The organism is Pseudonocardia sp. Ae505_Ps2, assembly GCF_001932425.1.
Lineage (GTDB): Bacteria > Actinomycetota > Actinomycetes > Mycobacteriales > Pseudonocardiaceae > Pseudonocardia.
Window position 1 is genome coordinate 2,785,451 of sequence record NZ_MCIP01000001.1, and the last position, 43,010, is coordinate 2,828,460.

At 74.1% G+C, this 43,010-nt stretch carries 41 protein-coding genes; 17 read left to right on the plus strand and 24 right to left on the minus strand.

Translation table 11 applies throughout. The features are described from left to right. Positions 1-210 precede the first annotated feature (210 nt). Complete coding sequence (locus Ae505Ps2_RS13410; RefSeq protein ID WP_043278533.1) at positions 211-432, plus strand: DUF3618 domain-containing protein; 222 nt, start codon at positions 211-213, stop codon at positions 430-432. A 53-nt stretch (positions 433-485) separates the two neighbouring features. Here the strand turns inward: Ae505Ps2_RS13410 and Ae505Ps2_RS13415 are convergent, their stop codons facing one another. The 4 genes from Ae505Ps2_RS13415 to Ae505Ps2_RS13430 form a co-directional block, all read right to left on the minus strand. Next, positions 486-1,703, minus strand: a complete 1,218-nt coding sequence (locus Ae505Ps2_RS13415) for an FAD-dependent oxidoreductase (RefSeq protein WP_020624057.1) — start codon at positions 1,701-1,703, stop codon at positions 486-488. 90 nt (positions 1,704-1,793) lie between these two features. Continuing rightward, positions 1,794-2,570 (minus strand): SigB/SigF/SigG family RNA polymerase sigma factor, encoded by a 777-nt coding sequence (locus Ae505Ps2_RS13420; RefSeq protein ID WP_020624056.1) that lies wholly within the window; start codon positions 2,568-2,570, stop codon positions 1,794-1,796. Between the two features lies 1 nt (position 2,571). After that, entirely contained in the window at positions 2,572-3,003 is a 432-nt protein-coding gene (locus Ae505Ps2_RS13425; protein WP_020624055.1) for an ATP-binding protein, read from the minus strand. An 83-nt stretch (positions 3,004-3,086) separates the two neighbouring features. Beyond that, entirely contained in the window at positions 3,087-3,515 is a 429-nt protein-coding gene (locus Ae505Ps2_RS13430; RefSeq protein ID WP_158071457.1) for an STAS domain-containing protein, read from the minus strand. A 215-nt stretch (positions 3,516-3,730) separates the two neighbouring features. Here Ae505Ps2_RS13430 and Ae505Ps2_RS13440 point away from each other — a divergent pair, with 215 nt between their 5' ends. The 4 genes from Ae505Ps2_RS13440 (at position 3,731) to Ae505Ps2_RS13455 (ending at position 7,849) form a co-directional block, all read left to right on the plus strand. Then, complete coding sequence (locus tag Ae505Ps2_RS13440) at positions 3,731-6,028, plus strand: GAF domain-containing SpoIIE family protein phosphatase (RefSeq protein WP_139320173.1); 2,298 nt, start codon at positions 3,731-3,733, stop codon at positions 6,026-6,028. A 293-nt stretch (positions 6,029-6,321) separates the two neighbouring features. Then, the gene (locus Ae505Ps2_RS13445; protein WP_139320174.1) at positions 6,322-6,579 is read left to right on the plus strand and encodes a hypothetical protein; all 258 of its coding nucleotides are present in this window, start codon (positions 6,322-6,324) and stop codon (positions 6,577-6,579) included. Positions 6,580-6,655: 76 nt separating this feature from the next. After that, positions 6,656-7,480, plus strand: a complete 825-nt coding sequence (locus Ae505Ps2_RS13450) for a transposase family protein (RefSeq protein WP_075553651.1) — start codon at positions 6,656-6,658, stop codon at positions 7,478-7,480. 39 nt (positions 7,481-7,519) lie between these two features. Continuing rightward, a complete protein-coding gene (locus Ae505Ps2_RS13455; protein ID WP_075553669.1) occupies positions 7,520-7,849 on the plus strand; it encodes a hypothetical protein in 330 nt (109 codons plus the stop codon). A 94-nt stretch (positions 7,850-7,943) separates the two neighbouring features. On the opposite strand, the gene Ae505Ps2_RS13460 is transcribed toward Ae505Ps2_RS13455, so the two are convergent. From Ae505Ps2_RS13460 to Ae505Ps2_RS13470, 3 genes are all read right to left on the minus strand, one after another. Beyond that, positions 7,944-8,270, minus strand: a complete 327-nt coding sequence (locus Ae505Ps2_RS13460; protein WP_060710891.1) for a WhiB family transcriptional regulator — start codon at positions 8,268-8,270, stop codon at positions 7,944-7,946. A gap of 256 nt (positions 8,271-8,526) precedes the next feature. Next, positions 8,527-8,940 carry an STAS domain-containing protein gene (locus tag Ae505Ps2_RS13465; protein WP_075307913.1) on the minus strand — a complete coding sequence of 138 codons (414 nt, stop codon included), beginning with the start codon at positions 8,938-8,940 and terminating at the stop codon, positions 8,527-8,529. Between the two features lie 104 nt (positions 8,941-9,044). Next, positions 9,045-9,935, minus strand: coding sequence for a hypothetical protein (locus Ae505Ps2_RS13470; protein ID WP_075307911.1), 891 nt, complete (start codon positions 9,933-9,935; stop codon positions 9,045-9,047). 313 nt (positions 9,936-10,248) lie between these two features. Here Ae505Ps2_RS13470 and Ae505Ps2_RS13475 point away from each other — a divergent pair, with 313 nt between their 5' ends. Further along, the gene (locus Ae505Ps2_RS13475; protein WP_205015926.1) at positions 10,249-11,295 is read left to right on the plus strand and encodes a PLP-dependent cysteine synthase family protein; all 1,047 of its coding nucleotides are present in this window, start codon (positions 10,249-10,251) and stop codon (positions 11,293-11,295) included. A gap of 19 nt (positions 11,296-11,314) precedes the next feature. Here Ae505Ps2_RS13475 and Ae505Ps2_RS13480 read toward each other — a convergent pair whose 3' ends face one another. Together Ae505Ps2_RS13480 and Ae505Ps2_RS13485 are read right to left on the minus strand one after the other, a co-directional pair. Continuing rightward, the gene (locus Ae505Ps2_RS13480) at positions 11,315-12,568 is read right to left on the minus strand and encodes an amidase family protein (RefSeq protein ID WP_075307909.1); all 1,254 of its coding nucleotides are present in this window, start codon (positions 12,566-12,568) and stop codon (positions 11,315-11,317) included. 141 nt (positions 12,569-12,709) lie between these two features. After that, a complete protein-coding gene (locus tag Ae505Ps2_RS13485) occupies positions 12,710-13,102 on the minus strand; it encodes an STAS domain-containing protein (RefSeq protein ID WP_043280132.1) in 393 nt (130 codons plus the stop codon). Positions 13,103-13,357: 255 nt separating this feature from the next. Between Ae505Ps2_RS13485 and Ae505Ps2_RS13490 the strand changes: the two genes are divergently transcribed. After that, positions 13,358-13,837, plus strand: coding sequence for an acyl-CoA thioesterase (locus tag Ae505Ps2_RS13490; RefSeq protein ID WP_020625583.1), 480 nt, complete (start codon positions 13,358-13,360; stop codon positions 13,835-13,837). An 84-nt stretch (positions 13,838-13,921) separates the two neighbouring features. On the opposite strand, the gene Ae505Ps2_RS13495 is transcribed toward Ae505Ps2_RS13490, so the two are convergent. Further along, complete coding sequence (locus tag Ae505Ps2_RS13495) at positions 13,922-15,364, minus strand: glycosyltransferase family 2 protein (RefSeq protein ID WP_075307908.1); 1,443 nt, start codon at positions 15,362-15,364, stop codon at positions 13,922-13,924. Between the two features lie 406 nt (positions 15,365-15,770). Here Ae505Ps2_RS13495 and Ae505Ps2_RS13500 point away from each other — a divergent pair, with 406 nt between their 5' ends. Further along, positions 15,771-17,063, plus strand: coding sequence for a competence/damage-inducible protein A (locus Ae505Ps2_RS13500; RefSeq protein WP_075553670.1), 1,293 nt, complete (start codon positions 15,771-15,773; stop codon positions 17,061-17,063). 67 nt (positions 17,064-17,130) lie between these two features. Here the strand turns inward: Ae505Ps2_RS13500 and Ae505Ps2_RS13505 are convergent, their stop codons facing one another. The 6 genes from Ae505Ps2_RS13505 to sodN form a co-directional block, all read right to left on the minus strand. Beyond that, entirely contained in the window at positions 17,131-17,730 is a 600-nt protein-coding gene (locus Ae505Ps2_RS13505; protein WP_075307905.1) for a superoxide dismutase, read from the minus strand. 282 nt (positions 17,731-18,012) lie between these two features. After that, a complete protein-coding gene (locus Ae505Ps2_RS13510; protein WP_075307903.1) occupies positions 18,013-18,564 on the minus strand; it encodes a DUF1697 domain-containing protein in 552 nt (183 codons plus the stop codon). 19 nt (positions 18,565-18,583) lie between these two features. After that, complete coding sequence (locus Ae505Ps2_RS13515) at positions 18,584-19,105, minus strand: AAA family ATPase (protein ID WP_075312254.1); 522 nt, start codon at positions 19,103-19,105, stop codon at positions 18,584-18,586. Between the two features lie 28 nt (positions 19,106-19,133). Then, entirely contained in the window at positions 19,134-19,619 is a 486-nt protein-coding gene (locus tag Ae505Ps2_RS13520; RefSeq protein ID WP_075307901.1) for an SRPBCC family protein, read from the minus strand. Further along, entirely contained in the window at positions 19,616-19,948 is a 333-nt protein-coding gene (locus Ae505Ps2_RS13525) for a metalloregulator ArsR/SmtB family transcription factor (RefSeq protein ID WP_020628232.1), read from the minus strand. The genes Ae505Ps2_RS13520 and Ae505Ps2_RS13525 overlap by 4 nt, the downstream gene beginning before the upstream one ends. 128 nt (positions 19,949-20,076) lie before the next feature. After that, a complete protein-coding gene (gene sodN / locus Ae505Ps2_RS13530) occupies positions 20,077-20,484 on the minus strand; it encodes a superoxide dismutase, Ni (protein WP_020628231.1) in 408 nt (135 codons plus the stop codon). Here sodN and Ae505Ps2_RS13535 point away from each other — a divergent pair. Continuing rightward, positions 20,437-20,904 (plus strand): S24/S26 family peptidase, encoded by a 468-nt coding sequence (locus Ae505Ps2_RS13535; protein ID WP_283160351.1) that lies wholly within the window; start codon positions 20,437-20,439, stop codon positions 20,902-20,904. The two genes, sodN and Ae505Ps2_RS13535, sit on opposite strands and share 48 nt — an antisense overlap. A gap of 95 nt (positions 20,905-20,999) precedes the next feature. Next, positions 21,000-22,226 carry an FIST N-terminal domain-containing protein gene (locus Ae505Ps2_RS13540; protein ID WP_212567632.1) on the plus strand — a complete coding sequence of 409 codons (1,227 nt, stop codon included), beginning with the start codon at positions 21,000-21,002 and terminating at the stop codon, positions 22,224-22,226. Positions 22,227-22,230: 4 nt separating this feature from the next. Here the strand turns inward: Ae505Ps2_RS13540 and Ae505Ps2_RS13545 are convergent, their stop codons facing one another. Both Ae505Ps2_RS13545 and Ae505Ps2_RS13550 read right to left on the minus strand, forming a co-directional pair. Further along, the gene (locus tag Ae505Ps2_RS13545) at positions 22,231-23,358 is read right to left on the minus strand and encodes an epoxide hydrolase family protein (protein ID WP_075307897.1); all 1,128 of its coding nucleotides are present in this window, start codon (positions 23,356-23,358) and stop codon (positions 22,231-22,233) included. 57 nt (positions 23,359-23,415) lie between these two features. After that, positions 23,416-24,174 carry an IclR family transcriptional regulator gene (locus Ae505Ps2_RS13550; protein WP_075307895.1) on the minus strand — a complete coding sequence of 253 codons (759 nt, stop codon included), beginning with the start codon at positions 24,172-24,174 and terminating at the stop codon, positions 23,416-23,418. Positions 24,175-24,244: 70 nt separating this feature from the next. Between Ae505Ps2_RS13550 and Ae505Ps2_RS13555 the strand changes: the two genes are divergently transcribed. From Ae505Ps2_RS13555 to Ae505Ps2_RS13575, 5 genes are all read left to right on the plus strand, one after another. Next, complete coding sequence (locus tag Ae505Ps2_RS13555) at positions 24,245-25,468, plus strand: 4-hydroxybenzoate 3-monooxygenase (protein WP_020625979.1); 1,224 nt, start codon at positions 24,245-24,247, stop codon at positions 25,466-25,468. A gap of 28 nt (positions 25,469-25,496) precedes the next feature. After that, entirely contained in the window at positions 25,497-26,195 is a 699-nt protein-coding gene (gene pcaH / locus Ae505Ps2_RS13560) for a protocatechuate 3,4-dioxygenase subunit beta (protein WP_020625980.1), read from the plus strand. Further along, positions 26,192-26,845, plus strand: coding sequence for a protocatechuate 3,4-dioxygenase subunit alpha (locus tag Ae505Ps2_RS13565; RefSeq protein ID WP_075307893.1), 654 nt, complete (start codon positions 26,192-26,194; stop codon positions 26,843-26,845). Before pcaH ends, Ae505Ps2_RS13565 begins: the two co-directional genes overlap by 4 nt. Before the next feature lie 128 nt (positions 26,846-26,973). Next, positions 26,974-27,549 (plus strand): GtrA family protein, encoded by a 576-nt coding sequence (locus tag Ae505Ps2_RS13570; protein ID WP_020625982.1) that lies wholly within the window; start codon positions 26,974-26,976, stop codon positions 27,547-27,549. Then, positions 27,513-28,424: an alpha/beta hydrolase gene (locus Ae505Ps2_RS13575; protein ID WP_212567633.1), complete on the plus strand. Its 912-nt coding sequence runs from the start codon at positions 27,513-27,515 to the stop codon at positions 28,422-28,424. Before Ae505Ps2_RS13570 ends, Ae505Ps2_RS13575 begins: the two co-directional genes overlap by 37 nt. A gap of 13 nt (positions 28,425-28,437) precedes the next feature. On the opposite strand, the gene Ae505Ps2_RS34225 is transcribed toward Ae505Ps2_RS13575, so the two are convergent. From Ae505Ps2_RS34225 to Ae505Ps2_RS13585, 3 genes are all read right to left on the minus strand, one after another. Continuing rightward, on the minus strand, positions 28,438-29,286 hold the full coding sequence (locus Ae505Ps2_RS34225) for a methyltransferase domain-containing protein (protein WP_083695636.1): 849 nt from the start codon (positions 29,284-29,286) through the stop codon (positions 28,438-28,440). Next, on the minus strand, positions 29,283-30,098 hold the full coding sequence (locus Ae505Ps2_RS34230; RefSeq protein ID WP_083695637.1) for a class I SAM-dependent methyltransferase: 816 nt from the start codon (positions 30,096-30,098) through the stop codon (positions 29,283-29,285). Before Ae505Ps2_RS34230 ends, Ae505Ps2_RS34225 begins: the two co-directional genes overlap by 4 nt. Positions 30,099-30,436: 338 nt before the next feature. Next, positions 30,437-31,642: an acetyl-CoA hydrolase/transferase C-terminal domain-containing protein gene (locus Ae505Ps2_RS13585; protein WP_075333067.1), complete on the minus strand. Its 1,206-nt coding sequence runs from the start codon at positions 31,640-31,642 to the stop codon at positions 30,437-30,439. A 35-nt stretch (positions 31,643-31,677) separates the two neighbouring features. Between Ae505Ps2_RS13585 and Ae505Ps2_RS13590 the strand changes: the two genes are divergently transcribed. Together Ae505Ps2_RS13590 and Ae505Ps2_RS13595 are read left to right on the plus strand one after the other, a co-directional pair. Beyond that, entirely contained in the window at positions 31,678-32,667 is a 990-nt protein-coding gene (locus Ae505Ps2_RS13590) for a glutathione S-transferase C-terminal domain-containing protein (protein ID WP_075307889.1), read from the plus strand. A gap of 167 nt (positions 32,668-32,834) precedes the next feature. After that, positions 32,835-34,022, plus strand: coding sequence for a glycoside hydrolase family 3 N-terminal domain-containing protein (locus Ae505Ps2_RS13595; protein WP_249265263.1), 1,188 nt, complete (start codon positions 32,835-32,837; stop codon positions 34,020-34,022). Between the two features lie 63 nt (positions 34,023-34,085). Here the strand turns inward: Ae505Ps2_RS13595 and Ae505Ps2_RS13600 are convergent, their stop codons facing one another. The 3 genes from Ae505Ps2_RS13600 to Ae505Ps2_RS13610 all read right to left on the minus strand — a co-directional run bounded on the left by Ae505Ps2_RS13600 (position 34,086) and on the right by Ae505Ps2_RS13610 (position 42,631). Beyond that, entirely contained in the window at positions 34,086-34,853 is a 768-nt protein-coding gene (locus tag Ae505Ps2_RS13600; protein ID WP_020625987.1) for a beta-ketoacyl-ACP reductase, read from the minus strand. After that, complete coding sequence (locus tag Ae505Ps2_RS13605; protein ID WP_075553672.1) at positions 34,850-40,498, minus strand: biotin carboxylase N-terminal domain-containing protein; 5,649 nt, start codon at positions 40,496-40,498, stop codon at positions 34,850-34,852. Before Ae505Ps2_RS13605 ends, Ae505Ps2_RS13600 begins: the two co-directional genes overlap by 4 nt. A gap of 183 nt (positions 40,499-40,681) precedes the next feature. Further along, positions 40,682-42,631, minus strand: coding sequence for a 3-oxoacyl-[acyl-carrier-protein] synthase III C-terminal domain-containing protein (locus tag Ae505Ps2_RS13610; protein WP_075307884.1), 1,950 nt, complete (start codon positions 42,629-42,631; stop codon positions 40,682-40,684). Positions 42,632-43,010: the final 379 nt, after the last annotated feature.

A 43,010-nucleotide genomic window follows, 5' to 3' on the forward strand; every position in this document is an offset into this window, starting at 1 on the left:
CCGGTTGTGGACGGATGCGACACCGACGACCGTCGGGCGCACCCGATCGGCGGCGCGCCGGTGGCCGGGCGCGCGGTCCGCCCCCGTCGGTGGCTACGGTGTGTCCCACGCCGCTCGCGGTGCCCGGACAGAGCTGTCGGGGCAGCGTCGGGCGCGAGCAGCAGGAGTCCCGGACGCGGACGCGTACCGGCCGAACCGGAGGTGGACGTGGTGGCCCGCGACCCCGAGAACATCCAGCGCGAGATCGAGAAGACCCGGGACGCGCTGGCCGAGAGTCTGGACGCCCTGGCGGACCGGGCGAACCCGAAGAACCTCATCGAGGGCGGCAAGGCGCAGCTCGCCGAGCGGCTCGCCGACCCGAAGGTCAAGTACTCGCTCATCGCGGTCGGCGCGCTGGTCGGACTGGCGATCGTCCGCTCGATCTTCCGCTAGACCGCCTGCACGTCACGCCCGGCCGGTGCACGAACCGGCCGGGCGTCGGTGTGTCAGGACAGCGAGTCGCGCAGCTCCAGCACCGCGGCGCGGTCGGCGCCCTCGGCCAGTGGACGGCGGTAGCGGGCGACGAGCCGGGCCGCGCCGAACCCGGCGACGGCGACGAGGTCGTCGCCGCGCAGGTAGCCGAGCACCGTGCCCTTCACCGGGCCGTCGCCGAGACCCTCGCCGTGCAACGGCAGCAGCGAGTCCGCGCGGTCCGGCCACCCCACGAGCTGGATCTTCATGCCGAACTGGTCGGACCAGAAGAACGGCACCGCGGCGGGCGGCAGGTCGGTGCCGGTGATGTCCGCGGCGACCGCGGCGGCCTGGTCGCTCGCCGAGGTCCAGTGCTCCAGCCGGGTGCGCTCGCCGGTGTCCGGGTCGGTCCAGGCGGCGGCGTCGCCCGCCGCCCACACCCCGGGCAGCCCGTCGACCCGGCCCCGGTGGTCGCACGGGATCCCGGCGGAGACGTCGACGCCGGTGGCCTCCAGCCAGCCCAGGTCGAGCATCCCTCCGACGCCGACGACGATCTCGTCGGCCGTCACCGTCGACCCGTCGGAGAGGGTGGCACCCGAGGACGTCAGCTCCGACACCGCCACCCCGGTGCGCAGGTCGACCCCGGCGTCGACCATCAGCCGGGCCACCACCGCACCGGCCTGCTCGCCCAGCAGCCGCGCCATCGGCACCGTGCCGGTCTCGACGACGGTGACAGCGACACCCCGGTCCCGGGCGGTGCTCGCCACCTCGGCCCCGATGAACCCGGCACCGACCACGAGCAGCGACGACGCCGAGGCGAGCGCGTCGCGCAGCCGTTCGGCCTCGTCGACGGCGCGCAGCAGGTGCGCGGAGTCCGGCTGGCCGTCGAGCAACCGGGAGGTGACCCCCACGGCGAGGACGACGGCGTCGGCGTGCAGCACGGTGCCGTCGTCGAGCTCGACCTCGGAGCCGTCGGCCGGGCCCTCACCGGGCCGCAGGGCGACCGCGGAGCGGCCGAGATGGGTGCGCGCGCCGAGCTCGGCGAGGTCCTCGGCGGTGCACAGGTCGATCTTGGTGCGTTCCCACGCCCCGGCGAGGAACTGCTTCGACAGCGGGGGGCGGTCGTAGGGGAGGTGCTCCTCGGCCCCCACCAGGCTGATCCGGCCCTCGTAGCCGTCCCGGCGCAGGTTCTCCACCGTCCGCAGCCCGGCCAGCCCTGCGCCGACCACCAGCACGTGTTCCGGCACGCTCATCTCCTACCTCCCCGCTCCGGGGCCGGACGGTGCGCCGGTCCCGTCCCGATCTTCGCGGACGGCGTGCGACGCGGCCGCGCGGCCCGGCCGTCAGAAGGTGCGGTCGTCCGGGTCGAGCCGGTTGCGCAGCCGCGACAGGGTCTGTGCGAGCAGCCGGGAGACGTGCATCTGGGAGATGCCGACCTCCTGGGCGATCTGGGTCTGTGTGCGGTTGCCGAAGAACCGGAGCATCACGATCGTCCGCTCCCGTGGCGCGAGCTCGGCGAGCAGCGGGCGCAGCGACTCGCGGTAGTCGACCCGGTCGAGCTCGGCGTCGGCGTCGCCGACCAGCTCGCCCACGGTCGCACTGCCGTCCTCCGACGACAGCATCTCGTCGAGCGAAGAGCTGCGGTAGGCCTCGGCGGCCTCCAGGCCCTCCAGCACCTCGCCGACGGGCAGGTCGAGGTACTCCGCGAGCTCCGAGGGCCGGGGCGCGCGACCGAGGGTCTGGGACAGCTCGGACACCGCGCCGTTGATCGACACGTGCATGTCCTTGAGCCGTCGCGGTACCCGCATCGACCAGCTCTGGTCCCGGAAGTGCCGGCGCACCTCACCGGAGATCGTGGGCACGGCGAAGGAGAAGAACTCGCCGCCCTTCTCCGGGTCGAACCGGTCGATGGCGTTGATCAGCCCGACCGTCGCGACCTGCACGAGGTCGTCGAGGGGCTCGCCGCGGTGGTTGAACCGGCGGGCGATGTGCTGGGCGACGGGCAGGTAGCCGGTGACGAGCTGCTCGCGCAGCCGCTCCCGGCGGGGATCACCGTCGTCGAGGCCCGCGTACTGCTCGAGCAGCGGGGTGAGGTGGGCGTACTGGGGGTCCACCGTCACGTCACAGTCCGTGACCTGCGAGCTTGTGCAGCCGGATGGTGAGGGCGGGGCGGCCGCCGTCCTCCTCACCGGTCTCGACGGCGACGTGGTCGGCCAGGGTCTGCAGGACCCGCCAGCCGAAGCTGTCGGTGGGCAGCTGCGCGCCGCTGCCGGTCTCGACCCGGGCGGTGACCTCGATGCGCTCGTCGGACACGGCGAAGGTGCACCGCAGCGGCGTGCCGGGAGTGGCCATCGCGACGAGCGTCGCACACGCCTCGTCGACGGCCATCCGCAGATCGGAGACCGCGTCCAGGTCGAAGTCCGCGCGCGCGGCGAGGTCGGAGGCCACCGCGCGGACCGTGGGGATCAACGCGGGCCGCGCGGCGACCCGGATCTCGACGGTGTTGTCGGTGCCGGCGGGGTGCGCCGTGCCTGCCACGTCCTCCTGGGCCACGCTGACGAGTCCTTTCGTACGACGGGGGGGTGTCGGGCCGGATCATGTCGCCTCCGGCGGGGATGTGCAGACCGGGTGCCCGCTCAGGCGCCGGGAATGCCTTCCTGATCGGGCAGGACGGTGAACAGCTGGGCGGAGCCGGTGACCTCGAGCGGCCGGAGCACGGCCCGGTTGGTGGCGACGACGAACAGCCGCCGTCCGTCCCGGGCGGCCCGACGGGCGGTGTGGATGAGCACGCCCAGGCCGCTGGAGGCGAGGAACGTGACGCCCTCCAGGTCGACGGCGAGGTCGCGGCCGTCGCCGTCGGGCGGGAGGTTCAGCAGCTCGTCGAGGGCCGTCTCGAGACGCGGCGCGGTCAGGGTGTCGACCTCGCCACGCACGGTGAGCACGGTCAGGCCACTGCGCGGTGAGGACAGGCGGACCCCGAGGTGGGCGGAGTCGGCGGGGTCCAGCTCGGCGTCGCCGTCCCCCCGGGACGGTTGCGCCGGCGCGGATCCGGGCAGGGTGATCACCTCCGTGTCGGGCGCCGGGCGGCGCGGAAGCGTGGTGGAGCGCCGCCGTGCTCTCGACGGGCAGATGCCTTCTCGCATCGCGACGACGCACCGGGGGTGCGGCGGAGCCTTCCTGGCCCGCACCGGTCCGGTCCACCCACGACAGGAGACCGGGACCGACGATACCGGCCGGGCTCGGTGCGCCCGGCACGGCGCCTGCCCTTAGGCTCGCCAGGGTGACGCGGTATCCCGATCTCGGTTCCGACACCCCCGCCGGCCCGCCCGGCGACGCGGTGGACCGGGCCGTCGACCAGGCGGTCGCGACCTCGGTGGAGTCCTTCGGTGAGCAGCCGAGCACCCCCGCGATGCCGTACGTGCGCGGCGGGACCCAGGTGGCCGTCCTGATGATCGACATCGCGGACCGCCGGATCGTCTACGCCAACACCACCGCGCTGGAGCTGGCCGGCGACCGCCCGGTGCGGCTGCCGATCGGGGTCCGCGAGTGGAGCGAGTCCGTGCGGCTGACCGATCTGGACGGCCGGCCCTACACCGACGAGGGGTCACCGCTGTCCCGCATCGCCGCGGGCGACGCGGTGTCCGGCGAGCCGGTGGCACTGCACGGACCGGGCCTGATGCCCGACCGCGACGGCGTCCCGGTCCCGGGTGAGGGCGCGACGGCCAGCAGCACGCTGGTCTGGGTGACCGGGTTCGCGCTGTCGGACCCCGGCGCCCAGGGACAGGGCGCGTTCGCCCAGCCCTCGACCACCGGGCCCGGCCGGGCGCTGGCCGTGCTGCTGCCGCTGTCGGACTCCGAGGTCGGCCAGGGCGGGGACCGGGACCGGATGGGGTTCCTGCGCGACCGCGCCGTGCTGGCCACCGAGATGTCGTTCACGATCTCCGACCCGCAGCGTGAGGACGACCCGCTGGCCTGGGTGAACCCGTCGTTCGAGCGGCTGACGGGCTATCCGCTCGACGAGGTCGTCGGGCGCAACTGCCGGTTCCTGCAGGGGCCCAACACCGACCGGTCCGCGGTCCGCCGGCTGCGCGAGGCGCTGCGGGAACAGCGGCCGATCACCGAGGTGCTGCTCAACTACCGCCGCGACGGCACCGCGTTCTGGAACCAGGTGTCCGTCTCGCCGGTGCACGACGGCGACGGCGAGCTGGTCAACTTCGTCGGGGTGCAGAGCGACGTCACCGAACGGGTCGTCGTCGAGCAGGAGCGGCGGGCGGCGCTGGCCGACGCCGAGGCGGCGCGGGCCCAGCTGCGGCTGCTCGCCGAGGCGACCACCCAGATGACCTCGGCGCTCGACGTGGCCGACGCCTGCCGTCGGTTCTCCCGGATCGTGGTGCCGGAGCTGGCCGACCTGTGCACGGTGGACCTGCTCGACACCCCCAACGGGGCCAGCCGCGAGCGGATGGCCGTCGCGGCCCGCGATGCCGACGACGAGGCGCTGCTGTCGCGGTCCGGTCCGCTGGGGGCCGTGCGGATCGAGCAGCAGGCCGAGACCGCGGTGCGGACCGGCAAGCCCTACCTGGTGCAGGAGCTGCCCGACGACGGACGCGAGGTCCATCCGGACGACCCGGAGGCGGCCGACGCCTACGAGCGGCTGCGGCTCCGCTCGGCGATGGTCGTCCCGCTGCTCGGCCGCGGCCGGGTGCTCGGCCTGGTGACGCTGTCCACCCAGTTTCCCTACGGCCGTCGCTGGACCCAGCGCGACGTGCACCTGGCCTCGGACCTGGCGGGCCGCGCCGGGCTGGCCGTCGACAACGCCCGGCTCTACGAGGTGGAGCGGGCCGCGGCGGCGACCCTGCAGCACAGCCTGCTCCCGGCGTTGCCGCAGGTCCCGGGGATGCGGGTCGCGGCCCGCTACCTGGTGGGCGCGGACGGCAACCAGGTCGGCGGGGACTGGTACGACGTGCTGCCGATGCCGGACGGCTCTGTCGGTGCCGCGGTGGGCGACGTGGTGGGCCACGACCTGTCGGCGGCGGCCGCGATGGGGCAGCTGCGCGGTGTGCTGCGTTCCTATGCCTGGGGCGGCGACGCGCCAGGGCCGGTGCTCGACCGCTGCGACCAGCTGGTGCAGGGCCTGGACATCGCCGCGATGGCGACCGCGGTCTACGCCCGGTTCGGCCCGGCGGGCCCCGACGGCGCGCGCGAGCTGACCTACGCCAACGCCGGGCACCCGGCGCCGCTGCTGCGCGATCCGCAGGGCCGGCTGCACCGGCTCGACGCGCACCACTCGCCGATGCTCGGGGCGGTGCCGGAGTTCGGGCGGGCCACCGGGGCGCACCGCGACGGGGCCACCGTGCCGTGTGCGGCGGGGTCGCTGCTGGTCTTCTACACCGACGGCCTGACCGACATCGTCGGGGAGGACGCCGACGCCCGCACCGAGCTCATCGAACGCACCGTGGAGCAGCTGCCGTCCGACGCGGACCCGGAGCGGGTCGTCGAGCGGGTGCTCGAGGTGTGCCTGCCGGACCGGCTCGACGACGACATCGCGCTGCTCGCGATCCGCCTGGACCGCCCCGCCTGACGTACCGCCCTGACCGGCCGCCCTGACCGGCCGGCGCCGTTCGACCGTCCGGCCCCTCCGTACTACCGGTGGGCGGGCCGAGGTCACGGCGGAGTTGCGGTCGGGGCCGTCCGGGGGTTCGGGACAGGGGGTCGTCTCCCGCTCGTGGAACGGGTGACCCCACTCGTCCGTCCGGGTGGGTAATCGGCGATCGATCGGGGGACCCGGGCGTTGTACTGGACGGACGAGGACGTGCGGGATCGACGGGGGCGAGCGTGGGGCAGGGGACGACGCGACCGCGGAGGCTGGTCGCCGTGGCGCTGACCGCTGCGGAGTCGGAGAGGGCGGGGGGACCGCTCGCGGCGCTCTCCGGCGCGGCGGGGGAGACCGACCTGCTGGTGGTGCGGGACGACCCGGCCCCCGTCCGGCGTCCGCTGACACCGGCGCAGGCGCGGGAGCTGCTGGCGGCCGAGGACGACCTCGATGACGACACCCAGGACGGCACTGGGGACGGCACTGAGGTGTTCTCAGTAGCGGGGTGGCAGGTCGTGGCGACACGCCGAGGGTGGTGAGATGAGCGGGAACGGGGCAGGACCCCGGTAGATCGGTTCGGTCCAGCACAGATCGACACCGTCACCGAGGTCCTGCATGTCTGATCCTGTCACCTACACCGCTGTCCTCCCGATCGGGGAGCGCACCGTGGCCTATCTGGCGCGGCTCCTGGTCCTTCAACGCCGTCGACGTGGCACCCGGCGGCGGGCGTTGACCCCGTTCGCCCAGGCAGTGCTGGTGATCCGCTGGTTCTGTGATGCTACCCGGGTCCGATGTTCGGCCGGTGACAACGCGATCAGCACTGCAACGGCCTACCGTTACCTGCACGAAGGCATCGACGTCCTCGCCGCGGCCGCACCCGGCCTGCACGGAGCCCTGCTCGCCGCCCGCACAGCCGGGCCCACCCACGTGAATCTCGACGGCACCCTGATCGCCACCGACCGGTGCCGCGCGCTCGGCCTCACCCCCGGGGTCGACCTGTGGTGGTCGGGCAAGCACCGCCGCCACGGCGGGAACATCCAGGTCCTCACCGCACCTGATGGATGGCCGCTATGGACCAGCGACGTGCGGCCGGGCCGCGAGCACGACACCCGCTGCGCCCGTACCCACCCCGGGCTGCTCGAGGGCCTGGCCGCGTTCACCGACGACACCCACGCCGCGCTGGGCGACCTCGGCTACGAAGGCGAAGCCGACCGGCTCACCGTGCCCATCAAACTCGCCCCCGGCCGCGGGCAGACGGTCAACCAGCGCACCGTCAACACCCTGCACTCAGCCCTTCGTGCTCTGGCCGAACGCGGAAACGCCCTGCTCAAGACCACCTTCGCCGCGTTGCGGCGAGTCACGCTATGTCCCTGGCGCACCGGCGCGATCATCGCAGCTGCGCTCGTACTACTCCACACCGAGTACGACCGCACGACATGATCAACCCGCTACTGAGAACACCTCACTGAGGCCGCGCCGGTGGTGATGCTGCCGGTCGAGCGGGTGCGGGTGCACCGCCTCGGGCTGCGCTGGGCGGTGCAGGACGGCGACGAGGCGGACCTCGTCGCGGCGCTCTCGGAGCTGGTCGGGTTCGACCCCGACGACGACACCTGGTGCGTGGCCCCGGCCGCCGCCGGACCGGTGTCCGACCCCGAGATCGAGGTGGTCCGTCGCGCGGTGCGCCGCGTCGCGCGGGTCTACGGCCTTCCGGTGCTGCCCTACCGACCCGCGGGCCCCGTCGCGGAGGACATCACCGAGGACATCACCCGGGACATCACCGGGCCGGAGGCCCTGCCCTCCGCGGTGTGACGCCCGGAGATGTGGCAGAACGTCCGGGCAGCAGGACGGCCCGCCCGATGCCCGGGCGGGCCGTGCCGGATCGGTGAGCCGTCGAGCAATGCCGTCAGACGACGGCGGCGAGGCCCGGGCCCTGCTCGGCGACGATGCGCTCGGCGTCGCGGCGCTCGATGATGGCGCGACGCTCGGACTCGCCCAGCCCGCCCCACACGCCGAACGGCTCACGGCTGGCCAGCGCGAAGCGGCGGCACTCCTGCAGCACGGGACAACCCCGGCAGACCTGCTTCGCGCGCTCGGTGCGACGCGACCGGGAGGGGTTGCGCTCGCCGTCGGGGTGGAAGAACACGGCGCTGTCCATGCCGCGGCACGCGCCCAGTCGCTGCCACTGCCACACGTCGTCCATCGGGCCGGGAAGCCGGGAAACGTCGCTCACGTGCTCACCTCGTCGCTCGGGGCCCGGGCGGACCGGGTTGGCTCCCCAACCCGGTTCCCGAGGGGGTCCGAGATCAAACCTGCGGGGTGGCGGGACCGGTGCCGGTGATCGGCCGCGTGCGGCCCCCGGGGGCGGGCGGTCGATCGGACCGACCGCCATCACCCCTGTTCACGACACCACCCCGCACCTGCGCGCTGCGACCGGCACGCCGGTATCGGGCGGAATCGGACCGACGATGTGTGACTCACGTCACCTGTCAGGAGGCCAGTGCGGCCTGCACGTCGTCGTGGATGTCGAACAGATGGTGCAGCCCGGCGATGCCGATCGGGCGCAGGACACGCCGCTCGGTGCACGCCAGACGCAGCTCGACGCCGGCCCGGTGGGCCTGCTCGCGCAGCTCGATCAGGGCCGCCAGTCCGGACGTGCCGAGGAAACGGACCCCGTCGAGGTCCAGCACGACCAGCGAGGACACCGAGATCTGCTCGGCCACCGAGTGCCGCAGCTCCGGCGCGGTCAGCATGTCCAGCTCGCCGGTCACCGCGACGACGACCGTCCCGTCCGCGGGCCGGGTGGTCTCCAGTCGCAGCCCGTCGCAGCTGTCGGTGACATCGGGTGACGCCGTGCCCGAGCCGTCGCTGGTGCCGGCGCCGGGTGGACGGGGGTCGGTCATTGGGTCGACGGTAGGCACCGCGGCACGGCGTCGCCACTCGGAGCCCGCTCGGTGCCCGCACGGTGCCGGCGACGCGTCCCGTCGGGCGACCGCACCGTCCAGGCTCAGGACGTCCGCTGCGCGCTGCCCTCGGAACCGGCGGCGGAGGAGGCGGGGGCTGCGGCCGGTGACGGCTCGGCGTCCCGCTGCTCCGGCAGCACCACCGCCGGGAGCGCGGCGGCCTCGTCCCGGTCCGCGACGGCGTCGGCGGCGACGGCGTCGGGGACCTCGTCCGGCCCGGCGGTCTCCCCGGTGCGCAGCGCGTGCGCCGGGCCGCCCACCGGGCGCCGGACCCGCTCGCCCTGGTCGGCGCCCCGGGAGGCGCGGGCGGGCGCGTCGAGCCTGCCCAGCTCGGCCCCCGGCATCGCGTGCAGCCGGGCGATCTCGTCGCGCACCGACGAGCGCAGGCCGGACACGTGCGCGTGCATCGACGCCGCGGTGTCCGCGACGAGCTCGCTGTCCCGCCGTGCGGCCGCCCCGGCCGCGCGCAGCCGGTCGACCTCCGCGCGGGCCTCGTCGACCATCCGGGCGGCCTCGTCGCGGGCGGCGTCCACCAGCTGCGCGGCCTCGACCTCCGCGCCGCGCCGCCGCATCGCGGCCTCGTGCTCGGCCATCCGGAGCACCTTGTCCGCGCGCATGCCGAAGGTCTCCGCGGGCCGGGAGCGGGCCTCCTCCAGCGTGGCGGCGAGCGCGTCGGCCCGGCGCTCGGCGGTGTCGCGCGCGTGCTCGGCCGCGGCGAGACGGACCATCAGGTCCTCGACGATGTGCTCGACGGTGCGGGCACCGTCGCCGCCGCGCGGGCTGCGCTGCGGCAGTCCGGCGGCCGTGGTCCCCGGGGGCGCGGCCTCGGGAACGCGCCCGGTCGGGGGCGTCGCGTCCCCGGGCCGGGTCGCCTCGTCGTCGCGCACGTCCTCGGCCGTCACCTCGGCACCGGTCTCCGTGACACCGTCGGTCACCTCGTCGCACTCCCCGGGCAGATGTTCACGGTGCGTCAGTCTCCGGCTCCGTGACGCACCCCGACAGCCCCCGTTCGGCGGACGGCGCCGGCGCGGCGGTCGACGGTGTGTGACGTGCGCGATCACGGAGCCCCGATGCGGGCACGGGGGCGCGGAGGGCGGCGCGGGGCGGGCCGCGCGGGCACGACGTGACCCGGATCGGCGCCGTGGCCGAGGGAGCGGGCCGGGCCGGCTCCGAGGCCGATCTAGGGTCGGGGGCGTGCACCCCGTCGACCGTTCCTGTGCCCGTACCCGCGCCTGGGTCGACGAGGCGATGCGCCGCGTCCAGGCCGACGCGAACCGTTCCGCCGACACCCACCTCCACGTGCTGGACCTGCCCGCCGAGTGGGGTGTGCAGGTCTACCTCAAGGACGAGTCCGTGCACCCCACCGGCAGCCTCAAGCACCGGCTGGCCCGGTCGCTGTTCCTCTACGCGCTCGCGTCGGGCTGGATCACCGACGGCACCACGGTCGTCGAGGCCAGCTCCGGGTCGACGGCGGTCTCCGAGGCCTACTTCGCCCGGCTGATCGGGGTGCCGTTCGTGGCGGTCATGCCTCGCTCGACCAGCCCGGAGAAGATCGCGCTGATCGAGCGGGAGGGCGGGCGCTGCCACTTCGTCGACCACGGCGGTGAGGTCTACGCCGAGGCCGAGCGGCTCGCCGCGGCCACCGGCGGGCACTACCTCGACCAGTTCACCTACGCCGAGCGTGCCACCGACTGGCGCGGCAACAACAACATCGCCGAGTCGATCCTGGCCCAGCTCGCCGAGGAGCCGCACCCGGTGCCGGAGTGGATCGTCGTCGGCGCCGGGACCGGGGGCACCTCGGCGACGATCGGCCGCTACCTGCGTTACCGGCGGCTCGCGACCCGGCTGGCCGTCGTCGACCCGGAGGGCTCGGCGTTCCTGCCCGGCTGGACGGCGGGGGACCCGTCGTACGCGACGGGTGCGGCGTCGCGGATCGAGGGGATCGGGCGGCCCCGGATGGAGCCGAGCTTCGTCCCGTCGGTGATCGACCGGATGGTCCCGGTCCCCGACGCCGCCAGCGTCGCCGCGGCCCGCCACCTGCGCGACCGCACCGGCCGGTGGGCCGGCGGGTCGACCGGCACCAACCTGTGGGGCGTCTACCAGGTCGTCGCCGAGATGCTGCGTGCCGGACGGTCGGGCAGCGTCGTGACCCTGCTGTGCGACGGCGGCGAGCGCTACCGGCACAGCTACTACGACGACGCCTGGGTCGCCGCCCAGGGGATGGACCTGGCGCCCTACACGGCGACCCTCGACCGGTTCGTCGCGACCGGGGTCTGGTCCCCGCCCGCTGACTGAGCGGCTCCGCCGGGCCGGGTCAGCCCTCGGCGAGCAGGGCGGCGGTCGCGAGCAGCCGTCGCTCCGACCCGGGCCGCCCCACGAGCTGCACGCAGCCGTGCTCCCCGGGCCGGTGCACCGGCGCGACCAGCGACGGCAGCCCGGCCAGGTTCCACGCCGCCACCCCGGTGGATCCGGCACCGGACGCCCCGGGCGGGGCGGGCAGCAGGCCGGCCTCGGCGCCGGCGTCGTCGAGCCAGGCGACCATCCGCTGCCGCCACGACGCGGGCGTCGCGGGACGCAGGCCGCCCAGGCGCCGGACGCGGCGGCCGCGCCGGACGAGGCTGCGGGCGCTGCGCGGCAGCTCGGCCGGGTCGAGGCCGAGGTCCTCCACCCGGCGGGCGAGCCCGGCCTGCCGGCGGCGGGCCGAGTGGACGACCAGCACGGCCCGGTACGGCGGGTCGGCGGCGACGAGGCCCAGCCCGGCGTCCTGCAGCAGCGTGATCGCCGTGTGCACCGCGGACGCCGCGTCCGGCCCGGCGAGCCGGGTGCGTCCGGTCCGCAGCGACGCGGCCAGGGAGGAGACGGGCGTCGCGCCGGACCCGGGGCCGGGACCGGTCGGGGCGGTGAGCCGCAGCACCGACGACGGCGCGGCCGGCCCCCCGGTGCCGCGGGAGAGGGCGTCGAGCACCACGGTGAGGTCCTCCGCGCACCCGGCGATCAGGGTCGGCTCGGCCAGCCCGCACCAGCGGCGCTCGGCGGCGTCGGGCAGCGGGAGCACCCGGCGGCCCGGCTTGAGCGCGGCGATCCCGTGGGCGGCGGCGGCGCAGCGCAGGGTCCCGTCGCCGTCCACGCCGATCCCGAGCGGGACGACACCGGAGGCGACCACGGTCGCGGTGGCCCGGCCGCCCGGGGTGCCGTCGAGGCCCACCTCGTGCTCGGCTGTCCGCGCCCGCCCGGCGACGAGCGCGCCCGCGGCCCGCAGCCTGCGCACGACCTCGTCCCCGCGACCCGCGACGGAGATGCCGTCCTCGACCACCACCGGGACCCCCGCCAGCGGCAGGGCGAACCGGTCGGTGCGCCGGTCGAGCGCCGCGGCGGCCGCGCGCAGCGGTCCGGCGTCCACCACGAGCCCGGCGCCCACGGGTACCGCGTCGTCGAGGGCGGCGAGGAGCCGCTCGGCGACGGTGGCCGCGCTCAGCCGTCCCTCGCGCACCGCGGCCGCGAGCCCCGACACACCGGACGGGCCGTCTCCCGAGGTGGGGGACGGCTCGTCCAGGTGCAGAGTGCTCATCGCGGTGGGGCTCGTCGTCCCGGTCGTCGGAGGGAGTGGTCGGGGAAAAGGACGGGAATCGCACCCGCCCGGCCGAGATGCTCGGCCACGTCGGCGTCGAGGACCGCGGGCGCCACCGGGCACCCGTGGACCCCCGGGGCATCAGGCCGTGCGGAGTGCCTCCGGCACACCGTCGGCCACGTCGAACAGGGACATCAGGTTGGTCGCCTCGAGCGCCCGGGTGACGGCGTGCGACCCGCAGACCAGCCGCAGCCGGCTGCCGGCGTTCTCCGCCTTCTCCTTGCCCTCGACGAGCGCCGCCAGCCCGGCCGACCCGAGGAACGTGACCCGGGTCAGGTCCACCACCAGCAGGCTCGCGGAGCCGATCCGCTCGGCGAGGCGTTCGCTCAGCACGGGCGCCGTCATCGTGTCGATCTCGCCGTGCACACCGACGACGACGGCGCCGTCACCGTGCTCGGTCACCTCGAAGCGGACGACCTCGCCGACGTCGGGGCCCTGGTCTCCCCCCACCCCGGTGGGCGTCTCACTGCTCATGTGTCGTGCTCCCTCGCGAGTCGTCGCCGTCGGCGCCGTCGACGTGCTCGTGGTCCGGTCCCGGACACGCCGTCGACTTCACCGTGAGTGACAACCGGCCGCCGTTGCTTGACGTGCCGCTCGTGCTGCCTCCGCACCAGCCTAGTCAGCGCGGTCACCCACCCTACGACCGCGGTCGGCGGTGGCACAAACGTTCCGCGACGTGGTCCGGTGCGTCGGCGGGGGTGGTCCGGCCCGGCTGGCAGGGTGGCCACCATGAGCGTCGAGATGCCTCCGCCGTTCGGGGTCCGGATCGGTGTCCGCAGCTATGAGATGGACGTGAACGGGCACGTCAACCACGCCGTCTACCACCAGTACGGCGAGCACGCCCGGATGGAGCACTTCCGTGCGGCCGGGTTGTCCCAGCACGCGCTCGGGGCGCACGGCCTGACGATCGTGCTGCTGTCGACGACGGCGCACTTCCGGGCCGAGCTGCGCGCCGGCGACGAGCTGTGGATCGACTCGGCGATCGCGTTCACGACCCGCAAGCCGTTCACGATGCGTCACCGGATCGTCCGGGAGACCGCGGCCGACGGGGCCCGGACGGACGATCTCGCGGCCGAGGTGGAGTGCACCCTCGGGGTGCTCGACACGACGACGCGACGCCTGGTCGCCGACCCGCACGGCCGGCTCGTGGCCGCGGCGTCGGACCCGGCCCTGCTGGGGCCGGGCCCGGAGGCCACGACGCCGTCGTGACGGCGGGGGCGCGCCCTCGCGGCGGGGGCGTCGAGGTGCCGGAGGCTCCGTGGCGGGGTGCCGCCGGCGCCGGCCCGAGACGGCTCAGCCGCGCCGGGCGGGGTCCGCGCCGTACGGGCCGCCGGTGCGGGCGGGGACGGGCCGGTACCCACCGCTGTCCTGCGGACGGGGTGCGGCGGCCGGACGGCCCCCGGTGCCCTCGGCCCCGGACGGAGCGACCGCGGGATACCCGCCGGTGCCGTGCGGCCGGGTGGGCGTGACGGCCCGGTGGCCGCCGGTCGCGAGGATCTTGTGCGGGGCGGTGGTCCCGGCCCGGGCCGGGCCGACGAGCGGCGGCACCGCTCCGCCGGCCCGTCGCACCGCGCGGCGCGACCGGAGGTAGGCGCGCGGGCCGGTCAGCAGTCCCCGGTTGCGCGTCTGGTCGGCGTCGGCGGGCATCGCCACGCCGGCGCCGGCCTCGCGGTCGGAGATGTGGCGCAGCCGGGCGACCGCGGCGGGGAGTCGGCGCAGTGCGACCGACCGGCCCTGCGGGGACAGCGCCACCTTGGCCAGGAAGCTGCCCAGCCCGACGGCGTAGCCCTCCATCTGCTTGCGCAGGGCGGCCTGGTCGGGGCGGTGGTGGTGCCACAGGTAGGCGCCGGGTGCGTAGCCCAGGACGTGGCCGGCGAGGATCATGCGGACGAGGAACTCGCAGTCCTCGCCGCCGTGGGTGGGGGTGCCGGGGCCCATGGCCTCGTCGAAGCCGCCGACGGCGCGGGCGGCGCTTGCGCGGACGGCGAGGTTGGCGCCGATGCCGAACAGGTCGGGGGCGAAGGGGAAGATCGGGGAGTCCGCGGGGGGTTCGGCGAGGGTGAACCGGCGGGGGGTGAAGCCCTTGTTCCAGGCCAGGGCGACGTCGGCGGCGCGTTCCTCGGGGCTGGCGAGGCGGGCGGCCAGGACGGGGCCGGAGACGCAGGCGAGTTCGGGGTCGGCGGCGAAGGCGCCGGCGATGCGGGAGGCCCAGGCGGGGTCGACCTCGGTGTCGTCGTCGGTGAAGGCGACGATCTCGGTGCGGGCCTCGGCAAGTCCGCGGTTGCGCCCGACCGAGGCCCCGCGGCGCGGCTCGCGGACGTAGCGGACCCGTGGGGACCCGGCCGCGGCGACGGCATCGCGGGTGAGCTCGTCCGGCGGATCGTTGTCGACGACGACGACCGACAATGCCGGGTGGTCCGAGGCGAGGACCGCGCGCAAGCAGCGGGCCAGCGACTCGGGGCGGTTGCGCGTCGCGATCACCACCGTCACCGGGTCGCTCGCCACCGGTGCCGGGGTCACCTCCTCGGGCGGCCCCAGGGTGATCAGCGCGGATCGCAGCTCTGCGATCGTGGCCCGTCCGCCACGCAGCGGCACGGTCACCTGACCCTGTGGAGTGCCCCCGACGGTGACGAGCAGACGGGCGGCGTGGAAGCCCGGGTCGACCCGCAGATCACGCAGCGGCCCGAGCCGGTCCAGTTCACCCACCCAGGTCGCGGCGTCGTTCGGCGCAGACATCGCTGACATGGGTCACAGTGTCGGGTATGCGAGCTGTGCTCACACTGAGAGTGCGCGGTTGCCGGATTTCGGACACTGTGCGTGTGCGCGGTCGCGGAGTTCACCGGATGCGGTGCGACGGACGGCGTCGGCGCAGGTCGGAGCCGTGGCGCCCGATCATGCGCCGTACGGGTGATGACGGCGGCCGCGCAGCGCGGTTGCCCACGGCGGTGCCGGGGCGCGACGAGCGGCAGTGGTGCTGCGACGACACGCCGTGGAAGCCCGGTTTCGGGCGTGTCGCGCCTCTCTCATCACCCGAACGGGCGCGAAGTCCACACCGGACGATCCCCCGACGCCCCGGACCAGCACCGATGGTGAGCTCGCGCGGGACGGGGTGCGGGTGTCCGGGCGCGGGTAGGTTCGGATCATGAGCGAGTCCCGCCCCACCGCCTCGGTCCTGGTCACCGGGAGCGAGCTGCTGACCGGCCACGTCGCCGACGCCAACGGCCCCTTCGTCGCCCGCTCCCTCGGCGAGCTCGGCTTCGCCGTCTCGCGGGTCCTGCTGGTGGGGGACCGCACCGAGGACCTGCGCTCGGCCCTGGAGTTCGTCGCCTCCGACGATCTCGTCGTCACCTCGGGCGGGCTCGGACCGACCGCCGACGACCTCACGGCCGAGGTCGTCGCCGAGTTCGCGGGAGCGGAGATGGAGGTCGACACCGCGCTGCAGGGTCGGATCCATGACCGGGTCGCCGGATGGGCGAGCCGCGCCGGCTGGGCCGGCCCCGCGCTCGACGCGGCGACGGCCAAGCAGGCCAGGGTCCCGCGCGGGGCGAGCGTCCTCGAACCGGTCGGGACCGCGCCGGGGCTGGCCGTGACGCGGCCGGGCGGGCCGCTCGTCGTCGTGCTCCCGGGGCCGCCGCGGGAGCTGCAGGGCATGTGGCCCGCCGCGTTGGAGTCGGCCCCGGTCGCTGAGCTGCTGACCCGGGTACCCCGCGCGGAGGCGACGTTGCTGCGCTTCGCGGGGCTGCCGGAGTCCGAGATCGCCGAGACGCTGCGCGTCCTGGAGACCGAGCTCGACGTGTCCGGCGTGGAGGTGACCACCTGCCTGCGTCGCTCGGAGCTGAAGGTCGACCTGCACCCGCTGCCCGGGGCCGAGCCGGCGGCCCGCGAGCTGGCCGCGCGGATCGTCGACCGGCACCGCCGCGCGCTCATCAGCGACGACGGCAGCACCACCGACGAGCTGCTCGCCGCGGCGCTGGGCGCGAAGGGCTGGACGGTCGCGACCGGCGAGTCCTGCACCGGTGGGCTGCTCGCCGGGCGGCTGGTCGACCGGGCCGGGTCGTCGGCCTACGTCGCCGGGGGCGTGGTCGCCTACTCGAACGAGGCGAAGACCGCGCTGCTCGACGTCCCCGCCGCGCTCATCGAGGCGCACGGGGCGGTGTCGCCGGAGGTCGCGCGGGCACTGGCGGACGGTGCGCGGGCGCGGTTCGGGGCGGACGTCGGCGTCGGGATCACCGGCGTCGCGGGCCCCGGTGGCGGTACCGAGGCCAAGCCCGTCGGCTACGTCTGCTTCTGCGTGACCACCGCCGACGGCCAGGTCATCGCGCGCGACCCGCAGCTGCCCGGCGGGCGGGCCGACGTGCGCGAGCGCTCGGTCGACCTGGCCATGCACCTGCTGCTGCGCGCCACCGGCGGCACGGGGCCGGGCGCGCACCGCTGAGCGCACCCTCTGTGCACGACGCCCCGCCCGGGGGACCCGGACGGGGCGCTGCGCTGTGCGGGGAGGCTCAGCCCTTCGCGGCGGCGAAGCGCTGGGCGGCGTCGGCCCAGTTGACGACGTTCCACCAGGCCTTGACGTAGTCGGGCTTCACGTTCTTGTACTGCAGGTAGAAGGCGTGTTCCCACATGTCGAGCAGGACGATCGGGGTCTGTCCGGCGGGGAGCTGGGACTGCTGGTCGTAGAGCTGGTGGATCAGCAGGCGGTCGCCGAGCTGGTCGTAGCCGAGGATGGCCCAGCCGGAGCCCTGGATGGTGGTGGCGGCGGCGGTGAAGTGGGCCTGGAATCCGTCGAAGGAGCCGAAGTCCTCGTCGATGGCGGCGGCGAGGTCGCCGGTGGGCTTGTCGCCGCCGTCGGGGGAGAGGTTGTTCCAGAAGGCGGAGTGGTTGACGTGGCCGCCGAGGTTGAACGCGAGGGTCTTCTCGAGTCCGACGATGGCGCCGAAGTCGTTGCGGTCCCGGGCCTCGGCGAGCTTGTCGAGGGTGGTGTTGAGGCCCTGGACGTAGGTGTTGTGGTGCTTGGAGTGGTGCAGCTCCATGATCTCGGGCGCGATGTGCGGGGCGAGCGCGGAGTAGTCGTAGGGCAGGTCCGGAAGCGTGTACTCGGCCATGGTCCTCTCCTGGGTCGGGAACGCGCGGCGGTGTGCCACGCGGATTCACTTGCCACTATGTAGCAACTGCCGACTACCCGCGACCGGCCACGCGCACGCGTGGACGGATCGATCCGCCACATGTACTCTGCTGCAAGTCACTTGCAGGAATGCCGGTGACGCGGTGGAGATCGTTCTGGCAGCTCGACATCCGCCGTCGACGGCGCCGTGGCGTCGCGTCCGATCGGGCGCGGGCCACGGCTTCGTCGCGTCTCGTCCCAGGAGCGTTCCGCCCAGGAGTTCTCAGCCCAGGAGGTCGGCGAGCTTCCGGACGGTGGCGAGGTTGCGCATCGTGCCGCCCTGGTCCGGCGCGGTCGTACGGGCCGAGATCCGGGTGGCGAGCTCGCTGCGGCCCAGCCCGTCGGGCAGGTGCAGCCACACCGTCCGGCCACGGACGACGGCGTCACCCCGGCCGCCCTTCGCCCGCTCGGCCGCCAGCGCGGCCGCGATCCGCTCGTGGTCGTCGGGCCGTGGACCGGCCCGGAACAGGACGTGCAGCTGCTTCGGGTCGGTGACCTGCGGGAACGGGTTCGCCGCCACCGCGGTGAGGTAGTCGGCACGGCCGAACACGACCACTGGGCGCTCGATGCCGAACTCCTCCACCAGCGCCGCGGCGATCGTCGCGGCGACCTCGTCGTCGCCCGCGGGGCTGGTCAGGGCGACGTTGCCGGACTGGATGTGGGTGACGACGTCGGCACAGCCGCGTCCGCCGAGCACCCGGCGCAGGTCGGCCATCGGGACCTTCCCGTGGCCGCCGACGTTGATCCCGCGCAGCAGCGCGATGTGGGTACGCACGCCGGGAATGGTGCCCTGGCTACGCGGCGGCCAGGACGGCGTCGGCCAGCTCCGCCGGGGTGAGCCGGTCCGAGCGCAGGACCAGGGTCCCCGCCGGCTGCCGGCCCGCGGCGGTCGGGTCGAGTCGGCGCAGGGCCCAGTCGAGGGTCGACCCGTCCGGTCGGTGGTCGCCGGGTGGCGGCGTACGGGCGCGGAGCCGGTCCCGCAGCACCTCGGGTGCGGCGTCCAGGAAGACGTGCAGAACCTCCTCGCCCGCGTCGGCCAGGCCGTCGAGGATCTCCGCCCGGTAGCCGTCGCGCAGGAGCGACATCGGCACCACCAGCGTCCGCGCGTGGTGTCTGCGCAGGGACAGGGCCGTCGCGACGACCAGCTCCCGCCAGCTCGGCAGGTCCTGGAAGTCCTCGTTCGGCGGTAGCCACTTCCAGAGCATCAGGCCGACGTCCTCGGGGTCGTACACGACCGCGTCCGGGAGACGGCGGTGCAGCTCGGCGGCCAGGGTCGTCTTGCCCGCCCCGAACCCGCCGTTCAGCCACACGATCACCGGGGCACCGTAGCGCCGGGGTCCGGAGTCACCGCGGTGTCGGGGCTCCTGACCCGAGCACCGCACGGTAGTGCGCGATGAGGGCCTCGTCGGGTCCCGGTGTGGTGTCGGGGTCGCTCCCGCCGAGGTGTGCGGCGAGTGCCTCGAAGCAGCGGTCCCACCCGGCGGCGGTGTTCGCCGACCAGCGGGGGTCGAGCACGGTGTTGCTGAGCCGCAGCACGCAGCCGTCGCCGTCGGGTTCGAGGGTCCAGCGCAGCTTCTCGTCGGCCCAGGTGAACCCGAACGCCGTCGGTGGCTCGAGCTCGGTGATCTCGGCGTGGTCCTGCTCGCCGCCCTCGAAGGTCAGCGTGATCGTTCCCCCGACGCGCATCTCCGCCTGCACCTCGCAGGGGAACCAGCGGCTCATCTGGGCGGGTTCGGTCAGTGCGGCCCAGACCTTCTCGATCGGATGCGGATAGCGGCGTACGAAGCGCAGGACCGGGCCGTCGGGATCGACGGTGACCTGGATGCTCATGACGGTTCCTCTCCGGGGGGACTGTCGAGTGAGTCGAGGTGTGCGCCCAGGGCGTCGAGTCGTTCCTGCCAGAAGGCGCGATGCGGCGCGAGCCAGGTCTCGATCTCGGCCAGCGCATCCGCCCGGAGTACGTAGCGACGGCGCTGGGACTCGACGACCACGTCGACCATGCCCATGTGGCGCAACACGCGCAGGTGCTTCGACACCGCGGTCTGGTTCAGCTCCAGCGCGGTCGCGAGCTCTCCGACGACGCAGCCCTGCGGCGTCCGCAGCCGGTCCAGGATGGCTCGTCTCGTCGGGTCCGCCAGGACGTCGAAGGAATCACGCACTCGATGAACATGCCACAGCGGGCATATGCCGGTCAAGGCATATAGCTGTGACTGTGCCTCGGAGACGACAACGGCGCTGACCGACGGGAGATGGTTCCCGCTGGTCAGCGCCGCTTCAGGGCCTGTGATCAGGCAGCCTGCTTGGTCTCCCAGAAGATCTTGTCGATCTGGGCGATGTAGTCGAGCAGCTCCTGGCCGGTGGCCGGGTCGTTCGAGCCCTTGGTGCCCGACGCGCCGGCGGCCTTGGTGGCCTTGTTGAACAGCTCGTGCAGCTCCGGGTACTTCTCGAAGTGCGGCGGCTTGAAGTAGTCGGTCCAGAGCACCCAGAGGTGGTGCTTGACCAGGTCGGAGCGCTGCTCCTTGATCTCGATGGCGCGGGCCCGGAAGTCCGCGTCCTCGTTGCCCTGGTACTTCTCCTGGATCGCCTTGACCGACTCGGCCTCGATCCGGGCCTGGGCCGGGTCGTACACGCCGCAGGGGAGGTCGCAGTGCGCGGTGGCCTCCAGTCGCGGACGGAGAATGCGGGACAGCCGCATGAGTGTCCTCCCTGGTGGGGTGATCGTTCTGGCACCGGCGACCCTACCCTCGCGACGGTGGTCGGGCAGGACGACCACGTCACGAGAGATCCACTCTGGAGGGAGTCCGCGATGCGCCTGCGGCGGGTGACGGTGCGGGGGCCCTCGACGTCCCCTGCCCTCTCCGACGGCGACGTCGTGCTGGTCCGGTTCGGTGCACCCGTCCGGCCCGGCGACGTCGTCCTCGTGACCTGGGAGTCCCGCCCCGGGCAGCTGTCGGTGAAGCGGGCCGTGCACCCCGACGGCGACGGCTGGCACGTCCGCGGCGACAACCCGTTCGGCTCCACGGACTCGACCACCCTGGGCCCCGCGAGCGTCCACGCCGTCGCCCGCTACCGCCTCTGCCCCCGCCCCGGCCGCATCCCCGCCCCTCGCCGCTGAGTCCCACACGGGATCCGGTCTCCCACACGGGATCGGGACCCGTGTGGGACGCCGGATCCCGTGTGGGAGCGGCTTGCTGACGTAGCGTCGGGGGCGTGGTGGTCGGTGGGGGCACTCGGGTGGGCGACGGGTTGGCCGTGGGGCCGGATCTCGTCGGGGCCGCGGAGGTCGCGACGGGGCAGGCGCTGGCGGCGCTCGGTGCGGTCCCCGACCTCGTGGCGTTCTTCGTCTGCCCCGGTGCCGGGCCCGCCGCCCCGGTCGAGGAGGCCGAGGCCGCGGGACTGCGGGTGATGGAGCTCGCCGGACCCGGCGCGACGATCGGGACCACCGCGCACGGCGTGATGGCCGACGGCCGCGGCGTCGAGGGCGAGCCCGCCGTCGCCGTCTGGGCGGCGTCGCTGCCCGGCACCCGGGTCCGGACGTTCTTCCCGGTCGCACAGCGCCGCCCCGGCGCGGGACCGGACGGACGCGACGCGATCGCGGTGCGCGGCCTGGTCCCACCCGCCGAGGACGACCGCGTCGCCGTCCTGCTGGCCGACCCGTCCGTGTTCCCGGTCAGCGGGGTGCTGGACCGGCTCGCGTCGACCCATCCGGGGTTCCCGGTGACCGGGGGCCTGACCGGCGGACCCGGCGGACCCGGGGCCGACCGGCTGTTCGCCGGGGGCACCGTGCACCACGGCGGGGCGGTCGGGGTGCTGCTCGGCGGTGCGTCCGACGCGCGGGTCGTCGTCAGCCAGGGATGCCGCCCGATCGGGCCGCCGATGGTCGTCACCAGCGCCCGGGACAACCGGATCGCCGAGCTCGCCGGGCGGCCCGCCGCCGAGCGGCTGCGCGAGATCGTCACCGCCCTGCCGCCCGAGGAGCAGGAGCAGGCGCTGACCGGGCTGCACCTGGGCGTCGCCGTCGACGAGTACGCCGAGTCCCACGACCGCGGCGACTTCCTGGTCCGCGCGGTGCTGGCCGTCGACGTCGGCGACGGCGCCGTCATCGCGGGTGACCTCGTCGAGGTCGGCACCACCGTGCGCTTCCAGGTCCGCGACGCCGCCGGCGCCGCCCAGGACCTGCACGAGCTGCTCGCCCCGGTGCGCCGCGCCGCGCCGGCCGCGGGCGCGTTGCTGTTCTCCTGCAACGGCCGCGGCGCCGGCATGTTCGGCGACGCCGACCACGACGTGCACGCCGTGCGCGTCGGTCTCGACCCGCACGGGACCTCCCCCGGTGCGACGGGCCCCCGGGTGGCCGGCTTCTTCGCCGCTGGCGAGATCGGCCCGGTCGGGCCGGGCAACCACCTGCACGCGTTCACCGCGTCCGTGCTGGTGGTCTGACCGCTCAGCGCAGGGTCCGGAAGAACCCCCGCACCTCGTCGACGAAGGACTCCGGCTGCTCCAGCGACGGGAAGTGCCCGCCGACGTCGGGGCGGGAGAACCAGCGCAGGTCGGTGTAGCGGCGCTCCAGCCAGGACCGGGGGAGCTTCACCATCTCCTGCGGGAACTGGGCGACACCGGTCGGGACGTCGACGTCGTCGAGGCGGCGGCGGGCGAAGCTCTCCCAGTAGATCCGCGCCGACGACGCGCCGGCCGACCCCAGCCAGTACTGCATGACGTTGTCCAGCAGCCGGTCCCGGCTGATCACGTTCTCCGGGTGGCCCGCGCAGTCGGTCCAGTCCCAGAACTTCTCCACGATCCACGTGCACTGCGCGACGGGGGAGTCGGCGAGGCCGTAGCCGATGGTCTGCGGACGGGTGGACTGCTCCGCGGAGTAGCCGGAGCCGTACCGCGAGAACTCCTTGGAGAAGCGGATGTCGGCCTTCTCCTGCGCCGACAGGGCCTCGGCGTCGTCGGGCTTGGGGGCCAGTGCCATCGTCAGGTGGATGCCGATCAGCATCTCCGGGGCGGCGGTCCCCAGCGCCGAGGTGATCATCGAGCCCCAGTCGCCGCCCTGCGCGGCGAAGCGCTCGTAGCCGAGGCGGTCCATCAGCTGCGCCCAGGCGACGGCGATCCGCTCGACCCCCCACCCGGTCGTCGTGGGCTTGCCGGAGAACCCGAACCCGGGCAGCGTCGGCACGACGACGTGGAAGGCGTCGGCCGGGTCCTCGGGGTCGGTCAGCGCGGGCAGCACGCCGAGGAACTCCACGAGCGAGCCCGGCCAGCCGTGGGTGAGCAGCAGCGGCATCGCGTCCGGGTGCTTCGACCGGGCGTGCAGCACGTGGATCTCGACCGCGTCGTCGCCGCCGCCGTCGAGACCGGTGCGGAACTGCGGCCACGCGTTGATCTCGGCCTCGACGCGGCGCCAGTCGTAGCGGGTGCGCCAGTAGTCGCAGAGCTCACGGGCGTAGTCCAGCGGCACGCCCTGGGACCAGCCGTCGACCGTCGCCGGGTCCGGCCAGCGGGTGCGGGCGAGCCGCTCGCGCAGGTCGTCCAGCTCGGCGTCGGGGATCTCGATCCGGAAGTCGCGCACCCGGCCACGGTGACACGGAACGTGACGACGGGCGCCGTGGCCACGGCATCGGAACGATCACGATGCGGCGAGGGCCCGGCTGATCCCGCGGGCCGCCGCGCGCACCGCGGGCACCAGGGTGTGCGGGTTCGTCGCGGCCGGAACGACGATCGACAGCCCGGCGACGACCGGCCCGTCCCCGCCGCGCACCGGCGCGGCCACCGACATCGACACCTCCTCGATCTGCCGGTCGGACACCACGAACCCGCTGGTCCGGGCCTGGGCGAGCAGCGCACGGACGCCGTCGGGGCGGCACACCGTCCACGGGGTGAACCGGCGGATCGGGCGGGCCAGCACCGTCTCCACCGCCGCCGGGTCGGCGTGCGCGAGCAGCACGAGCCCGACCCCGGTCGCCGTCGACGGCAGCCGGGACCCGGTCCGCGAGACGATCGAGACGGCGCCGCGGCTGGACAGGCGCTCGACGTAGACGACCTCGCCGGGGTCGTCCGGGTCGAGCACGGCGAGCGCCACGTTGTGCCGGGTGACCTCGTGCAGGTCCTCCAGGAACGGCATCGCCGCCTCCCGCAGCCCGTGGCTGGCCGGGGCCAGGTGCGCGATCTCCCAGAGCCGCAGCCCGATCCGGTAGCGGCCGTCGTCGCCGCGGTCCAGTGCCCCGCCCGCGGCGAGCTCACCGGCGATCCGGTGCACCGTCGTCAGCGGGATCCCGGTGCGCCGGGCGATGTCGGTCAACCCGAGCACCGGGGCCTGCGCGCTGAAGGCGCCCAGCACGTCCAGCACCCGCGCGGTGACCCCCGACCGGACCGGACGTGTCGCCATGACCGGGCATTCTTCCGTAGAGCGGAAGCGTGGTCGAATGCTCCGGTGCCCAGGCGGGAAGGTGACGCCCATGACGCAGCGACGCGAGACCCGGACCCAGGTCGGCATCGTCGGAGCAGGCCCCGCCGGGCTCGTCCTGGCGAAGCTGCTGGCGCTGTCCGGGATCGAGTCGGTGGTCCTGGAGTCCCGCGACCGTGCCTACGTCGAGGCGCGGGTCCGCGCCGGCGTGCTGGAGGCACCGACCGTGGAGCTGCTCCGGGAGATGGGTGTCGCCGGCCGGCTGGACCGCGAGGGCATGCCGCACACCGGCATCGCGCTGCGCTTCGCCGAGGCCCCCGGCGCACCCGCCGCCGACCACCGCATCGACTTCGCCGACCTCGTCGGCACCGGCATCACCGTCTACGGCCAGCAGGAGGTCGTGAAGGACCTGCTCGCCGACCGCGTCGACGCCACCGGGCTGCCGGTGGAGTTCGGCGTCACCGGCGTCGCCCTGCACGACGTCGACACCGACACCCCGTCGATCACCTACGCCGCGGCCGACGGCACCGAGCACGTCCTGCGCTGCGACGTCATCGCCGGCTGCGACGGCTTCCACGGCGTCTCCCGCCCGCTCGTCGCCCCGGAGATCGCCGAGCGCGTCTACCCGTTCTCCTGGCTCGGCGTGCTCGCGAAGGCCGCCCCCACCACCGACGAACTCGTCTACGCCCACCACGACGACGGCTTCGCGCTCTACTCGATGCGCAGCCCCGAGGTGACCCGGCTCTACGTCCAGGTCCCCAACGACACCGACCCGTCCGACTGGTCCGACGCCCGCATCTGGGACGCCCTGCACACCCGCCTGGCCTGCGACGGCTTCACGATCAACGAGGGCGAGTTCATCGAGAAGCCCTCGGTCACCCCGATGCGCAGCATGGTCGCCTCCCCGATGCGCCGCGGACGGCTGTTCCTCGCCGGCGACGCCGCGCACATCGTGCCGCCCACCGGCGCCAAGGGCATGAACCTCGCCATCGCCGACGTCCGGGTGCTCGCCGACGCGGTCGTCCGCGCGCTGCGCGACGGCGACGACGCGGGCCTCGACGGCTACTCCGAGACCTGCCTGCGCCGCGTCTGGCGGGCCGAGCACTTCTCCTGGTTCATGACCTCGATGCTGCACCGCTTCGACCCCGCCACCGAGGGCGGCGACGCGTTCGGCGTCGGGCTGCAACGTTCCCAGCTGCGCTACACCGTGACCTCCCGCGCCGCCGCGACGAGCCTCGCCGAGAACTACGTCGGCCTCCCGCACGGCGCCGTCTAGACCCACCCACCACGAGGAAGGACCGCCGATGCAGGGCTACGCCCCCGTCCCGGCCGGGACCCACGCACCGCTGCTCTCACCGGACTACCGCAGCACCGCGCTGCGGGCGCCGTCCGAGCAGCCGGTGATCCTGCCCCAGCGGCTCACCGAGATCACCGGGCCGCTGCTCACCGGGCCCGTCCGCCCCGGCGACGACGACCTCACCGTCGGTGCGCACGGTGAGGCCCAGGGACAGCGGATCGTCGTGTTCGGCCGGGTCCTCGACTCCGACGGCCGCCCCGTCCCGGACACCCTGGTCGAGGTCTGGCAGGCCAACGCCGCGGGCCGCTACGCCCACCGCTGGGACAACTGGCCCGCCCCGCTCGACCCGAACTTCACCGGTGGCGGCCGGGTCCTCACCGACGCCCACGGCGGCTACTCGTTCACCACGATCAAGCCCGGCGCCTACCCCTGGGGCAACCACCACAACGCCTGGCGCCCCGCGCACATCCACTTCTCGCTGTTCGGGCGCGCGTTCACCCAGCGGCTGGTGACCCAGATGTACTTCCCGGACGACCCGCTGTTCGCCCAGGACCCGATCTACAACGCGACGCCCGAGCAGGCGCGGACGCGGCTGGTGTCCACCTTCGACCTGGAGGCCACCCGCCCGGAGTGGGCGCTGGCGTTCCGGTTCGACATCGTGCTGCGCGGCCGCGGCGCCACCCCGTTCGAGGAGCCCCACGCATGAGCCTGCCGCTGACCCCGACCCAGACCGTCGGCCCCTACCTCGCGCTGGGCCTGCCCTGGCCGGACGGCCCGGACGTCGTGCCCGACGGCACCCCGGGCGCCGTCCTGATCGGCGGGACCGTGTTCGACGGGAACGGGGCACTCGTCCCGGACGCGCTGGTCGAGACCTGGCAGGCCGACCCGGACGGCCGCTTCGACCACCCCGACGACCCCCGCGGCGCGGCGAAGCCGTCCGTCGAGGGCTTCCGCGGCTTCGGCCGCTGCCCCACCGACGACGAGGGCCGGTGGTGGATCCGCACCGTGCTGCCGGGTGCGCTGCCCGCCGAGGCTCCGCAGGGTGCTGATGCGGGCTCCGCTGGGGCTCCGCAGGGTGCCGATGCGCGCTCCGCCGGGGCTCCGCACGGTGCCGATGCGCGCTCCGCCGAGGCTCCGCACGTGAACGTCTCGGTGTTCGCCCGCGGCCTGCTCGACCGCGTCGTCACCCGCATCTACTTCCCCGAGCACGCCGCGGCGCACGCCACCGACCCGCTGCTCACCGCCGTCCCGGCCGACCGCCGGCACACGCTCGTCGCCGTCGCGGACGGGCCGGGCCGGTACCGGTTCGACATCCGGCTGCGCGGTGAGGGGGAGACCGTGTTCCTCGCGTTGTGACGGCGCCCGGCCGCGCCGGCACCCGCCCGGGACCTCACCGGTGTGGCGGGTGTGACGCGTCCGGTTGATTCGGGTGATCCTTCGGGGGTACTCCTGCGAAGATCTACCCAGCAGGGGCGGGAGGACCGGTGGACGCAGCGCAGTCGGCACACGTGCCGTTCGGTGATCCGGCGCAGTCCGCCGCCCGGGTACACGGGCGCGTGACGGGCGCCGTCGCCGCCGTGTCGCGGCGGTACCCCCTCGCCGTGCAGCTCGCCCGCTACGCCGTCGTCGGCGGCGGGGCGACCGCGCTGAACGCCGCGCTGTTCCTGCTGTTGCGCCCGGTGCTCCCGGCGGTCCCGGCGAACCTGGTCGCGCTGGTCCTCACCACCGCGGTCAGCACCGAGGCCAGCCGCCGCTTCGCTTTCGACGGCGCCCCCGCGCACCGGCTGCGCGAGTGGGTGCACGACGCGGGCACCGTCGCGTTCTACGCGACCTACACCTCCGCGGTGCTGCTCGCGCTGCACCAGGTCGCCGGGGACACCACACCGGGAGAGGAGGCGGCGGTCGTCGCCGCCGCCAGCCTCGTCGGCGGGCTGCTGCGGTTCGCGGTGCTGCGGTTCTGGGTGTTCGATGTGGCACGCCCGGCTGCCGCCGGTGCGCGAGGCGACCAGGAAGGACGGCACCCGTGCCCGGAACAGCCGAGTTCGACGCCCTCGACCTGACCGTCGGGCCGCCCGAGGAGCGGGTCGTCGTCCACGGGGTGCGCGGCGGACAGGGCCCGCCGGTGCTGCTGCTGCACGGCTTCCCGCAGACCCACGCCATGTGGGGGCCGCTCGCGGCGGACCTGGCGCGCGACCACACCGTCGTCGCGACGGACCTGCGGGGATACGGCGAGTCCGGCCGCCCCGCCGACGGCGAGAACCACGCCGGCTACTCGTTCCGGGCGATGGCCGCCGACCAGGTCGACGTGATGGCCCGCCTCGGCTTCGACACCTTCGCCGTCGTCGCCCACGACCGCGGCGCCCGCGTCACCCACCGGATGCTGCTCGACCATCCCGAGCGGATCACGCGGGCGGCGTTGCTGGACATCCTCCCCACCGCCTACGTCTACGCCCACACCGACCGGGCGCTGGCGACGGCGTACTTCCACTGGTTCCTGTTCATCCAGCCCGCCGACCTGCCCGAACGGCTCATCGCCGGGGACCCGATCGGTTTCCTGCACTCGTTGCTCGGCGGCTGGGGCTCCGGGCTCGACGCGCACCCGCCCGAGGCGCTGGCCTCCTACGAGCGCGCGTTCGCCGACCCGGCCGCCCGGCACGCGATGCTGGAGGACTACCGGGCGGGCGCCTCGATCGACCTCGACCACGACGCCGCCTCGGAGCGGGCGGGGGAGCGGATCGCCGCGCCCACTCTGGTGCTGTGGGGCGAGCGCGGTGTCGTCGGTGCCAACGCCGAGAGCCCCCTGGAGGTGTGGCGCCGCGCCGCCGCCGACCCGGACCTGGTCACCGGTGAGGCGCTCGCCGGGGCCGGGCACTTCCTCGTTGACGAGCAGCCCGCCGCGACCACCGCCGCGGTCCGCGCGTTCCTGGGCGGCTGACCGCTGGCGGTCCTCAGGACCGGACGGCGTGCACGATGCCCCAGGTGAGCTTCCCGGCCCGCCCGCCGTCCACCCAGTGCTGCAGGCCGGCCTTCATCGCGGTCAGGTAGGGCCGCGAGATCGACGACGACAGCTCCTCCTCGTGCGCGACGAGCTCCTCGCGCACCCGGCGGTAGTGCGTCGGCAGCTGCCCGGCGTGGTCGTGGAACCGCACACCGGTGAAGCCGCGTCGTTCCAGCCCGTCGGTGTAGAAGCCGGGTGTGCCCATCGTGGACAGCGCGATCCGGTCCAGGATCGGCTGGATCGAGGACTGGTCCAGCCCGTCGACGGCCATCGGGTCGGTGAACACCACCTGCCCGCCCGGGCGCAGCACCCTGGCGACCTCGTCGAGCACCCGGTCCCGGTCGCCGGAGTGCAGGAACGCGTCCTGGGACCACACCAGGTCCACCGAGGAGTCCTCGACCGGCACGGCCTCGTAGCTGCCGGTGGTGACGGTGACCTGCTCGTCCAGCCCCTGCTCGCGGGTCATCCGCTCGTTGCGGGCGTTCTCGACGGGGGAGAGGTTGAGGCAGTGCACCGCGGCCCCGTGCCCGGCCGCCAGCCTGCGGGCCGCGCCGCCGTAGCCGGCTCCCAGGTCCAGCACCCGGGTGCCCGGGCCGACCCCGGCGACCTGCGCCATCCGGGTCACCGTGCGGGCGCTCGCGACCGAGATCAGCTCCTCCGGGTCCTCGTACACGCCGACGTGGATGTCCTCACCGCCCCAGACCCGCGCGTAGAAGGTGTCGGCGTCGTCGGAGTCGTAGTACGACCGGGCGGTGTGTTCGGCAGTGTGCTCGGCGGTGTGCTCGGGCGTCCGCGTCACGCGACGTCCTCCTGGTCGAGGTAGGCCTTCTCGGCGATGTGCACGAAGAAGTCGGGCTCGTCGTCGGCGTAGGTCGACTGGAAGTCGCCGTAGGTGTCGATCCGCTGGAACCCGACCTCCTGCATGAGCCGCCGGGTGTAGTCCTTGCGCAGCGGGAACATGTTGAGGTGGTAGCGGGAGCCGTCCGGGAAGCTGTAGCGGAACCGGGCCAGGCCGTCGTCGACGTACTCCGGCTCGGCCACCACGTCGTCGCCGCAGTAGTAGTACTGGTGCTTGGAGCTGAAGCCGTTGTCCAGGATCGCGTCGTAGTTGCGCTGGTCGAGGATCAGCACACCGTCGTGGGAGAGCATGGCGTAGAACTCGGCGAGCGCCTTGCGGCGGTCACGCTCGGAGAACAGGTGCGTGAACGAGTTCCCGAGACAGATGATCGCGTCGTACTCGCCGTGCACGTCCCGGTTCAGCCACCGCCAGTCGGCCTGCACGACGCGCAGGACGTGCCCGCCGAACTTCATCCCGTTGGCGAAGGCCTTCGCCAGCATCTCGGCGCTGCCGTCGGCGGAGACGACGGTCTCGAAGCCCTCCTCCAGCAGCCGGACGGAGTGGAAGCCGGTGCCGGTCGCCACGTCGAGGACGCTGGTGACCCCGCGCCTGCGGAGCTGTTCGACGAAGAACTTCCCCTCGCCGGCGTAGCGGGCCCGCCAGTCGATCAGTTCGTCCCACTTGTCGACGAACGTCTGCACGTACTCCTGCCGGTAGTGGGTGGACTCGCGGACCTCGGTCGGCGCGTCGCCGAACTCCTGGTCTGCCGTCATGTGGCGCGCCTCCTCGGCGCTCGGGTGCTGGACGGCCCGACCGTAGGTGCCCCCGCGGCCCCTGTCCGCTCACCGAGGGTGATCCTGGATCGGCCGGCCGCGTTGTGCTATGCGCAACGCGGCCGGTCATCCGGGGTCTCACCGGACGGCCGCGGCCGGGCCGGGACAGGACCGGGCGGCGCGCGGGCCCACCAGTGACGTCATACGGCCGTCACACGCCGTCGGTCCGGTGGGGACGCGGAGTCACCGAGGCCCGGCCACGACGGGCCGCGCCCGGGGCGGCGCCCATCCACTCACCCCGGGTGATGGGTGACTCCGGTCACACCATGGATTCGAGTTCATCCGTCCGGCGCAACGGCGCCGCCCCACAGGGAGCTCAGCGCGTGCCGCCGTTCGCCGCGGCCGAGCCCCCGCAGGTCCGCCGTACCCCGGTCGGTGACGACCACGTCGACGTCGTGCGACGGCGTGGTGACCGGCCCGCCGAGCCGCTCGACCAGCGTCGGGCGGCCGCGGTGCGCCGACGGCAACGCGATCACCGACAGGCCTGGCCCCCGGGCCGCGGCGGCCGCGAAGTCCGGGTGCCCGCCGATCATCCCGGCCGCCGACCCCGCGACGCCCTCGACGTTGACCTGGCCGTCGAGGTCGATCTCCAGGGCGGTGTTCAGCGCGACCAGCGGCCCCGGGGCCGAGGTCAGACGGGAGACGTCGTGGGTGTACTCGATCGGGCGCACGGTCGCCCGCCCGGCCCGGCCCAGCCGGTCGGCCCAGTCGTGCAGCCGGGGGCTGCCGTAGAGGGCCGTCGAGGTCGGGGTGCCGCGCAGCAGCCCGCGCTCGTCGAGGTCGACGACCGGGTCGGCGAGCAGCCCGGAGTCCACCGCTACCGGCACGTCCAGGGCCGCGACCAGCGCCGCGGCCAGCCGGCCCGGCCCGAACTGGATCCGTGCCCCGGCCGGGACCAGCGCGGCGACCGCGGCCGCGACGGCCCGGTCGGCATCGGTCGGGGCCGGGGTGCCGACGGTGTGTGGCGCCCCGATCGGTCCGTCGACCTCGCCGAGCACGGCCACCCCGCGCAGCGGCGGTCCGGTGTCGGCGTGCGGGGCCGAGGCCGACACCAGCGCGGCGACCGGGACACCGGCCTCGGCCAGACCGCGCATCCAGGACACCTCGGCGCCGAACCGCAGGTCACCGGCGTCGTCGCGGACGACGGTGGCGAGCAGCAGGTCCGGCCGCAGCGGACCGGCGAGCAGCGCCGGCACCGCGGAGAGCCGGGCGGGCACCCGGTGGGCGTGCCCGGCCTCGATCAACACCCGCGCTCCCGGCCCGCCGACGACGGTGCGGATGTCGGCGAACGCGTCCGGGTCGAGATCCGGGGCCGGGCCGGGCACCCAGCCCAGGACGAGCCGCACACCCCCGGCCCGGGCCGCCACACGCGACAGCGGACGGGCGAGCGCGTAGGGGAGCCCACAGCCGTCGGCCAGTGCCACCCGGGAGCCCGGCGCGACCAGGTCGGACAGACCGCGTTCGAGGTCACCGTCGACGCTCATGCGCCCATCCGACCACAGGGCTAGCGTTGGCGGGCATGGGGACCGACCAGGACAGCGGTGAGTTCGTACGGGAGGCGCTCGGGGTGGCCGAGCGGATCACGGCCGACGGGTCGTCGCCGTGGCCGGTCGAGGCGGGCCGCTACCGCCTCGTCGGTGCGCGCGCCTGTCCATGGGCGAACCGGGTGATCATCACCCGGCGGCTGCTCGGGCTGGAGGACGCGATCTCGCTGGGCATCGCGGGCCCGCTGCACGACGAGCGCAGCTGGCGCTTCCACCTCGACCCCGGGAACGTCGACCCGGTGCTCGGGATCGAGTACCTGCGCGAGGCCTACGAGAGGGCCGTCCCCGGCTACGCCGAGGGCGTCACCGTCCCCGCGATGGTGGAGGTCGCCTCGGGGAAGGTCGTCACCAACGAGTACGCGCTGCTGGAGCGGGACCTGTCCACCGAGTGGCGGGAGTTCCACCGCGACGGCGCACCGGACCTGTGGACCGACCCGGAGGCGATCGAGGAGATCGGGAAGGGGATCTTCCACGACGTCAACAACGGCGTCTACAAGTGCGGGTTCGCCTCGTCCCAGCGTGCCTACGACCGCGCCTACGACGCCCTCTGGTCCCGGATGGACGAGCTGTCGCAGCACCTGTCGACGCGCCGCTACCTGGTCGGGGACTCGATCACCCAGGCCGACATCCGGCTGTGGGTGACCCTGGTCCGCTTCGACGCCGCCTACCACGGCCACTTCAAGGCCAACCGGCACAAGCTGACCGAGCTGCCGGTGCTGTGGGCCTACGCCCGGGACCTGTTCCAGACCTCCGGCTTCGGCGACACCATCGATTTCGAGCAGGTCAAGCAGCACTACTACGGCGTGCACGCGTCGGTGAACCCGACCGGGATCGTCCCGAAGGGGCCCGACCTCGCCGGCTGGACGACCCCACACGGCCGCGAGGAGCTGGGCGGGCGCCCGTTCGGCGACGGCACCCCGCCCGGTCCGCCGCCGGAGTCCGAGCGGGTCCCCGCGATCGGCTGACCGCGGCGTCGGAGTCCCCGCCGTGGCGACGGCGGGGCGTCCGGGCACCGGCGGGAGGGCCCGGCCGCGTGCGGTCCGGGCGAACCGGTGGCGGCGCGGCGGGGGCGCCGGACCGGCGAGGGCCTGTCACGATGGTCGCGATGCGAGTGCCTGGACGACCCCACCCCGTGATCCGGCAGCGACGTCGTCGCAGCACCGGACTGCTCACCGCCGCCGTCGTGGGCGCGCTGACGGCGGGGCTCGTCGCCGTCGCCGGGCCGCAGCTCACCGCGAACAGCACCGGCGTCCCACAGCCGGACGCCGGTCCGGATGCGGTGCAGGCACAGCCGGCGCCGCATCCGGACACCTGCGCCCCGATGGTGGCGGCGCTGTCCCCCCGCGACCGGCTCGCCCAGCGTCTGATGGTCGGGGTGGACGCGGCCGATCCGGCCGGCGCCACCGCGATCGTGCGGGACTCGCAGGTCGGCGGGGTGTTCCTCGGCGGCAACGCGACCGCGCTGCTGCAGGACGGCCGGCTCGCGGCGCTGCAGGAGGCCTCCCGCACGCCGCTGGCCGTCGCCGTCGACGAGGAGGGCGGCCGGGTCCAGCGCATCGACGAGCTCGACGGCGACGTCCCCAGCGCCCGGCAGATGGCCGCGTCCGACAGCCCCGAGCAGGTCACCGAGATCGCCCGCGAGCGCGCCGAACAGCTGAAGGCCCGCGGCGTGACCTGGAACCTCGCGCCGTCGGTGGACGTCTCCGACCAGCCGCGCACCGCCGTCATCGGGGACCGGTCGTTCTCCGACGACCCGGCCACCGTCACCCGCTACGCCGCGGCCTGGGTGCAGGGCCAGGAGGCCGGCGGGGTGTTCGGCGTCCTCAAGCACTTCCCCGGCCACGGGCACAGCTCCGGTGACTCGCACAAGGGGTCGGTGAGCACCCCGCCGCTGGAGGAGCTGCGCGCCGGTGACCTGCGGCCCTACGCCGACCTCGTCGGACCGGGGAAGCCGCTCGACGGGCGGGTCGGGGTCATGCTCGGCCACCTCGACGTCCCCGGCCTGACCACCGACGTGCCCACCAGCATCGCCCCGGCCGCCTACCGGCTGCTGCGCGAGGACTACCGGTTCGACGGTCTCGCCATGACCGACGACCTCGGTGCGATGAAGGCGATCACCGACCGCTTCGGGCTGGCCGAGGCCACCACCCGGGCCCTGACCGCGGGCGCGGACATGGCGCTGTTCTCCAACGTCACCCCGGTCGCACCGCTGCTCGACGCCGCGGAGAAGGCGCTGGCCGACGGGCGGATCACGGCGCAGGACAACGACACCGCCGTCGCGCGGGTACTGGCGGCCAAGGGCCTCTGCCACCGCGGCTGACCCGGGTACGCACGAGGGCCCCGCACGACTCCGTGCGAGGCCCTCGGCCGGGGAGAACGACGGTCAGGACGCCATGTCCAGCCCGCCGTTCACACTGATCACCGAGCCGGTCACGTACCCGGCGCGGTCGTCGACGAGGAACTGTACGGCCCGGGCGATCTCGTCGGCCTGGCCGAGACGGCCGACCGGGATCTTCGAGACGATCTTCTCGAGCGCCTTCTCCGGCACCGCGGCGACCATCTCGGTCTCGATGAAGCCGGGTGCGACGCAGTTGACCGTGACGCCCTTCTTCGCGACCTCCTGGGCGAGGGACTTGGAGAAGCCGATCAGGCCCGCCTTGGAGGAGGCGTAGTTCGCCTGCCCGATCGAACCGATCTGGCCGATCACCGAGGAGATGTTCACGATCCGGCCGAACTCGTTGCCGGTCATGTGCTCCAGCACGGCCTTGGTCATGTAGAACGCGCCGGACAGGTTGATCCGCAGCACGGCGTGCCAGTCGTCGACGGTCAGCTTGCGGACGGTCTTGTCGACGGTGATGCCGGCGTTGTTGATCAGATAGTCGACGCGGCCCTTCTGCTCCAGCACCTCGGACACGACCCGCTGGCAGTCCTCGGGCGAGCCGACGTTGCCCTGGTGCACCGAGATCGACGCGCCCTCGGCCTCCAGCTTGCCCTTCAGCTCGTCGGCGGCCTTGGAGTTGGACGAGTACCCGGCGGCCACGTGCACGCCGGTGCGGGCCAGCGCGGTGGTGATCGCCGCACCGATCCCGCGCGCACCCCCGGTCACGATGGCGACGCGCTGCTCCGGGTTGGTGTCGGTGATCGCGGTCATGCGGTTCCTCCAAGGGTGTCGAGTGTGCGCTTCATGCCCCGCTGGACCGCATCGGCCAGGTAGGGCCGGAGCTGGTCGGGGCTGACGATCCGGTGCACCGAGCCGACGGACCGCGCCCGCTCGATGGAGTGCTTGGTGTCGAACTCCTCGGCGACCTGGCCGAGCTTCTCGGAGCGGACGTCCGGGCGGAGCGTGGCGAGGTCCCCGCGCAGCCGGGCCGCCGTCGCCTCGTCCCCGTCGGTGACGGCCCGGGTGATCCGGGCCTCCAGGTCGGTGATCCGCTCGTCCTTGGCGGTGCGGTCGTTGACCTCGCCGGCGAACACGACGGCCGCCGCGGGCGCCCCGCCGAGCACGGAGGCGTAGGAGCCGGTGATCGCGGCGACCTCCATGTTGTCGTTCAGCGTTCCGGAGAACACCACGAACGCGCCGCCGTGGTAGCGGGAGACCACGCAGAACACGATCGGGCCGTCGAAGTTGACGATGGCCCGGCCGATCTCGGCGCCGTTCTCCAGCTGCAGGCCGCGCAGCGACTCCGGCGAGCCGTCGAACCCGGACAGGTTCGCCAGCACGACCAGCGGCCGGTTGCCCGACGCGGCGTTGATGGCCCGCGCGCACTTGCGCGAGGAGCGCGGGAACAGCGTCCCGGCGGTGAACTGGGACGGCCCGTCGACCGGGCGCGGCCAGCGCCGCGGCAGCGGCCGCGACTCGATGCCGATCATCGCGATCGGCTGGCCGCCGAGGTGGGCGTCGAGCGCGACGACCGACTCGGCGTCGTGCATGTCGGCCCAGCGCTCCGACGTCGGGTGGTCGGCGTCGGCGACGCCGCGCAGCACCGAGCGGATGTCGAACGGCTTCTTGCGCTCCCGGTTGGTCTCCGGCGCCCAGATCTCGCCGAGGGTGGTGAACTCGCAGTTGGGCCCGGAGTGCGGGGCGGTCGTGACGTCGCGGGAGACCGGGTCGGTGGTCGGGGCTGGCCGCGGGAACCGCTCGCCCGGCTGGGTCCAGGTGTGGGCGTAGTGCGCCAGCAGCACGCCGACGGCGCCGCTCAGGTCCGGCGCCCAGTACTGCGCCTGCCCGTTCGGGCCCATGATCCGGTCGTAGCCGCCGATGCCGAAGTTGTCCTCGGCCGACACCCCGCCGGAGAAGTCCAGTGAGTGCTTGCCGGTCAGCACCATGGCCGAGTCCGGCGTCATCACCAGGATGCCCTTGGTGTGCATGAGCATCGTGGCCTCGGCGTTCCAGTAGGGCTGGGCGCCGACGTTGATGCCGGTGACGACGACGTTGAGCTCCCCGCCGTCCTGGGTGAACTCGATGATCCCGCGCAGCACCCGGGAGATCCAGTCCATGTTCTCGGTGCCGGAGTCCATCGCGATCTTCGCGCCGGCCGAGACGGCGAACCACTCGATCGGCACGTCCAGCTCGCGGGCCAGGTGGATCGCGGCCAGCACCCGGCGGCACTCCGGCTCGGCGATCGCGCCGAGGGCCCGGGTCGGGTCGCCGAGCAGCACGACCCGCTTCATGCCCTCCGGGTAGCGCCGGGTCGGCACCGAGACGACGCCGAGCACGAGGTTGGCCGTGTTGCCGCCGGGCGCGCGGTCGACCGGCACCGGCAGGGCCGGGTCGCCGGAGTCGACGAGGTCGTACTCCTGCCAGGTGCCCGGGCCGGCGTCGATCGGGGCGGTGAGCAGCGGGACGATCTCGTACGGGTAGACGGCACCGCGGCGACGGGCCTTGAGCACCTTCTGGTCGTAGGCGTCGAGCTCGCGCATCGGCTCGGTCGGGGGCTGGTCGAGCTTGACCTGCAGCCCCGCGCCGGGCGGGCGCGACATGCGCAGCAGCATCGAGCGCGGACCGCCCTGACCCCCGGTGACCTGCGGATCGGCCGTGCGGAACTCGACGAGGACCTGCTCCAGGCCGAGGTTGGCCGTGCGCGGCGCGAGCCGCCGGACCACCGAGTCCAGCTCGGCGAGCGGGACGTCGACCTCCGGCCACACGTAGAGGGCGATCCGGTTCCACGACATCCGGGCCAGCGTGCGGTCCCCGGCGCGGGCGGCACGCAGCGAGTTGATGCAGGCGTCGAGCGCCCGCTCGAACTGCGGCAGCGAGCGGACCTTGCCGGTCTCCTCGTCGCGCAGCACGGTCAGCTCGCGGACGTCGGCCATCGCGACGAGCCGGTCGTCGGCGGTGACCTCGCGGCCGGTGGCGCGGAACAGGTGCACGTCGGTGGCGGCGGGCAGGCGGTGCAGCTCGAAGTCGCGGAAGCGCCACAGCCGCAGCCGGTCCGCGACGAGCGGGTGCATGCCGCGCAGCGTGCGGTCCTCGACCAGCTCGCCGGTCTCGTCGGGCCGGAAGGTGAACCAGGTCGGCGGCTCGGCCTCCTCGCTCGCCGTGCCCGCGGCGCGCGGGTTCGGGCGGACGGCGACGGCGACCCGGTGCAGGTGCGCGGGCACCTTCCCCAGGGCGGCGCGGACGCGCTCGGCGCGGGCGTCGGGGTCGCCGCCGTCGTCGGCCTTGGTCGAGGTGACGTAGAGGTCGACGAGCGCGGTGCGGTCCCCGTCGAGCTCGCCGACGCGGCGGCGCAGCTCGTCGGACACGGCCTGCGCGGCGGCCGGGTCGTTGTTGTCGATCACCGAGGCGAAGAGCGTGCGGTCCCGGCCCAGGTGCTGGTAGCGGGCGGTCAGCAGCGGCTTGCCCGCGTGCTCGACGAGCTCCAGGTCGCGCAGCACCCGCACCCGGTAGTAGCGCCGGGTCATGACCTCCAGCAGGACGGCGTCGTGCCGCTCGCCGAACACGCCGAGGATCGGTTCCGAGGACCTGACGAGCGCGTCGATCCGGCGGGCCCGGTCGTCGGCGTCGGGGTTCTCGGCCAGCACGTCGAGGCTCTCCCGGACCTCGGCCAGCGCCCGGTCCCGCTCGGCCGCGACGACCGGCGCGTCGAACGCGCGGTAGCGCACCAGCCGGGCGGTGTCGCCGACGACCGGGTGCCGCAGCTGGGTGGCGACGACGACCTCGTCGAGCGTGCGCAGGTAGTCCTCGCGCGCCGCGGGGGACAGGTGCGCGACCGACTCCGGGTGGCGCAGCCGCCAGTTCAGCAGGTCCAGCACCACCGGCACCTGCTGCGGTGCGCGGCGGTGGGCCAGGAACATCCGGTACAGCGCCGGGCCGAGATCGTCGGCGCGGGCCGCGCCACCGTCGATCTCGGCGACGCCGTAGTGGGCCAGCGCCCGGCGCAGCTTGGCCTGGAAGGACTCGGGCAGGCCCTCGTCCTCGGCGTCGCGGGAGCGCAGGTAGGCGTAGAGGTACTCCTGCGGATTGCGCTCGGTCTCGCCGGTCTCGTCGTCGGTCTCGGACCGGTTGCGCGAGAGCTGGCACAGGTCGGCGAAGATCTGCAGGACGGCGGTCTCCCCGGCCAGCACGGCCGGGTCGTCGGCCGCCAGCCGTTCGCGGGCGCCGGCGAGGCGGCGCAGCTGCGGGCGGGCCTGGCGCTCGTCGACGTCGAAGCCCAGCACCTGGAAGCGCAGCGCGGACAGCGCGTCGGCCGCGGTCGCGGCGGGGTCGGTGTCGGCGCCGGTCGCGGCGAACGCGGACAGGTCGGCGCGCTCCCCGCTGGGGGCCGCGGCGTCCGCGTCGGCCGACGGCTCCAGCCGCACCAGCTTCGTGCCGCCGTCGACCTGGGTGTTGGCCGGGACGAGGATCTCGGCGACGGTGCCGTCGAACGGCGCCCGCAGCGAGGTCTCCAGCTTCATCGACTCGACGATCGCGAGGGTGTCGCCCTCGGCCACGGTCTGGCCCGCGGTGACCGGCAGCGCGACGACCATCGCCGGGGCGGGGGCGCGGACGATGCCGGCCTCGCCGCCGGAGATGCGGTGCACGGCGCCGTCGACCTCGACGAGGTAGTCCGCCTCCTGCGCGACCGACAGCACGGTCCAGGAGTGGTCGCCGACGGTGAGCCGGCGCTCGTAGGCGCCGTTGCGCTCGACGTCGACGTCGACCGACTGCGTCGAGGAGCCGCCTCCGGCGGTAGGCACGTCCAGCTCGACGGTGTAGCGCCCGGCGCGGGTCCGGGCGACCTTGAGCTTGTAGGACTGCCCGGCGACGGTGACGTCGGTCTGGTGCCAGGTCTCGTAGCCCACCTCGGGCCGGCCGGCCTCCGCGGAGCGGAACAGCCGCTCCTGCTGGCGGGCGACGTGGCCGTCGTGGCTCAGCACGGCGGTGGCGAGCAGCGCGACGTCGAGCCGGCGGGGCGGTGCGTAGCCCTCGGCCATCATCGCGTCGAGCCAGGTGGTCTGCAGCTCGCCCGAGCGGAACTCGTCGCGGTCGAGCAGGTCCAGCAGGAACGCCTTGTTCGTGGAGCCGCCGTCGATCACCGCGGCGGTCTGGCGCAGTGCCCGGGACAGCCGCGCGCGGGCCTCGTCGCGGTCGCGGCCCCAGGCGATCACCTTGGCGATCATGGAGTCGAACTGCGGCGGGATGACGTCGCCCGCTGCCACGCCGGTGTCGACCCGGATGCCGGGACCCGACGGCAGTGCCAGGTGCTCGATCCGGCCCGGGGCGGGGGCGAACTCGCGCTCCGGGTCCTCGGCGGTCAGCCGGGCCTCGATCGCCCAGCCCTGCGCCGCCGGCACCTCGCGGGCGACCTCGGCGAGCGTGCCGCCCGCGGCGACGTGCAGCTGCAGCTTGACGATGTCGACGCCGGTGCAGGCCTCGGTGACCGGGTGCTCGACCTGCAGCCGGGTGTTGACCTCGAGGAAGGAGAGCAGCTTCTCCTCGGGCTGGTAGAGGAACTCGACGGTGCCGGCGTTGACGTAGCCCGCGGCGCGGGCCAGCTCGGCGGCCGAGCTGCGCAGCAGCTCCTCCTGCGTGGGGTCGAGCGCGGTGGAGGCCGACTCCTCGATCACCTTCTGGTTGCGCCGCTGCACCGAGCAGTCGCGCACCCCGAGGGTCCAGACGTCGCCGGCGTCGTCGGCGACGACCTGCACCTCGACGTGCCGGCCGCCGGACACCGCGCGCTCCAGGAACACGGTCGCGTCGCCCGCGGTCCTCGACGCCTCCGACGCGGCCCGCTCGAAGGCCTCGTCGAGCTGCTCTGGGCCCGCCACGTAGCGGATGCCGCGCCCCCCGCCGCCCGCGGTGGCCTTCACCATGAGCGGGTAGCCGACGGTCTCGGCGGTCTTGCGGGCCGCCTCGACGTCGGCCACCGGGCCGCCCGACCACGGCGCCATCGGCACCCCGACCGACTCGGCCAGCTGCTTGGACGCGATCTTGTCCCCGAGCCGGCGCATGACCTCCGCCGACGGCCCGACGAAGGTGATCCCCAGCCGCTCGCACAGCTCCGCGAACTCGGCCTTCTCCGACACGAAGCCCCAGCCGGGCCAGACCGCGTCGGCGCGGGTGACACGCAGCGCGCGCTCCAGCTCGGCGTGGTCGAGGTAGGGGCTCGCGCCCATGTGGTCCGGGTCGTCCGGACCGATCAGGACGGCCTCGTCGGCCTCGCGGACGTACATCGCGCGGCGGTCGACGGCGGTGTGCAGCGCGATCGTGCGCAGGCGGCGGTCGGGCCCGTTCTGGGCGTTCCACTCACGGACGGCGTTGATGAGCCGCATGGCGGGCTCGCCGCGATTGACGATGGCGATGCGCGAGAACATGGCTGGGGTTCACTGCTCCTACGAGTGCGACGACGAGGTGGCGGCGGGGTGCCGCACCGACATCGTCGTCGTGCGGTCGGCGGGTCGGTACGGACGGTCGCCCGGGCTGTGCCGGAATGCGGGCGGGCTCACCTCTCGGACAGGGATCTTCCCGCCCACTGTGGCCCGTGTCACCCGGTCGTGCTACTCGCCGAAGGCGATGCGGACGTCGTCGGAGGTCGGGGCGACGGCCGGCTCGGCCACCGCGGCGGCCGTCGGGTCCAGGTGGACCTCCGGCGCCATCACGGCCGGGTCGATCTCCAGCACCGCGTAGCCGCCCACCGCGCCGGCCCCGAAGCCGGGCGCGAAGACCCGGGTCCGGCCGGCCACCACGCCGTCGGCCACGGAGTCGAACAGCGCGATCGGGATGGATGCCGCGGACACGTTGCCCATCGACTCGATGTTGAAGTACAGCTGGTCGGCCGAGAGCCCCGCCTTGCCCGCGAGCTGCAGGATCATCGTCTTGTTCGCCTGGTGCGGGACGATCAGGTCGACCGCGTCGAGCATCGTGCCCTCGCCGTCGGGTCCGGCCTGCTCGGTGAGCTCGTCGATCATCTGCGCCAGGTAGCGGGCGACCAGCGCCTTGACCTCGGGGCCGTAGACGGTGATGTCGTTGTCGAACTCCGGGTTCGGCCAGATGATCGAGTTCACCTGGGTGTCCGGGCCCGACGCGTAGGTCTGCAGCAGGTCGACGTCGCCGCGCTCGCCCTCGGCGGCCGGGGCGATGACCATCGCGGCCGCGCCGTCGCCGAAGATCATCCGCGAGGTGCGGACGTTGCCGATCTTGTCGGAGAACTTCTCGACGCAGACCAGCAGGACCGGCCGGTTCACCTCCTGCAGCTGGCGCACGGCCTCGGACAGGCCGTAGGGCAGCCCGGCGCAGGCGGCGATGATGTCGGCCGAGCAGTGCGTCTGCAGCAGGCCCAGGCGACCGGACAGCCACGTCGACAGCGACGGGATGAGCCGCTCGCTGGTGCAGGTGGCGACGAGCACGGCGCCGATCTCGGAGCGGTCGCGGCCGGAGTGCTCCAGCGCGCGGACCGCGGCGGCCCAGGCCAGGTCCTCGATGTCGAGCTCGGTGTAGCGGCGCTGGTCGATGCCGGTCTTGGCAGCGATCTCGTCGGCGCTCATCGGTGACCAGGAGAACGCGGAGTTGCGGACGACGTCGTCGTTGGAGCAGACGTGCTCACCCCGGACGACGGCGAGGGCCTCCACCTTCGGCTGCACCGCGAACGCCTCGCGCACCCGGATCGGGGGCAGCGGGGTGACGGGCTCGACCGGGTCGGACTGGGTGGAGAGCCGGCCGCGACGCGCCGGACGGGCGCCGGTGGCGCGGTCCAGGAACTGTTCGACGTCGCGGTTGCGCGGGTGGAAGGCGATGACGTACTCGTCGTCGCCGATCTCCTCGGCGGTGCGCAGCTCGGTGGCGGCACGGTCCCAGGGGTACTGGTTGTGCAGCACCATCGCCCACCGGGTCAGGGCCTCGAGCTCGGGGCGCTCGGCGTGCGCGTCGAGGATCTCGGTGAAGGAGAAGACCGGGTAGTCCGGGTCGTGGTGGGGCACGACGAAGGTCTGCGCGCCGGGCGTGGTGAGGAACTGTTCGACGGTCGGCTTGACCGCGGGCAGCTCGGTCGCGTGGTGACGGCGGTTGCCGTAGACGTCGAAGAGGAGCTCGAAGATGCGGCGCTCGGTCTCCTCGTCCCAGGTGGTGGGGAGCGCGGCGAAGGCATCGGCGACGGCCCGGATCTTCTTGTCGCCGTCGCGCCAGGGGGTGAGCAGCGGGAGGAAGACGTCGGCGCGGTGGCGGGGGAGGTCACGCCAGCGGGTCGGGCGCTTCTCGAACATGGTGAGCGTGTACCGGTTGACCCAGAACAGGTTCTGGCTCATGTCGCGCAGCAGCGCGAAGCGACTCTCGTAAGCACCGTTGGTGACCCGCTCCAGGATGTCGGTGCCGGTGGGCGCCTTTGCCTCGAAATCGCGACCGACGATGGCCGTGAACTGTTCCAGGTCGTCGATGACGGAAAAATCGAGTTCACCGAGAAAATTGGCGGGAAAGACCAGTCGGTCGTGGTTGTTGACCACGAACGGTTTCATGTGACGACCTCCAGCAGCGGCGACGACCGGCGGAATCGCCAGGCGGGACGCGGTGCGGCCTGGTCGATCGGATCGGTTGCGGTGCCTGCAACGCTATCGATGAACAGTCACGATCGGAATGTGATCCAGCCGCCGAGTGTGCGCTCTCACGGATGGTCGGTCAACTCCGACTGTTACTGGCGAGAATGTTACCGGTCGGTCTACTCGCCGGTTCTCGGAAAGAGCTCCGCAGACCCGCAGGTTGACGGGCGGGCTCGTCCACAGTGGAACGATCACCGGGCGTGGCCGGTCGGTCCCGGCACGTGCACGCCCCACAGGGGGCATGGTCGTCGGCGTCACAGTCCGCGCGGTGATCGTCACCCGCGCTCCGGGGGGGGGG

Excerpts from the sequence above, each read along its gene's own strand:
- Ae505Ps2_RS13415 (WP_020624057.1), bottom strand. The coding sequence starts at position 1,703 with ATGAGCGTGCCGGAACACGTGCTGGTGGTCGGCGCAGGGCTGGCCGGG.
- Ae505Ps2_RS13450 (WP_075553651.1), top strand. The coding sequence starts at position 6,656 with ATGTCTGATCCTGTCACCTACACCGCTGTCCTCCCGATCGGGGAGCGC.
- Ae505Ps2_RS13465 (WP_075307913.1), bottom strand. The coding sequence starts at position 8,940 with ATGACCGACCCCCGTCCACCCGGCGCCGGCACCAGCGACGGCTCGGGC.
- Ae505Ps2_RS13475 (WP_205015926.1), top strand. The coding sequence starts at position 10,249 with ATGCGCCGCGTCCAGGCCGACGCGAACCGTTCCGCCGACACCCACCTC.
- Ae505Ps2_RS13480 (WP_075307909.1), bottom strand. The coding sequence starts at position 12,568 with ATGAGCACTCTGCACCTGGACGAGCCGTCCCCCACCTCGGGAGACGGC.
- Ae505Ps2_RS13485 (WP_043280132.1), bottom strand. The coding sequence starts at position 13,102 with ATGAGCAGTGAGACGCCCACCGGGGTGGGGGGAGACCAGGGCCCCGAC.
- Ae505Ps2_RS13490 (WP_020625583.1), top strand. The coding sequence starts at position 13,358 with ATGAGCGTCGAGATGCCTCCGCCGTTCGGGGTCCGGATCGGTGTCCGC.
- Ae505Ps2_RS13495 (WP_075307908.1), bottom strand. The coding sequence starts at position 15,364 with ATGTCTGCGCCGAACGACGCCGCGACCTGGGTGGGTGAACTGGACCGG.
- Ae505Ps2_RS13500 (WP_075553670.1), top strand. The coding sequence starts at position 15,771 with ATGAGCGAGTCCCGCCCCACCGCCTCGGTCCTGGTCACCGGGAGCGAG.
- Ae505Ps2_RS13505 (WP_075307905.1), bottom strand. The coding sequence starts at position 17,730 with ATGGCCGAGTACACGCTTCCGGACCTGCCCTACGACTACTCCGCGCTC.
- Ae505Ps2_RS13520 (WP_075307901.1), bottom strand. The coding sequence starts at position 19,619 with ATGAGCATCCAGGTCACCGTCGATCCCGACGGCCCGGTCCTGCGCTTC.
- sodN (WP_020628231.1), bottom strand. The coding sequence starts at position 20,484 with ATGCGGCTGTCCCGCATTCTCCGTCCGCGACTGGAGGCCACCGCGCAC.
- Ae505Ps2_RS13550 (WP_075307895.1), bottom strand. The coding sequence starts at position 24,174 with ATGGCGACACGTCCGGTCCGGTCGGGGGTCACCGCGCGGGTGCTGGAC.
- Ae505Ps2_RS13555 (WP_020625979.1), top strand. The coding sequence starts at position 24,245 with ATGACGCAGCGACGCGAGACCCGGACCCAGGTCGGCATCGTCGGAGCA.
- pcaH (WP_020625980.1), top strand. The coding sequence starts at position 25,497 with ATGCAGGGCTACGCCCCCGTCCCGGCCGGGACCCACGCACCGCTGCTC.
- Ae505Ps2_RS13565 (WP_075307893.1), top strand. The coding sequence starts at position 26,192 with ATGAGCCTGCCGCTGACCCCGACCCAGACCGTCGGCCCCTACCTCGCG.
- Ae505Ps2_RS34230 (WP_083695637.1), bottom strand. The coding sequence starts at position 30,098 with ATGACGGCAGACCAGGAGTTCGGCGACGCGCCGACCGAGGTCCGCGAG.
- Ae505Ps2_RS13585 (WP_075333067.1), bottom strand. The coding sequence starts at position 31,642 with ATGAGCGTCGACGGTGACCTCGAACGCGGTCTGTCCGACCTGGTCGCG.
- Ae505Ps2_RS13590 (WP_075307889.1), top strand. The coding sequence starts at position 31,678 with ATGGGGACCGACCAGGACAGCGGTGAGTTCGTACGGGAGGCGCTCGGG.
- Ae505Ps2_RS13600 (WP_020625987.1), bottom strand. The coding sequence starts at position 34,853 with ATGACCGCGATCACCGACACCAACCCGGAGCAGCGCGTCGCCATCGTG.
- Ae505Ps2_RS13605 (WP_075553672.1), bottom strand. The coding sequence starts at position 40,498 with ATGTTCTCGCGCATCGCCATCGTCAATCGCGGCGAGCCCGCCATGCGG.
- Ae505Ps2_RS13610 (WP_075307884.1), bottom strand. The coding sequence starts at position 42,631 with ATGAAACCGTTCGTGGTCAACAACCACGACCGACTGGTCTTTCCCGCC.